Annotated in this window: 51 protein-coding genes and 1 tRNA gene (2 of these 52 cut by a window edge); 25 read left to right on the plus strand and 27 right to left on the minus strand. The window is 62.5% G+C overall.

The window, feature by feature from the left end:
* The 4 genes from msrQ to clpB form a co-directional block, all read right to left on the minus strand.
* On the minus strand, positions 1-166 hold the 5' portion of the coding sequence (msrQ, locus tag ACXAF5_RS18520; RefSeq protein WP_216012631.1) for a protein-methionine-sulfoxide reductase heme-binding subunit MsrQ. It extends 434 nt beyond the left edge of the window; only the first 166 of its 600 coding nucleotides appear in the window; the start codon lies at positions 164-166; its stop codon lies off the left edge, out of view.
* Complete coding sequence (gene msrP / locus ACXAF5_RS18525) at positions 166-1,074, minus strand: protein-methionine-sulfoxide reductase catalytic subunit MsrP (RefSeq protein WP_474947697.1); 909 nt, start codon at positions 1,072-1,074, stop codon at positions 166-168. The genes msrQ and msrP overlap by 1 nt, the downstream gene beginning before the upstream one ends.
* Positions 1,075-1,145: 71 nt before the next feature.
* Positions 1,146-2,636 (minus strand): FMN-binding glutamate synthase family protein, encoded by a 1,491-nt coding sequence (locus ACXAF5_RS18530; protein WP_474947698.1) that lies wholly within the window; start codon positions 2,634-2,636, stop codon positions 1,146-1,148.
* 175 nt (positions 2,637-2,811) lie between these two features.
* The gene (clpB, locus tag ACXAF5_RS18535; RefSeq protein ID WP_474947699.1) at positions 2,812-5,430 is read right to left on the minus strand and encodes an ATP-dependent chaperone ClpB; all 2,619 of its coding nucleotides are present in this window, start codon (positions 5,428-5,430) and stop codon (positions 2,812-2,814) included.
* Positions 5,431-5,671: 241 nt separating this feature from the next.
* Between clpB and pyrF the strand changes: the two genes are divergently transcribed.
* Positions 5,672-6,397: an orotidine-5'-phosphate decarboxylase gene (gene pyrF, locus ACXAF5_RS18540; RefSeq protein ID WP_239324398.1), complete on the plus strand. Its 726-nt coding sequence runs from the start codon at positions 5,672-5,674 to the stop codon at positions 6,395-6,397.
* Between the two features lie 408 nt (positions 6,398-6,805).
* Here pyrF and ACXAF5_RS18545 read toward each other — a convergent pair whose 3' ends face one another.
* Positions 6,806-7,219, minus strand: coding sequence for an NUDIX hydrolase (locus tag ACXAF5_RS18545; RefSeq protein WP_474947700.1), 414 nt, complete (start codon positions 7,217-7,219; stop codon positions 6,806-6,808).
* A gap of 104 nt (positions 7,220-7,323) precedes the next feature.
* Between ACXAF5_RS18545 and ACXAF5_RS18550 the strand changes: the two genes are divergently transcribed.
* Entirely contained in the window at positions 7,324-8,595 is a 1,272-nt protein-coding gene (locus ACXAF5_RS18550) for a DNA polymerase IV (RefSeq protein WP_474947701.1), read from the plus strand.
* A gap of 19 nt (positions 8,596-8,614) precedes the next feature.
* Here ACXAF5_RS18550 and ACXAF5_RS18555 read toward each other — a convergent pair whose 3' ends face one another.
* Positions 8,615-9,475 (minus strand): N-formylglutamate amidohydrolase, encoded by an 861-nt coding sequence (locus tag ACXAF5_RS18555; RefSeq protein WP_474947702.1) that lies wholly within the window; start codon positions 9,473-9,475, stop codon positions 8,615-8,617.
* Between the two features lie 157 nt (positions 9,476-9,632).
* Here ACXAF5_RS18555 and ACXAF5_RS18560 point away from each other — a divergent pair.
* From ACXAF5_RS18560 to ACXAF5_RS18575, 4 genes are all read left to right on the plus strand, one after another.
* Positions 9,633-9,707, plus strand: a tRNA-Val gene (locus ACXAF5_RS18560).
* An 81-nt stretch (positions 9,708-9,788) separates the two neighbouring features.
* Positions 9,789-9,914 (plus strand): type B 50S ribosomal protein L36, encoded by a 126-nt coding sequence (ykgO, locus tag ACXAF5_RS18565; protein ID WP_005648635.1) that lies wholly within the window; start codon positions 9,789-9,791, stop codon positions 9,912-9,914.
* 304 nt (positions 9,915-10,218) lie between these two features.
* Positions 10,219-11,229 (plus strand): extracellular solute-binding protein, encoded by a 1,011-nt coding sequence (locus ACXAF5_RS18570; RefSeq protein WP_474947703.1) that lies wholly within the window; start codon positions 10,219-10,221, stop codon positions 11,227-11,229.
* A gap of 384 nt (positions 11,230-11,613) precedes the next feature.
* Positions 11,614-12,477 carry a CobW family GTP-binding protein gene (locus ACXAF5_RS18575; RefSeq protein WP_474947704.1) on the plus strand — a complete coding sequence of 288 codons (864 nt, stop codon included), beginning with the start codon at positions 11,614-11,616 and terminating at the stop codon, positions 12,475-12,477.
* 31 nt (positions 12,478-12,508) lie between these two features.
* On the opposite strand, the gene ACXAF5_RS18580 is transcribed toward ACXAF5_RS18575, so the two are convergent.
* From ACXAF5_RS18580 to ACXAF5_RS18605, 6 genes are all read right to left on the minus strand, one after another.
* Positions 12,509-14,164, minus strand: a complete 1,656-nt coding sequence (locus tag ACXAF5_RS18580; protein ID WP_239324637.1) for an ABC transporter permease — start codon at positions 14,162-14,164, stop codon at positions 12,509-12,511.
* A 152-nt stretch (positions 14,165-14,316) separates the two neighbouring features.
* Complete coding sequence (locus tag ACXAF5_RS18585; protein WP_474947705.1) at positions 14,317-15,534, minus strand: phenylacetate--CoA ligase family protein; 1,218 nt, start codon at positions 15,532-15,534, stop codon at positions 14,317-14,319.
* A gap of 16 nt (positions 15,535-15,550) precedes the next feature.
* The gene (locus tag ACXAF5_RS18590; RefSeq protein WP_239324412.1) at positions 15,551-16,387 is read right to left on the minus strand and encodes an ABC transporter ATP-binding protein; all 837 of its coding nucleotides are present in this window, start codon (positions 16,385-16,387) and stop codon (positions 15,551-15,553) included.
* Between the two features lie 119 nt (positions 16,388-16,506).
* A complete protein-coding gene (locus ACXAF5_RS18595) occupies positions 16,507-17,790 on the minus strand; it encodes an ABC transporter substrate-binding protein (RefSeq protein WP_239324414.1) in 1,284 nt (427 codons plus the stop codon).
* A 94-nt stretch (positions 17,791-17,884) separates the two neighbouring features.
* A complete protein-coding gene (locus tag ACXAF5_RS18600; RefSeq protein WP_239324424.1) occupies positions 17,885-18,961 on the minus strand; it encodes a branched-chain amino acid ABC transporter permease in 1,077 nt (358 codons plus the stop codon).
* 38 nt (positions 18,962-18,999) lie between these two features.
* Positions 19,000-19,260 (minus strand): hypothetical protein, encoded by a 261-nt coding sequence (locus ACXAF5_RS18605; protein WP_239368150.1) that lies wholly within the window; start codon positions 19,258-19,260, stop codon positions 19,000-19,002.
* A gap of 102 nt (positions 19,261-19,362) precedes the next feature.
* Here ACXAF5_RS18605 and ACXAF5_RS18610 point away from each other — a divergent pair, with 102 nt between their 5' ends.
* Complete coding sequence (locus ACXAF5_RS18610; protein ID WP_474947706.1) at positions 19,363-19,785, plus strand: SHOCT domain-containing protein; 423 nt, start codon at positions 19,363-19,365, stop codon at positions 19,783-19,785.
* A gap of 36 nt (positions 19,786-19,821) precedes the next feature.
* Here ACXAF5_RS18610 and ACXAF5_RS18615 read toward each other — a convergent pair whose 3' ends face one another.
* From ACXAF5_RS18615 to ACXAF5_RS18625, 3 genes are all read right to left on the minus strand, one after another.
* Positions 19,822-20,808 carry a branched-chain amino acid ABC transporter permease gene (locus tag ACXAF5_RS18615; protein ID WP_474947707.1) on the minus strand — a complete coding sequence of 329 codons (987 nt, stop codon included), beginning with the start codon at positions 20,806-20,808 and terminating at the stop codon, positions 19,822-19,824.
* 38 nt (positions 20,809-20,846) lie between these two features.
* Complete coding sequence (locus ACXAF5_RS18620) at positions 20,847-21,665, minus strand: ABC transporter ATP-binding protein (RefSeq protein ID WP_005659446.1); 819 nt, start codon at positions 21,663-21,665, stop codon at positions 20,847-20,849.
* Between the two features lie 84 nt (positions 21,666-21,749).
* Positions 21,750-23,690, minus strand: a complete 1,941-nt coding sequence (locus ACXAF5_RS18625; protein WP_219174984.1) for an AMP-binding protein — start codon at positions 23,688-23,690, stop codon at positions 21,750-21,752.
* Between the two features lie 294 nt (positions 23,691-23,984).
* Between ACXAF5_RS18625 and ACXAF5_RS18630 the strand changes: the two genes are divergently transcribed.
* The 7 genes from ACXAF5_RS18630 to ACXAF5_RS18660 all read left to right on the plus strand — a co-directional run bounded on the left by ACXAF5_RS18630 (position 23,985) and on the right by ACXAF5_RS18660 (position 30,728).
* Complete coding sequence (locus ACXAF5_RS18630; RefSeq protein ID WP_474947708.1) at positions 23,985-25,889, plus strand: PAS-domain containing protein; 1,905 nt, start codon at positions 23,985-23,987, stop codon at positions 25,887-25,889.
* The gene (locus ACXAF5_RS18635; RefSeq protein WP_474947709.1) at positions 25,882-26,601 is read left to right on the plus strand and encodes a response regulator transcription factor; all 720 of its coding nucleotides are present in this window, start codon (positions 25,882-25,884) and stop codon (positions 26,599-26,601) included. Before ACXAF5_RS18630 ends, ACXAF5_RS18635 begins: the two co-directional genes overlap by 8 nt.
* Positions 26,602-26,843: 242 nt before the next feature.
* A complete protein-coding gene (locus tag ACXAF5_RS18640) occupies positions 26,844-27,071 on the plus strand; it encodes a WGR domain-containing protein (RefSeq protein ID WP_239324435.1) in 228 nt (75 codons plus the stop codon).
* A gap of 127 nt (positions 27,072-27,198) precedes the next feature.
* A complete protein-coding gene (locus tag ACXAF5_RS18645) occupies positions 27,199-27,855 on the plus strand; it encodes a histidine phosphatase family protein (protein WP_474947710.1) in 657 nt (218 codons plus the stop codon).
* Between the two features lie 22 nt (positions 27,856-27,877).
* Complete coding sequence (locus ACXAF5_RS18650; protein WP_474947711.1) at positions 27,878-28,492, plus strand: glutathione S-transferase family protein; 615 nt, start codon at positions 27,878-27,880, stop codon at positions 28,490-28,492.
* Positions 28,493-28,503: 11 nt separating this feature from the next.
* On the plus strand, positions 28,504-29,556 hold the full coding sequence (locus tag ACXAF5_RS18655; protein ID WP_474947712.1) for a saccharopine dehydrogenase: 1,053 nt from the start codon (positions 28,504-28,506) through the stop codon (positions 29,554-29,556).
* Positions 29,557-29,585: 29 nt separating this feature from the next.
* On the plus strand, positions 29,586-30,728 hold the full coding sequence (locus ACXAF5_RS18660) for a saccharopine dehydrogenase family protein (RefSeq protein WP_474947713.1): 1,143 nt from the start codon (positions 29,586-29,588) through the stop codon (positions 30,726-30,728).
* 58 nt (positions 30,729-30,786) lie between these two features.
* Here the strand turns inward: ACXAF5_RS18660 and ACXAF5_RS18665 are convergent, their stop codons facing one another.
* The 4 genes from ACXAF5_RS18665 to mutL form a co-directional block, all read right to left on the minus strand.
* Positions 30,787-31,110, minus strand: a complete 324-nt coding sequence (locus tag ACXAF5_RS18665) for a DUF3775 domain-containing protein (protein ID WP_474947714.1) — start codon at positions 31,108-31,110, stop codon at positions 30,787-30,789.
* A 79-nt stretch (positions 31,111-31,189) separates the two neighbouring features.
* Complete coding sequence (locus ACXAF5_RS18670; protein WP_474947715.1) at positions 31,190-32,506, minus strand: adenylate/guanylate cyclase domain-containing protein; 1,317 nt, start codon at positions 32,504-32,506, stop codon at positions 31,190-31,192.
* Positions 32,503-33,738, minus strand: coding sequence for a DNA recombination protein RmuC (locus ACXAF5_RS18675; RefSeq protein ID WP_474947716.1), 1,236 nt, complete (start codon positions 33,736-33,738; stop codon positions 32,503-32,505). Before ACXAF5_RS18675 ends, ACXAF5_RS18670 begins: the two co-directional genes overlap by 4 nt.
* Positions 33,739-33,749: 11 nt before the next feature.
* On the minus strand, positions 33,750-35,681 hold the full coding sequence (gene mutL, locus ACXAF5_RS18680; protein ID WP_474947717.1) for a DNA mismatch repair endonuclease MutL: 1,932 nt from the start codon (positions 35,679-35,681) through the stop codon (positions 33,750-33,752).
* A gap of 346 nt (positions 35,682-36,027) precedes the next feature.
* On the opposite strand from mutL, the gene deoC reads away from it, so the two are divergent.
* Complete coding sequence (gene deoC / locus ACXAF5_RS18685) at positions 36,028-37,044, plus strand: deoxyribose-phosphate aldolase (RefSeq protein WP_474947718.1); 1,017 nt, start codon at positions 36,028-36,030, stop codon at positions 37,042-37,044.
* 10 nt (positions 37,045-37,054) lie between these two features.
* Complete coding sequence (locus ACXAF5_RS18690) at positions 37,055-39,397, plus strand: aldehyde dehydrogenase family protein (RefSeq protein ID WP_474947719.1); 2,343 nt, start codon at positions 37,055-37,057, stop codon at positions 39,395-39,397.
* Positions 39,398-39,507: 110 nt separating this feature from the next.
* Here ACXAF5_RS18690 and ACXAF5_RS18695 read toward each other — a convergent pair whose 3' ends face one another.
* From ACXAF5_RS18695 to ACXAF5_RS18725, 7 genes are all read right to left on the minus strand, one after another.
* Positions 39,508-40,881, minus strand: coding sequence for a M16 family metallopeptidase (locus tag ACXAF5_RS18695; RefSeq protein WP_474947720.1), 1,374 nt, complete (start codon positions 40,879-40,881; stop codon positions 39,508-39,510).
* Positions 40,878-42,308 carry a M16 family metallopeptidase gene (locus ACXAF5_RS18700; RefSeq protein WP_474947721.1) on the minus strand — a complete coding sequence of 477 codons (1,431 nt, stop codon included), beginning with the start codon at positions 42,306-42,308 and terminating at the stop codon, positions 40,878-40,880. Before ACXAF5_RS18700 ends, ACXAF5_RS18695 begins: the two co-directional genes overlap by 4 nt.
* Before the next feature lie 133 nt (positions 42,309-42,441).
* Positions 42,442-42,948: a DUF3035 domain-containing protein gene (locus ACXAF5_RS18705; protein ID WP_474947722.1), complete on the minus strand. Its 507-nt coding sequence runs from the start codon at positions 42,946-42,948 to the stop codon at positions 42,442-42,444.
* Positions 42,949-43,003: 55 nt separating this feature from the next.
* On the minus strand, positions 43,004-43,486 hold the full coding sequence (gene lspA / locus ACXAF5_RS18710; protein ID WP_474947723.1) for a signal peptidase II: 483 nt from the start codon (positions 43,484-43,486) through the stop codon (positions 43,004-43,006).
* Positions 43,487-43,505: 19 nt separating this feature from the next.
* Positions 43,506-45,095 carry a bifunctional phosphoribosylaminoimidazolecarboxamide formyltransferase/IMP cyclohydrolase gene (gene purH / locus ACXAF5_RS18715; RefSeq protein WP_474947724.1) on the minus strand — a complete coding sequence of 530 codons (1,590 nt, stop codon included), beginning with the start codon at positions 45,093-45,095 and terminating at the stop codon, positions 43,506-43,508.
* A gap of 24 nt (positions 45,096-45,119) precedes the next feature.
* Complete coding sequence (locus tag ACXAF5_RS18720; protein ID WP_474947725.1) at positions 45,120-46,865, minus strand: heparinase II/III family protein; 1,746 nt, start codon at positions 46,863-46,865, stop codon at positions 45,120-45,122.
* A gap of 195 nt (positions 46,866-47,060) precedes the next feature.
* The gene (locus ACXAF5_RS18725; RefSeq protein WP_474947726.1) at positions 47,061-48,335 is read right to left on the minus strand and encodes an RsmB/NOP family class I SAM-dependent RNA methyltransferase; all 1,275 of its coding nucleotides are present in this window, start codon (positions 48,333-48,335) and stop codon (positions 47,061-47,063) included.
* A gap of 98 nt (positions 48,336-48,433) precedes the next feature.
* Between ACXAF5_RS18725 and ACXAF5_RS18730 the strand changes: the two genes are divergently transcribed.
* A complete protein-coding gene (locus tag ACXAF5_RS18730) occupies positions 48,434-48,628 on the plus strand; it encodes a DUF1674 domain-containing protein (protein WP_005636735.1) in 195 nt (64 codons plus the stop codon).
* A 141-nt stretch (positions 48,629-48,769) separates the two neighbouring features.
* Here the strand turns inward: ACXAF5_RS18730 and dapB are convergent, their stop codons facing one another.
* On the minus strand, positions 48,770-49,579 hold the full coding sequence (gene dapB / locus ACXAF5_RS18735; protein ID WP_474947727.1) for a 4-hydroxy-tetrahydrodipicolinate reductase: 810 nt from the start codon (positions 49,577-49,579) through the stop codon (positions 48,770-48,772).
* 93 nt (positions 49,580-49,672) lie between these two features.
* Here dapB and rbfA point away from each other — a divergent pair, with 93 nt between their 5' ends.
* The 8 genes from rbfA to zigA all read left to right on the plus strand — a co-directional run.
* Positions 49,673-50,068: a 30S ribosome-binding factor RbfA gene (gene rbfA / locus ACXAF5_RS18740; protein WP_239324489.1), complete on the plus strand. Its 396-nt coding sequence runs from the start codon at positions 49,673-49,675 to the stop codon at positions 50,066-50,068.
* Between the two features lie 4 nt (positions 50,069-50,072).
* Positions 50,073-50,846 (plus strand): phosphodiester glycosidase family protein, encoded by a 774-nt coding sequence (locus ACXAF5_RS18745; protein ID WP_474947728.1) that lies wholly within the window; start codon positions 50,073-50,075, stop codon positions 50,844-50,846.
* 57 nt (positions 50,847-50,903) lie between these two features.
* Positions 50,904-51,812: a tRNA pseudouridine(55) synthase TruB gene (gene truB, locus ACXAF5_RS18750; protein WP_239324491.1), complete on the plus strand. Its 909-nt coding sequence runs from the start codon at positions 50,904-50,906 to the stop codon at positions 51,810-51,812.
* 202 nt (positions 51,813-52,014) lie between these two features.
* A complete protein-coding gene (locus tag ACXAF5_RS18755; protein WP_474947729.1) occupies positions 52,015-52,536 on the plus strand; it encodes a DUF1643 domain-containing protein in 522 nt (173 codons plus the stop codon).
* Positions 52,537-52,687: 151 nt separating this feature from the next.
* Positions 52,688-53,674, plus strand: a complete 987-nt coding sequence (locus ACXAF5_RS18760) for a calcium-binding protein (RefSeq protein ID WP_474947730.1) — start codon at positions 52,688-52,690, stop codon at positions 53,672-53,674.
* Between the two features lie 668 nt (positions 53,675-54,342).
* Entirely contained in the window at positions 54,343-54,612 is a 270-nt protein-coding gene (gene rpsO / locus ACXAF5_RS18765; RefSeq protein ID WP_239324499.1) for a 30S ribosomal protein S15, read from the plus strand.
* 197 nt (positions 54,613-54,809) lie between these two features.
* The gene (locus tag ACXAF5_RS18770) at positions 54,810-56,780 is read left to right on the plus strand and encodes a TonB-dependent receptor domain-containing protein (protein WP_474947731.1); all 1,971 of its coding nucleotides are present in this window, start codon (positions 54,810-54,812) and stop codon (positions 56,778-56,780) included.
* 128 nt (positions 56,781-56,908) lie between these two features.
* Positions 56,909-57,007: the start of a zinc metallochaperone GTPase ZigA gene (gene zigA / locus ACXAF5_RS18775; RefSeq protein WP_474947732.1), read on the plus strand. It continues 1,116 nt past the right edge of the window; only the first 99 of its 1,215 coding nucleotides appear in the window; the start codon lies at positions 56,909-56,911; the stop codon falls past the right edge of the window.

Consider the following 57,007-nt stretch of genomic DNA (forward strand, 5'->3'; position numbering starts at 1 on the left):
GAAGCGCCAACTCGCCGTAACGATGCTCCAGCGCCTTGATCGGCTCCACGCCAAGCCCACCCGTGAGGCCCTGCCAGAACAGCCAGACCGCCGGGGCCAGCCCACATATATATATGAGCCACGACGGCACCCGGCGCAGAGCGGAATTCAGTGTCGCAAGATCCATCAGAAGTTCTTTGTCAGATCCAGACCTTCATAGAGGGAGGCGACTTCCTGATCGTAGCCATTGAACATCAGCGTCGGCTGACGGCGCGAGAACAACCCGCCCCCGATGCGACGCTCTGTGGCCTGGCTCCAACGCGGGTGATCCACCTCCGGGTTCACATTGCTGTAAAAACCGTATTCGCGTGCATTGGCCATGTTCCAGCTGGTGGGCGGCTCTTGATCGGTGAGGGTGATCTTCACCACCGATTTGATCGACTTGAAGCCATACTTCCACGGCACCACCAGACGAAGCGGAGCGCCGTTCTGGTTCGGCAGCGGCTTTCCGAAGATCCCCGTCGCCATCAGGGTCAGCGGATGCATCGCCTCATCGAGCCGCAAGCCCTCGCGGTAGGGCCAATCCAGAACCGGGTAGCGGGTGCCCGGCATTTCATCCGGACGCAGGAGCGTTTCAAAGGCGACGTATTTCGCGCCCTCCTGCACACCGGCCACATTCAGCAGGTCGGCCAGCTCAAACCCCTGCCATGGGATCACCATCGACCACGCCTCGACACAGCGGAACCGATAGATCCGTTCTTCCAGCGTCATTTCCGACAGGATCTGTTCAAACCCATAGGTGCCGGGGTTCTCGACCATACCGTCGATCTCGACCTCCCAGGGGGACGTCGTCATCTGGCCTGCATATGTGGCGGGATCGGTCTTGCCCGTGCCGAACTCATAGAAGTTGCAATAGGTGGTGACCTCTTCCCATGTGTTGGGATCAAGGCTCTCCGTCTCGGCCTGAGCAAGCCCTGCCCCAATACTGCCAAGTCCCACACCGCCAAGCCCGGCGAGGATCTTGCGCCGGTTCCAGAACAGGGGTTCGGGCGTGATGTCGCTGTGGGTCAGGTCGTTCTGCCAGCGGTGGGCCATTTGTGCGCTCCTTCAAGTCGGGTTGCCCCATGAGGTAACGCCCCAAGGCCTCAGAGCAAAAACATATCCTCTCACATCTCCGCGACAGCACTGTAACTTGGCAGGATCTCATTCATCGGCCGCGAGGAGCCATCCTCCTGCACGATGCGCATGTGACGGCGGCGCATCTTGCGCGGCTCATCCACACCGACCGAATGGGCGATGGTCTCCACCTCGTGAATCACCTCGCGGGCATAGCGGGCGACTTTCTGGAATTTATCCTCAACCACAAGCCCCTGCTGAAAGCGCGGGTCGTGGGTGGTGATGCCGGTCGGGCAGGTGTTGCGATTGCATTTGAGCGCCTGAATGCAGCCCAAAGAGAACATGAAGCCCCGTGCAGAGGTCACAAAATCCGCCCCCGCCGCCAGCGCCCAGGCCACATCGCCCGGATTGACCAGCTTGCCGCTGGAGATGAGGCGAATGCGGTCCTTGAAACCATACTCATCACGCAGATTGCACACCATCGGCAGCGCCTCGCGCACGGACATGCCCACAAGATCGATCAGCGGCATGGGCGCCGCCCCGGTGCCACCTTCGCCACCGTCGATGGTGATGAAATCCGGCACATCATCGGGACGTGCGGCAAAGTTCAGGAACATCTCGCGCAGGGCGACTTCGGAGCCTGCGACGGTTTTGATGCCGACGGGTTTGCCCGTGATCTCACGGACCCTCGCCACCATATCCAAGAGTTCGTCATAACTCTCGATATCAAGGTGGCGGTTGGGAGAAATGCTCGCTTCGCCCTCGGTGATGCCACGAATTTCGGCAATCTCGGCATTGACCTTGGCCGCAGGCAGGATGCCGCCCTTGCCGGGTTTGGCGCCCTGCGCGAGCTTCAGTTCAAACATCCTCACCTGCGGGATCTCGGCGATGTCCTTCAGGCGCGTATCGCTGAGATTGCCCGCCGCATCGCGGACCCCGTATTTGGCGGTGCCGATCTGAAAAACAATGTCGCAACCCCCATCAAGGTGAAACGGGCTGAGGCCACCCTCGCCCGTATTGAGCCAGACACCTGCCTCGCGCGCGCCACGACTGAGGGCCGTCACAGCCGGACGTGACAAGGCCCCGTAGCTCATGCCCGAGATATTGAAGAACGATGGTGCATTATAGGGGACGCGCGCGGTGGGGCCGATCAGCATCGGCTCGGTCGAGGCGGATTGATCGTCCAGCGGCGGAAAGGGCGCGTTCACAAAGATCGGCGTGCCCGGCACGGATGTGTTGCGGGTGGAGCCGAAGGCAACCGTATTTGTCACCCCGGCACAGGCGCGCGCAATCCATTCTCGCTGCGCCCGGTTGAAGGGCAACTCCTCACGGTCCATCGCAAAGAAGTACTGACGGAAGAACTCTCCCAAAGTGCTGAACAGATGGCGAAAGCGCCCAAGGACCGGATAGTTGCGCCGAATGGCATCCTGCGTCTGGATGCGATCGGCGACGAACATTGCCAGCCCCACGAGCGCAACGACGCCGATCAACCAGATAAACACCACCGCGAGGATCGACACCGCATTCATCGCAAAACCCATCACACGTCCTTTCCGTACTCAAATTGCGCGGCCCATGCGGACCTGGCTGCACTCAGCTATAACATGTTGATCCATGACAGGCGGATGACGTTTGCCGCACCGCCGATCACGAGAACTCTCATTTGCAAAAAAGGGCCGCCCCGCAGGGCGACCCATGATGATTCCATAAGGGCGATCAATGCACCACGGCATCATCCGGTCTCGGCCGGTCAGAGCTGCCGACACGATCCCCGATCACCAAACCCTCAGCGCCCGCGGAAACAGGAACGGTCTCACCATCCTTGATGTCTCCGGCCAACAAGGCCTCGGCCAGCGGGTTCTGCAAGGCACGCTGGATCACGCGCTTGAGCGGCCGCGCACCAAACACAGGGTCATAGCCCTCATCCGCGAGCCATGTCTTGGCACCGTCATCCAGCTCCAGCGTGATCTTGCGCTGCGCCAGGCGCTTGGTCAGACGCCCAAGCTGGATTTCGACGATACCGCCCATGTCCTGCCGCCCCAGACGGTCAAAGATTACGGTCTCATCGAGACGGTTCAGGAACTCGGGCCGGAAATGCGCCCGCACAGCGTCCATCACGTCACGCTTGGCATCCGCTGCATCGGCACCATCGGGCAACTGGCTCAACGCCTGTGCACCGAGGTTCGACGTCAGAATAATCAGCGTCTGCTTGAAATCCACGGTCCGACCCTGACCATCGGTCAGCATGCCGTCGTCCAGCACCTGCAAGAGCACGTTGAACACATCTGGATGCGCCTTCTCGACCTCGTCGAACAGCACCACCTGATAGGGTCTGCGCCGCACGGCCTCGGTCAGCACGCCGCCTTCGTCGTAGCCGACATAACCCGGTGGGGCGCCGATCAGACGCGCGACGGCGTGTTTCTCCATGAACTCCGACATATCGATGCGCACCATGGCGCTGTCATCGTCAAAGAGGAACTCGGCGACGGCCTTGGTGAGCTCGGTTTTCCCCACGCCGGTCGGCCCGAGGAACAGGAACGACCCCAGCGGACGGTTCTCATCATTGAGCCCCGCGCGCGCCCGGCGCACCGCATTTGCCACAGCCGTTACGGCGGCGTTCTGGCCGATGACGCGCTTGTGCAGACCGTCTTCCATACGCAAGAGCTTCTCACGCTCGCCCTCCAGCATCTTGGAGGTGGGAATACCGGTCCAGCGCTCAACCACGGCTGCGATCTGTTCTGGCCGCACCGCTTCCTCGACCATCAGGCCCTGCTCTTCTTTCTGTTCCGCTTCCGAGAGCTGCTTTTCCAACCCCGGAATGACGCCATAAGAGAGCTCACCCGCCTTTGCGAGGTTGCCTTCGCGCTTGGCGATGTCCAGTTCCGCCCGCGCCTTGTCGAGCTGCTCCTTCAAGTCACGCGCCGAGGCGAGCTTGTCGCGTTCGGCCTGCCATTGCGCCGTCATCTCGCTGGAGCGCTCCTGCAGATCCGCCAGTTCCTTCTGGAGATGATCCAGACGGTCCTTCGACGCCGCATCATCCTCCAGCTTCAGCGCCTCTTCCTCGATCTGCATTTGCAGGATCTGGCGATCAAGCGCGTCCAACTCTTCGGGCTTGGAGTCCACCTCCATGCGCAGACGCGATGCGGCCTCATCCACGAGGTCGATCGCCTTGTCGGGCAGGAAACGGTCGGTGATGTAGCGGTTCGACAGTGTCGCCGCAGATACCAGCGCCGCATCCGCGATGCGCACACCGTGGTGCAGCTCGTATTTTTCCTTGATGCCACGCAGGATGGAGATCGTGTCCTCCACCGTTGGCTCGGTCACCATCACGGGCTGGAAACGGCGCGCTAGGGCGGCATCCTTTTCCACGTACTTGCGGTATTCGTCGAGCGTGGTCGCACCGATACAGTGCAACTCTCCCCGCGCCAGCGCCGGTTTGATGAGGTTTGCCGCATCCATCGCGCCATCGGATTTGCCCGCGCCCACAAGCGTGTGCATCTCGTCGATGAACAGGATGATTTCACCCGCCGCATCGGTGACTTCGTTGAGAATCCCCTTGAGACGTTCCTCAAACTCGCCGCGATACTTCGCACCCGCAATGAGCGCGCCCATGTCGAGCGCCAGCAGGCGTTTGTCCTTGAGGCTCTCGGGCACGTCGCCGTTCACGATGCGCAGAGCCATGCCCTCGGCAATCGCGGTTTTCCCTACGCCCGGCTCACCAATCATGACGGGGTTGTTCTTGGTTCGACGCGACAGCACCTGCATGGCGCGGCGGATTTCGTCGTCGCGGCCAATAATCGGGTCGATCTTGCCTTCGCGGGCGCGCTCCGTCAGGTCGAGCGTGTATTTCTTCAGCGCCTCATAGGTGTCTTCGGCATTCGCGGTATCCGCCGTGCGGCCCTTGCGCACATCGTTGATCGCCTCATTCAGCTTTTGCGCAGACACACCACCGGCGTCCAACGCATCCTTCGCCTTGGATTTCACCAGTGCCAGTGCAGTCAGCAGGCGTTCGACCGGCACAAAGCTGTCGCCGGCCTTCTCGGCAACCTTGGTCGCCTCATCCAGCACCTTGGCGGTCTGCCCATCCAGATAGATCTGGCCGGCGTCGCCTGAGACCTTCGGCAACTTGCCAATGGCCGTTTCCACGGCCTCGCTGACACGCGCCATATTACCACCCGCATGGGTGATCAGGTTCGCCGCCATGCCCTGGTCGTCGTCCAGCAGTGCCTTGAGAATATGTTCCGGCGTCAGCCGTTGGTGACCCTCGCGCAATGCGATGGTCTGGGCGGCCTGGACAAAGCCACGCGCCCGTTCAGTGAACTTGTTCAAGTCCATCTTCTTCTCCTCTTCATAAGCGCCCCGCGCATGACCCCGCCCGCTTGGCGGCACAGGATCGGTGTGGGCCTCGATCAAAGATGTGGGCATTCGCGCCCCATCTTCAAGTACTTGCCTACCATGCCAAAGGTTGACGAACCTTGACAACGATCAAGCCGGGCAAAAATCCCGCATACGCCCTTTTCCACAGGGGCCACAGGCAGTAGGAAGGCGCAACCCAGCCCAGACCGGAGAGATGCCAATGACCACCCCCGCTGCCGATGACCGTCTGATCGTTGCCATGGACGTGCCCAATGCGATTGCCGGGCTGAAGCTGGCCGAGCAGCTTGGCGACGCTGTTTCCTTCTACAAGATCGGGCTGGGCATGCTGACCGGGGGCGGTCTGGCGCTGGCAAACGAGCTGAAGCAGGAACACGGCAAGAAGATCTTCCTCGACATGAAGCTGTTTGACATCGGCGCGACGGTGGAGAACGCCGTGCATGGCCTGGCACAGTTCGATCTCGATTTCCTGACCGTGCATGGCGATCCCTACGTCGTGCGCGCCGCCAAGGAAGGGGCCGCAGGCAAGGACCTGAAAATCCTTGCCGTGACCATTCTGACCTCGCTCGATCGCGAGGACCTTGATGGCGCTCTGATCAAGCCTGGCGAGATCAAGGATCTGGTGCAGGAACGCGCGGGCAATGCACTGGCCGCCGGCGCAGATGGCGTCATCGCAAGCCCGCAAGAAGCTGCCCTGATCCGCGCCCTGCCCGAAGCCGAAGGCAAATTGATCGTGACCCCGGGGGTGCGCCCGGTGGGGGCCGATCTGGGCGATCAGAAACGCGTCACCACACCGGCGCAGGCCCTGGCATCCGGCGTCGACCACATCGTAGTTGGTCGGCCGATCTGGCAGGCCAGCGCGCCCCGCGCCGCCGCCGAAGACATCCTGCGGGAGATGAACAGCCCGCAAGCAAAATCCCCCAACTAGTATGGAACCGCGGCCAGCCACAGGTCGCGATCCTGGGGGATGGCCTCTCCCGCGACAAGCCCTGCCTAAAAAGCAGGCAATGCGGTGCCAAACGCGCGATCCTTGTGTGGCACCGTAAAACCACCGTGTAACGGAAAGCCAAGCTTTGGAGATCAAACGGGAATTCAGGCGCCCTCGGCGATAAATTTCAAAAAATGAATTCCTGAGCCGTGACCCGGAAAGCACAGCCGACACGGCGAAATGGGGGCACCCGCCCGGAGAAGCTTTGCCAAACAGGCCCTCATGGGCGATTCTGGGGATGAGACACTCCCCTGACGTTTACCTCTTCCTGAGAAACGTCACCTTCCCCCGCCACTGTGCGGGGGCCTTTCTTTCAAAAGGGCAATTCTGGCACCGCCGCGCCCCGGTTCAGCGCAGCGCATCATTCGGCTCCAGGTAATCGCGCAGACGCTGCTTGAACTGCGGTATGCCCAAGGGATGCGCGCAGTAGACCTGCGGGGACATCAGCGCCCACCGCTGCCCCTCATCCCCAAGCTGCACCTCATCCACTCTGCGCACCGCGATATGCGCGGCAAAGAACCAGCTGTCGCCATCCGGTCGCGGATAGCACCGACGATAGCCAAGGTCGGCTTCGGACAGATGCAGGCCAACCTCCTCGGCGGTTTCGCGCAGTGCGCATTCGGCAGGGGACTCGCTGGCCTCGCGACCGCCGCCCGGCAGATCCCAATGGCCCGGGAACGGGATGTCCACCTTGTCATCGCGCAGGATCACAAGCAGCTCCGGCCCCAGAAACAGCGCCAGTTTCGCTCCCTTGAAGGTCATGGTATATCCTGTTCCTGCGCGGCCGCACTCTGCCTGTTCCGGCAACACGCTACCCGGATCGGGCGCGGCGCACACCCTGTTTCTGCGCTTTTGTCGAGCACGCCATGCCAGCCCTCTGCCGCGACTGCCTGCACAGCTTCTCCGCCGTTTCCAGGCGCCCGGGGCATCGGCGTTGCCCGGCCTGCCGCAGTCCGCGTGTTACGGAACATGAGGAGCTGTTCAGCCTGTCCATCGCCCATATGGATTGCGACGCGTTCTACGCCAGCGTCGAAAAACGCGACAACCCGGAGCTGGCGGACAAACCGGTCATCATTGGCGGCGGGCATCGTGGCGTTGTCTCCACCGCCTGTTACGTCGCGCGCATTCGCGGTGTGCGCTCCGCCATGCCGATGTTTCAGGCCTTGCAGCTGTGCCCCGATGCCGTCGTTATCAAACCCAGGATGGAGGTCTATGCCCAAACCAGTCGCGCCATTCGCGCGATGATGGATGAGCTGACGCCCGAGGTGGAACCCTTGTCGCTGGACGAAGCCTTTATGGACCTGTCCGGAACGGAGCGGCTGCATGGCGCGCCCCCGGCTGTCATGCTGGCCCGGCTTGTCAAACGGATGAAGGATGAGCTGGGCGTTACCGGCTCCATCGGCCTCAGCCACAACAAGTTCCTCGCAAAGGTCGCCTCCGATCTCGACAAGCCCCGGGGGTTCTCTGTGATCGGCAAGGCGGAAACAGCCACCTTCCTGCATGATAAACCGGTGCGCCTGATCTGGGGCATTGGCCCCGCGGCACAGGCCGCGCTGGACAGAGCTGGCATCCGCGCCTTTTCCGACCTGCTGCGATGGGACCGTCGCGACCTGCATGACAGATTCGGCAGCATGGGGGATCGGCTCTGGCACCTGGCCCGCGGTGAAGACCGGCGCAAAGTCTCCGCGCGCACGCCGGTAAAGTCCATATCAAAGGAAACCACCTTCTTTGAGGATACGATGCATCTTGATGTGCTCGATGGACATCTCTGGCGTCTGGCCGAGCAGGTCTCTGATCGCGCCAAGGCCAAGGGGCTTGCGGGCCGGGTGGTAACGCTGAAGCTCAAACGCGCCAATCATTCCACCCTGACGCGGCGACACTCTCTACACAGCCCGACGCAAATCGCCGATCTGATCTATCGCACCGCGCGCGGACTTTTGGACCAGACCATTTCGCAGGGTCCCTTCCGACTTCTTGGCTGTGGCATCAGCGATCTGGTGCCCGAGTCACAGGCAGACCTCACAGCGGATCTGCTGGATCCGGACGCCGGAAAACGTGCAACCGCCGAGCGCGCAGCGGATGAAATCCGCAAACGCTTCGGGAAGGATGCGATTCTCAAGGGGCGCGCTCTGCGCTAGCGTCGTGGATGCGATGCCTTCACTCTGCTGCCAGGGGCCGCTCTTCTGATCCCAGCGCAGACAGGTCTCGAATGGCCTGCGTCAACTGGGCCCGCACCTGCGCAAAGCGGGCATTGGGCACGATGGCGACCTCGTCCATATAGAGCGAGCGATCGATTTCGACCTGGATCGCATGCTGCCGGCGCGAGGGGCGCCCATAGGTCTGGGTAATATACGCCCCGGCAAAGGGCGAATTGCGCGCCACCCGGAACCCCGCGCGGGAAAAGGCCGCCTCCACCGCATCGATGACCCAGCCGTCCGCAGCGGCCCCGAACCGATCCCCCAGGACGACTTCGGGCCGCTTCGACGGTTTTGCAGAGATCCCCTCCACCGCCTCATGCGGCATGGAATGGCAATCCACCAGAATCGTTTCGCCAAACCGGGCATGAGAGGAATCAAGCAACCGCTGCAAGGCGCAGTGATAAGGGTACCAGTAGTCATCAATCCGCGCCCGGGCTTCGGCCAGGGGGATTTTGCCGCGATAGATCGTCCGCCCGTTGGCAACGACGCGGGGAATCACCCCCAGCCCGGAGGCAACACGCGGGTTCTGGCCACGTCGGGTGACGCCCTCGATCAACGCCGGATCAAGCTCTTCGCACGACCTGTTGAGATCCACAAAGGCCCGCGGCAAGGTTGCCGTCAGCATCGGCATGCCCAGCTGCGGCGCGGCCGCGAACAGCCGGTCCACAAAGGCATCCTCGCTGCTGCGCAGGCGTTTTGCATCCAGAATCGACTGTTTCACAAAAGAATCGGGGTAGAATGCACCGCTGTGCGGCGACGCGACGACCACAGGTGATCGCCACACCTGGGGCATTTCGATAGAATATGCCTGTCCTGACATACCAGCTCCGCTTTCCCGCCTGATAATCACAGCATAGAGTTTATATTTCTGTGGCAAAAGCTCTTGCGCCCACAATCGACTCCTTTTATAGACCCCTTCACCGACGCGGATCGACGCGCTGAACAGCGTGTTCATGTCGATTTGACGTTGGCATCATGGGCGGTTAGCTCAGCGGTAGAGCACTTCGTTGACATCGAAGGGGTCACAAGTTCGATCCTTGTACCGCCCACCATGATTTCGCTGTTTTGGACCTCGGTCCAGGACGCCCCGCTAACCCAGGCGCTGGTTCGCGCCGCAGAAAAGGAGAGAGGCCATGAAGGTCAAGAACTCGCTCCGCTCGCTGAAGAACCGGCACCGTGACTGCCGGGTTGTGCGTCGCAAGGGCCGCGTTTACGTCATCAACAAGACGCAGCGCAAGTTCAAAGCGCGCCAGGGCTGAGCCTAACGCACAAGACGCCTTTCACGAGGCTCCGAAGAACCGCATCTTTTGATGCGGTTTTTTGTTTTTCCGGCCTCTTTTTTTGCCCCTGCGCCCTCCCGTAGGTCCTCATCCGTCGCCTGCCGTCAGATCGCCGAAAAGGTGGTGACGTCACCTGCCCTCAGCCTGCTCATAACTTTTCCGACAGAATTAATCAGTTACCCCTTACATTTGGGCCTCAGTGTAGTAATTGACTAAAGAACTTGGATTTTGGAGCGCGGCCAGATCGTCCGTGCCCAAGCGACAGTCAAAGGGATGGAAGCTCATGAGAATCAATATCTTTGCCACACTTGCCGCCAGCTGCCTCGCGACCACTGCGATCGCCGATGGTGTGGTGAACCTCTATTCATCGCGCCACTACGATACGGACGAACGGCTCTACAGCGAGTTCGAGGACGCCACCGGAATCACCATCAACCGGATTGAGGGTAAGGCGGACGAGTTGATCGCCCGCATGGAAGCAGAGGGCGCGAATTCCCCCGCCGACGTGCTGATCACCGTTGATACCTCTCGTCTGGCACGCGCCAAGAACGCCGGCATTCTGCAATCCATCGACAGCGATGTGCTGGAAGAGAAGATTCCGTCCAATCTGCAGGACGTCGACAATCAATGGTTCGGGTTTTCCCAGCGAGCGCGGATCATCTTCTACGCCAAGGATTCGCTCGACACCCCGCCTGCCACTTATCTCGACCTTGCCGACCCGGCCTACGAGGGCAAGGTCTGCATCCGGTCGTCGACCAATACCTACAACCAGACGCTGCTTGCGGCGATCGTGACAAACCATGGCGAGGAAGCCGCCAAGGACTGGGCCGAAGGCGTGGTCTCCAACATGGCGCGCAGCCCGCAGGGCGGTGACACCGATCAATTGCGCGGATTGGTTTCCGGTGAATGCGAAATCGCCGTGTCCAACAGCTACTACTTTGCCCGCGCCCTGCGCAAAGACGTCAAGGGCGTCTCGGGCGATATCGACAAGATCGGATGGGTCTTCCCCGCGCAGGACGCTGAAGGTGCTCATATGAATCTGTCCGGTGCCGGTGTTGCAGCCCATGCCCCCAACCGCGACAACGCGATCAAGTTTCTGGAGTATCTCGCATCCGACCAGGCGCAGAAGTACTTCTCCAACGGCAACGATGAATTCCCGACCGTGCCCGGAGTGGCGCTGGCGGAGAATGTTGCCAAGCTCGGTGCGTTCAAGGCCGATGACGTGAACCTGTCCGAGGTTGCGACCAACATTCCCACTGCCCAGAAGATCTTTAACGAGGCTGGCTGGAAATAATCCAGCCTCGGGTTTTGGCGTTATCCGCCCTGCCATCCGGCGCAGCCCGTATCCAACGGGCTGCGCCTTTTTTATGCGTCGACGGTCCGGGATTCGCCCCGTCACTCCCACGCGAGATGCTGCGCTCAGGCGCCTGACCCCGGCAAATCCACCCGGATCACACCGGAACACAATATTTTTTTCGAATATTTATCGCGATAAATCAGCGCCTAGCGCCGTTTCTCATACTCTGCCCTCTGCCCGCGGGTAATGTTGGTCTGGACCGGATGGATCACAGCCCCTATAGAGTCGCGCCAAGCAAGGCATAGAGCTTGCACAATCTGAAATGGGGAGGTCGGTCGGTATGCCGATTACGATGCACCTGACGTGCGGGGGCAAACCCTGATGCGCGTTCCTGTCACGATTGTCAGTGGATATCTCGGCGCGGGCAAGACCACGCTGATCAACTCCCTGTTGGGAGAGGACCACGGCCTGCGTCTCGCGGTGTTGGTCAATGATTTCGGCAGCATCAATATCGATGCCGCCCTGATCAAAGAGACCGAGATCGACAGTCTCGCTCTGACGAATGGCTGTGTCTGCTGCACGCTTGGCGATGATCTCCTGATGAGTGTGAACGACCTCCTGTCGCGCGGCGGAACTCCGGACCATATCCTGATCGAAGCCAGCGGAATCGCAGAGCCGGTGGCGATTGCCAATGCACTGCTCGCGGACAGCCGACTGAGCTATGCGGGTATCGTGACAGTGGTGGACGGGACCAACATCGAAGATTTGTTGTCCGACCCGCTTCTGGAACCTCAAGTGACTCAGCAAATCCGCGCGGCGGATATCGTGCTGATCAGCAAACTGCCGGACGGATCGGATGATCAGGTGCAGGACAAGTTGCGCGCCCTCGGCGCCCGCGCGCCCACCCGGCTCAGCGACATGCCGCTGTCCCGCCTGTTGTTCGACGTTACCCCCCTGCCCCGCAGCGCTGCCCCCGCGCCCCATCCCGGATATGTCAGCTGGCAACACCGCAGCCGTCAGGTCCTTGACCGCCGCCAGCTCGGTGACAAGCTCGCGGACCGGCCGGAAGGGCTGTATCGGATGAAAGGGTTTGTCCTGACCTCCGGCGGCGCCTATGAGCTGCATATCGTCGGTCGCCATGTCGAAGCACGGCGGTGCGATGCGGACGAAACGCTGCTGGTTGCCTTGGGACCGGAGAACCGGATCAGCCGCGACCAGATCGAAGCCTGGTGGTGTAGCGCCTAGCGCCGGCAGGACTCGCAGCAGCTGTCGCGCGCTATCGCCTGCGCCCGACCTGACGACAAATCAGGATCACCGGCAGCAGACCCACCGCCATGATGGCCAGGGACGGGACCGCGGCCCCTTCCAGCCGCTCATCCGCGGCGAGTCGATGCGCCTGCACGGCCAGCGTATCGAAATTGAACGGCCGCATGATCAGCGTCGCGGGCAGCTCTTTCATCACATCGACAAAAACGATCAGCAGCGCGGTCAGCAGGCTCGGCGTCAGGATCGGCAGGTGAATCCTGCGCAACATGCCCAGCGGGCTTTGTCCCAGCGATCTGGCGGCGGCATCCATATTGGCATGGACCGTTGCCTGCCCGCCCTCATAGGCCCCGAGCGCAGCGGCCATGAAGCGCACCACATAGGCCAGCACCAGCAACCAGATCGACCCGGTGACCAGCAGGCCCGTCCGGATCCCGAAACTGGCCTGCATCCAGGCGTCCAGCGCATTGTCGAACGCCGCAAAGGGCACCATCAGCCCCACGGCGATCACGCCGCCGGGCACAGCATAGCCCAGCCGCGAGAAATAGGCCGCCATGCTCGACGGCCGCCCCGGCCGCAGCCGCTGATAAAACCCGAGACCAATGGCCGCCACCAGCGTGATCAGCGCGGCTGTGGTCGCCAGGGTGAGGGAATTGCTGACAAATCCGATGTAGCGCCGGCTGAACAGGTCCTGTTCTGACTGCAATCCCATCAGCGTCAGGCTGACCAACGGCACCAGAAAGCCAAATATCACCGGCAGGGCACAAAGGAGCAGGGCAAAGCAGGACGTCACGCCACTGAGGCGCGCCGGCCCCATCGTGGCCTGCTGCTTGCCGGCGTGGTGATAGCGCGCTCTGCCGCGACTGGAGCGTTCCGCCACCGCCAGCAGCAGGGCAAACCCCAGCAAGCACAGCGCAAGCTGCGCCGCGCCCGCGCGATCCCCAAGCGAGAACCAGCTTGTATAGATGCCCGTGGCAAAGGTCTGCACGCCGAAATAGGCAACGGTCCCGTAGTCCGCAATCGTCTCCATCACCGCCAGCAACACGCCGGAGGCCACGGCAGGGCGCGCCATCGGCAGGCTCACCCGCCAGAACGCGCGCCAGGAGCTGTGTCCCAGCGCCCGCGCCGCCAGAAATGCACTGGCGCTCTGCTGCAAGAAGGCCGCGCGCGCCAGCAGGTAAACATAAGGATAGAGCACCAGCACCAGCATCAAGGCCGCGCCCCCCAGCGACCGGATCTCGGGGAACCAGTAGTCACGCGGCCCCCAGCCTGTCACATCCCGCAGGGTCGATTGCACGATCCCGGGATGGTCGAGCAAAAAGGTGTAGCCATAGGCAAGCACATAGGCCGGAAAGGCCAGCGGCAGCACCAGCGCCACCTCGAAGAAGCGCACCCCCGGAAACCGCGTCATGGTGACCAGCCAGGCCGCCCCCACCCCGATGGAGAAGGTGCCGATCGACACCAGCAGCACGAGATACACCGTCGTGCGCGCATAACGCGGCAAAACGGTTTCGGCGAGATGGGAGATCGTGTCGATTCCGCCGGTAAAGGCGGCGATCGCCACCGCAACCATCGGCAACAGACAGGCCAGAGCCACGCCCCAGGCCAGAACGGCAAAGCCGCGAGTGCCCTTGCTACGTGCGGAGATGCTGCGGCGGGGCACGGGCATCTGAGTCTGGCTCGCTTGCGTCATTCGTCCTGCTTATGAACTGTGTCGCCCCGGTTTCAAGCATTTTTGTCGGAAATGACAGCACGAAACCGCCGCTGCGACGGTATGTCGACAGCGGCGGCCCTGTTATTCCATGTTTTGGCAGGAACAGGTCAATCGTAGCTGCGCTGATCCTCGATCACCAGACCATCCTTGGGCAGCGTGCCCGGCGCGACAATATCCACGGTCCCCCTCAGTTTGAGCAGGTCCACGACCGAGCGGGCAAAGGTGATCTCATCGCCGCCATCGGCCTCGATCCGCACGGTCATGACGTCCATTTCGCCACTGCGCGACGCGACAACACGGGCTTTGAGGATCTCGTCGTGTTTGTCGACCAGCGCGGCCACCTGTTCGGGGCGCACAAACATCCCCTTGATCTTGGTGGTCTGGTCCGCGCGGCCCATCCAGCCCTTGATGCGCATATTGGTGCGGCCACAGGGGCTTTGACCGGGCAGGACTGCGCTCATATCGCCGGTGGCAAAACGGATCAGCGGGTAATCCCGGTTCAGCGTCGTGACCACAACTTCGCCCACCTCGCCCGGTGCAACCGGGGTGCCGGTGCCGGGGGTGACGATTTCGACGATCACCTGCTCATCGACGATCATGCCCTCCATCGCGGCGCTCTCATAGGCGATATTGCCCAGATCCGCCGTGGCATAGCATTGCAGGCAGGAAATGCCGCGATCCGCATAGTCCTGACGCAGGCTCGGGAACAACGCGCCGCCGCCAACCGCCGCCTTTGTGAAGCCCAGCTCGACGCCCATGGCCTCGGCCTTGTCCAGGATCACCTTGAGGTAATCGGGCGTTCCGGCATAGGTCGTCGCCCCAACATCGCGCGCCGCCGTGACCTGCAGTTCGGTCTGGCCGGTGCCAGCAGGCAGAACCGCAGCCCCCACGGTCCGGGCGCCATTTTCAAAGATCATCCCAGCCGGGGTCAGGTGATAGCCAAAGCAGTTCTGCACCACATCGCCCGGCCCGACGCCCGCCGCATGCAGGAAACGCCCCATGCGCCACCAGTCGTGATCGACGCCACCGGGTTCATAAATCGGCCCCGGGGATTGAAAGATATGGGCAAACCCATGTGCAGGCTTGACGGTAAACCCACCAAAGGGGGGCTGTGCGGCCTGCGCCGCGCTCAAATCCGCTTTGCGCAGCACCGGCAATGATGCCAGCGCCTCCACCGATGTGATCTTTGCCGGGTCTACATCCGCGAGCAGGGCGGCAAAGCCGGGCGCGGATTTGGCACGGGCGATCTGTTCCGGCAGGAGCGTCGCCAGATCAGCCGCGCGTTCATCGGCGCTGCGGGTTTCCAATGTATCAAAATAGGTCATGTCGTCCCTCCCCGCCTTAGCTCAACCACCTTTTACGACGGCGATAGGAACGCACATCGCGGAAACTCTTGCGGCCATCTTCGGACATGCCGAGGTAGAATTCCTTCACATCCGGGTTTTCACGCAGCTCTGCCGCCGGGCCGTCCATCACCACCCGCCCAGATTCCAGAATGTACCCGTAGTGGGCATAGCGCAGCGCCACGTTGGTGTTCTGTTCCGCCAGCAGGAAGGTCACGCCCTCGTTCTCATTGATCGACTTCACGATCTCAAAGATCTGCTCCACCAGCTGCGGCGCCAGCCCCATCGAGGGCTCATCCAGCAGGATCGTCTCCGGGCGGCTCATCAGCGCGCGGCCCATGGCCACCATCTGCTGCTCCCCACCCGAGGTGTAGCCCGCCTGGCTCTTGCGGCGCTCCTTGAGGCGCGGAAAATAGGTGTAGACCAGCTCCAGATCCTCCTGGATCTTGGCGCTGCTGTCACCACGGGTATAGGCCCCGGTGAGCAGGTTCTCTTCGACCGTCAGGTGCTCAAAGCAATGGCGGCCTTCCATCACCTGGATGACGCCCTTCTTCACCAGCTCGGCCGGGTCCTGTTCATGCACGTCAGCGCCGCGATAGCGCACCGATCCTTTGGTCACCTCGCCGCGTTCCGAATGCAGCAGGTTGGAGATCGCCTTCAGCGTCGTGGTCTTGCCCGCGCCGTTGCCCCCCAACAATGCGGTAATCCCGCCCTTGGGAACATTCAGGCTCACGCCCTTCAGCACGAGGATCACGTGATTGTAGATCACCTCGATATTGTTGACCTCGAGCAGGGTCTCCGCCTGCACGTCTGTGGTGTTGGCCGCGTCCAGCATCTCGAAAGCCTATTCCCTTCGTCAGTGTCCGGTGGGGACGAAACGGGTACGGCAGCCCTGCGCCGCACCCAATGAGTTCTGAGGTCCACGCCGACCCATGGGCCGGCGTGGGTTTGCGCTTAGTTGCAGCGTTCCTCGATGTTGTTTTCCGCAGCATAGGCGGCGGAATCCTCTTCGATCAGCTCACCGATCACCTCGGAATCCGTGGGATTGAACCCGGAGATCAGCGACCAGGTCTGGCTCTCCGCATCCCACTGGGTCACACCGACAAGCCCGGGGCCGCCGTGGTTTTCACAGCTGACGTCAAAGGACGGGCCAAAGTTCGGCATGCCAAGGGCGTTCATCTTGTCAGCCGTGATCGACAGCGCTTCCATCCCGTCACGCATCATCGAGGCGTCGATCTCGGCCGTGCCGTGGATCTCCTGAGCGGTTTTGGCCGCCTCCACGGCGAGCATCGCCGCATACATGCCACGGTTATAGAGCACATTGCCGATCTGATCGCCTGCACCCGCCGCGAGCCCCTTGTCCACGACATGCGTCTGGATGTCGTCAAAGATCGGGAAGTCGCGACCGACGTTGTGGAAGGTCACGGCCTTGTAGCCATCCGCCTTGTCGCCGGCCGGCATCACGTCATGTTCGGCACCGGACCACCACACGCCAATGAAGTTTTCCATCGGGAAGCGGATGTTGGCGGCTTCCTGGATCGCCACCTGGTTCATCACGCCCCAGCCCCACATCACGACATTATCGGGACGGTCCCGGCGGATCTGAAGCCACTGAGACTTTTGCTCCTGACCCGGATGGTCCACCGGCAGCAGGCTCAGCTCGAACCCGTGCTTTTCGGAAAGCTCCTCCAACGTGCGGATCGGCTCCTTGCCGTAGGCGGAGTTGTGATAGACCAGCGCGATCTTCTTGCCGTTCAGGTCGCCCCCATTTTCTTCGAGCAGGTAGTTGATCACGCCCGAGGCCCCATCCCAGTAGTTCGCCGGGTAGTTGAAGACGTTCGAGAACACCTTGCCATTGGCGGCGGAGGTCCGGCCGTAGCCCATGGTATGAAGCGGAATACCGTCTGCGGTCACCTTTGGGATCAGCTGGTAGGTGATCCCGGTGGAGAGCGGTTGATAGATCAGCGCGCCTTCGCCCTTGGTGGATTCATAGCATTCCACACCTTTTTCGGTGTTATAGCCGGTCTCGCATTCGATCACGCGGGCCTTGACGCCACCGATGCCCCCGTCACGCTCGTTCACCAGGGTGAAATAGTCGTTGTAACCGTCGGAGAACGGAATGCCGCCTGCGGCATAGGGGCCGGTGCGGTAGCTGAGATCCGGGAATACCAGATCGGCCATGGCCGGGCTTGCGGCAATCAGCGCACTCAGCGCTACGCTTGTCAGTTTCAGTTTCATCGGGTGTCATCCTCCCTGAATTTTTCCGATGTTTTTGTAGTTCGGGGCCGACCTCCTCTTGCCGCCCCCGGCGAATATCGTTTGGTCCGCCGCGCTAGTGCGGGAAGGGCCAGAGCCGCAGTTTTTCCTTGGCGACACGCCAGAGCTGCGCAAGGCCGTGCGGCTCCAGGATCAGGAACGTGATGATCAGCCCGCCGACAATCACCAGCTGGAAATGCGCCACGATATCCGTGGGCCAGCCCAGCCAGTCGACGCCCACGACCTTGAGGATCACCGGCAGCAGCACCAGAAATGCAGCGCCCGCAAAGGAGCCAAAGATCGATCCCAGCCCGCCGATGATCACCATGAACAGCACAAGGAACGACTTGTTGATGCCAAAGGCCTCACCGACCTCGACCGCGCCGAGATAGACCGAGAAGAACAGCGCCCCGGAGATGCCGACAAAAAAGCCCGAGACTGCAAAGGCTGTCATTTTTGCCTTCAGGGGGTTCACGCCGATGATTTCAGCCGCAATGTCCATGTCGCGGATCGCCATCCATGTGCGCCCTTGGGTGCCCCGCGTCAGGTTGCGGGCCACGATGGCGCAGAACGTCAGGAAAATCAGGCAGAACATATAGGTCGCCCAGGCCGGTGCATTGGGGCCGGTGATGATGATGCCAAACACGTCCCGTTCCGGTGCGTTGATCTGGCCAGAGGCCGAGTAGTTGTAGAACCAAGGCACCCGGTTGAAGAGCCAGACCAGAAAGAACTGAGCCGCCAGGGTTGCCACCGCGAGGTAAAAGCCCTTGATGCGCAAACTGGGCAAGCCAAACAGCACACAGACCAGCGCCGTGATTCCCCCCGCCAGCAAGACGTGGATGAACATGGACACCTCGGGGAAGGCCGTCATCAGCTTGTAGCAAGCATAAGCGCCCACAGCCATGAACCCCCCGGTGCCCAGCGAGACCTGCCCGCAGTAACCAACAAGGATGTTCAGCCCGATCGCCGCGATCGCGTAGATCAGGAACGGCAACAGGATCGCATTGACCCAGTAGTCATTGACCAGAAACGGCACCACACCAAAGGCCACGGCCAGCACCGCATAATAGCGGTAGCGGTCGAATTTGATCGGAAAGGTCTGACTGTCCTCGACATAGGAGAGTTTGAAATCCCCGGCTTCACGGTAGAACATGGCTCAGAGGCTCCCTTCTTTGAATTTATCGTGCTGCATCAGACCTCTCCCCAGTTGGACTGCGCCGCGTCCCGCTGTGCGCGGGTCATCCGGTTGGAGGGTTTGGCGTAGCCCGTCCGCTCCGAGATCCGCACCAGTTTCAGATAGGCGAAAAGGCCCCCGAACAGCCCCAGCGCCGCCAATAGAGTCGCGACGGTGATCTGCCCGGTCGTGTAGCCCTCGCCCGTCAGCGCAAGGTAGCCAAAGGCCCAGAATCCGGACCACGCAACGACGTTCAGCACTGCGATCAGCTTGCTCATGACAGGGCCTCCCCGTTAACCATTTCGTCAGATTTCCGCGTTTCGCCACATTTTGCCCCAATCTGCCTCGCACGTTGCGCGTGGGAAAAGTGAGTGGGTGACATGACCGTAATGCTGGAGAGACTCCGGCAGCTGGATGCTGCACGGAAACGAGGTGATCTGACCGACGCGCAATATGCCGATGCCCGGTCAAAGCTTTTGTCGATGGTCGAAGATGCCGAGGTGGAACCCGCCGGACCGCGCGCGCGCAGGTCCGCGGCAGGGAAAGCGGCGCGTCCACAGCCCCGCCCGGCCGCCCCGTCTTCCACGCGCCGCACTGCACCGATGGTGGCTCCGCAGTCGGACCCCGCCGAGAGCCATGACATGTCGTTCTTCTGGGGGCTCATCCTTGTGGGGCTCTGCGCCGCAGGCTTGATGACCTTCCTCATCGGACGGCTCATCGGGGATATCACCATCGCATTGACGCTCGCGGTCACGGTCTTCGCCGCCGTGGTCATCGCCGCCTTCCAGCGGATGCAGAACTGAGTCTGCGCACCGCCGGAGGGGGGGAGGATATGCGCCTCAAACCCGTTCAATGATCTTCTCGCCAAAGAGGCCCTGTGGGCGGAACACGAGGAAAATCAGCGCCAGCACATAGGCAAACCAGTTCTCGGTGGCACCGCCCACCATCGGGCCGATGAGGAACTCAAAGAGTTTCTCGCCCACACCGATGATCAGCCCGCCCACAATCGCCCCGGGGATCGAGGTGAAACCACCCAGCATCAGCACTGGCAGGGCTTTGAGCGCGATCAGCGACAGCGAGAACTGCACGCCCGATTTTGTGCCCCACATGATGCCGGCAACCAGCGCGACAAATCCCGCAACCGACCAGACCAGCACCCAGATGAAGTTCAGCGAAATCCCCACCGACAGCGCCGCCTGGTGATCATCCGCCACCGCACGCATGGCCCGGCCTTGCTTGGTGTATTGGCTGAACAACACGAGGCCCGTGACAAGAAGCGCTGCGATGACCGTCGCCACGATATCGAGATTGTCGATAAAGAAACCGTAGCCGAAGATCCCAAAGGTTGTCTCGTCAATCCAGAGGTTGATCCCTTGTGGCAGGCCCACATCAAGCGTCTTGATCTCGGACCCCCACATCAGATCCGCCACACCTTCTAGGAAATAGGAAAGCCCGATGGTGGCCATAAAGAGGATGATCGGCTCTTGCCCCACGAGGTGTTTCATCACGAGGACCTGCACCAGCCATGCCAACAGAACCATCACCGCGACCGTCATCAGGATTGCCACGAATGAGGGAACCGTCCAGCCAAAATGGGTGATATGGCCGCCAAAGACCGCGTTGATCACATGCGAAAACGGCACCTGCCCCTGCATGATCCCCACCAGCGTCATGGCCGCAAACAGCGCCATCACGCCTTGGGCGTAGTTGAAGATGCCAGAGGCCTTGTAGATCAGGACGAAGCCCAGCGCGACCAGCGCATAAAGCACCCCGGCCATCAGCCCGTTCAGCGTCACCTCCATGGCAAAGATCAGTTGATCAGGCATGGTCCGCCTCCTTGTTCATTGCTGTTGCGCAGGCGAAATCAGTCATGGGACACCCCCAGATAAGCGTCGATGACGTCCTGGTTGTTGCGCACCTCATCCGGTGTGCCATCGCCAATCTTCTTGCCGTAGTCCATCACCACCACCCGATCAGACAGGTCCATGACCACGCCCATGTCGTGCTCAATGAGGGCAATGGTGGTGCCAAACTCGTCGTTCACATCGAGAATAAAGCGGGACATGTCCTCCTTTTCCTCGACATTCATGCCGGCCATCGGCTCATCCAGCAGCAACAGCTTCGGCTCTGCCGCCAGTGCGCGGGCCAGTTCGACGCGTTTCTTCAGACCGTAGGGGAGGCGCGCGACGGGCGTTTTGCGGATCGCCTGAATTTCAAGGAAATCGATGATCTTTTCCACGACCTCGCGGTTTTCGACCTCTTCTTTCTCAGCGCGGCCCTTCCAGAAGGCCTGCTGGAACATGCCCGCCTTCATGTAGTTCAACCGGCCGGTCATCACGTTGTCGAGCACGCTCATCCCGTCAAACAGCGCGATATTCTGGAACGTGCGCGCAATCCCCTGCCGGGCCACCTCATAGGGTTTCATCGGGGGGCGTTTGGCCCCGTGAAACCAGACCTCGCCTTCTTGCGGCACGTAAAAACCCGAAATCACGTTCAGCATAGAGGATTTCCCAGCACCGTTCGGGCCGATGATCGCCCGGATTTCCCCTTCGCGGATGTCAAAAGAGATATCCTTGATCGCCACCACGCCGCCAAACCGCAGGGTGATGTTCTTCATCTCCATGACCACGCCGCCAATGGTGCGGCCATCCTCGGTCACATAGCTTTCGGCAGCATCAAGCATGGGCCACTCCTTTGGAATTTCGCGCCAGATGGGACGGCGGGCGGGGCGATGTGCAGCTTGCCTGCACGAGCGTCGTCAAAGCCGTCATTCCGCTGCCACCTGCTGCGCCATGGGGGATTGCACCTTCGCATCCACACAGGTCAGCGTCGCACTGATCGCGCCTTTGCGGCCGTCTTCATAGGTGACCTCGGTCCGGGTCGAGATCTGCTCGGAGCCATCATAAAGCGCGGCAATAATGTCGGCGAATTTCTCCTCGACGATGCGACGGCGCACCTTGCGGGTCCGCGTCATCTCGCCGTCATCTGCGTCCAGTTCCTTGTGCAGCACCACAAAGCGATGCACCTGACAGCCCGACAGCATCTCATCCTGCGCCACCGAGGCATTCACCGCCTCCACATGGTTCCGGATCGTCTCCAGCACGCGCGGATGACCGGCCAACTCCTGATAGGAGGCATAGGCGATATTGTTGCGCTCTGCCCAGTTGCCCACCGCCGTGAGATCGATGTTGATGAAGGCCACACAGCGGTCGCGGCCATTGCCAAACAGCACCGCCTCCAGAATATCCGGATAGAACTTCAGCTTGTTCTCGACGTATTTCGGCGCAAACATCGCGCCGCTGGCCATTTTGCCAACGTCCTTGGCCCGGTCGATGATCCGCAGATGGCCGGAGCTTTCCTCGATAAAGCCCGCATCGCCCGTGGCGACCCACCCCTCGGCGTCCTTGGTCGAGGCGGTGGATTCCGCGTTCTTGTAGTATTCGACAAAAGTGCCCGGCGAGCGGTAATGGATCTCGCCCTTGTCGTCGATCTTGATTTCCACATCCGGCGCAGGCACGCCCACGGTATCGGCGCGCACTTCGCCATCGGGCTGCACGGTGATGAACACCGTGGCCTCCGTTTGACCATATAGCTGTTTGAGGTTGATCCCCAGCGAGCGGTAGAAATCAAAAATCTCCGGCCCGATCGCCTCCCCCGCGGTATAGCCGACACGGATACGGCCATAGCCAAGCGTATCCTTCAAGGGACCGTAGACCAGCAGATCACCCAGGCGATACTTGAGCCGGTCCATCATGCCGACGGGTTTACCATCCAGGATCAGACCGCCCACTTTCTTGGCATGGGCCAGAAAGTGATGAAACATCTTCTGCTTCAGCTTGCCCGCGTCTTCCATGCGGATCATCACATTGGTGAGCTGACCCTCGAACACCCGCGGCGGCGCAAAGAAATAGGTGGGACCGATCTCGCGCAGATCGGTCATCATGGTGTCTTCGCTCTCGGGGCAATTGACGCAGAACCCGCACCAGTAGGACTGCCCGAGCGAAAAGATGAAATCCCCCACCCATGCCATCGGCAGATAGGACAGGATGTCTTCTTTCTCGGTGAGCTTGTCGAACATGCTCACATTCTTGGCGCTCTCGACAACATTGCGATTGGAGAGCACCACGCCCTTGGGCCGCCCGGTGGTGCCCGAGGTATAGAGCATCACACAGGTGGAATCATAAGTGAGCTTGGCCTTGCGCGCCGCCAGATCATCGCTGAACTCATCGCGCGCGGCACGTCCCTGTTCCTGCACGTGGCTATATTGATGCAACTGATGATGGTCGTATTTGCGCAGGCCCTTCGGGTCCACGTAGATCATGTGCTTGAGGTTGGTCAGCTGGTCCTTGACCTCGATGACCTTGTCGACCTGCTCCTGATCGCCGGCGATCACATAGGCCGCGCCGCAGTGATCCAGCACATAGGCCATCTCTTCAGCGCTGGAGTCCTGATAGACAGGCACCGGCACCGCGCCAACACTTTGCGCCGCAACCATCGACCAATAAAGCGAAGGCCGATTGCGCCCGATAATGGCGATAAAATCCCCCTCAGCCACGCCGAGGTTCAACAGACCCAGTGCAAGCGCCTCGATTTCCTCGGCGGTTTCCTTCCAGGTCCAGCTTTGCCAGATGCCAAACTCCTTTTCCCGGTAGGCCGGGCGGTTGGCATGGACAGTTGCGTTTCTCTCCAGCAGGGCCGGAACAGACATAAGCTGCCCGGCGCCAGACGATGTCTGCGCAGCGGTCTGAGACACGTATTTACTCCTCCCATATCCGGTCCTCCCCGACCGGATTGATCGCTTCTCCCACAGGTGCGGGATGCGATCCTTATGTCCGCATTAGGACTGTACCTTTGTAACAAAGCAAGTTTTTCGCGATGATTTCTGAAACCTATCGAATTGTAACAAGGTCGCGAAAATGCGACGTTGGGGCCGAGCCGACCGGCGCGAGAAGCCGCTTTGCCAATGCTGCGCAAGCTGCTAGCCCATACGTGGGGAGCTTAAATGAAACAGTCGACTGCACAGCGAATGGCGATGATTGACGCCGGTCTCAACCTGATTGCGCAGGCCATGTCGATCTATGACAGTGATTTGCGCCTCGCCGCCTGCAACCATCGCTTTCAGGAAATGTTCTCCCTGCCGCCCGAACTGGTCAAGGTCGGGGCCACCTTCAGGGACACCATCCGCTTCATTGCGGAGCAGGGCGATTACGGCCCGATTGATGACATCGAGTCCTTCGTGCAACTGCGTGTCGATCAGGCCCGCGCCTTTGTGCCCCATTACGTCGAACGCCAGCGCGCAAACGGGCATGTGATCTCGATCGAGGGCGCGCCTCTGCCGCAGGGCGGCTGGGTCACGGTTTACACTGACATCACCCGCACCAAACGGGTGGAGGAATTGCTGCGCGCCCGGTCCGAAGAACTCTCGGATCAGGTGATGAGCTACACCGAAGAGCTTTCGGCCACCAACCGCAAGCTGGCCGCGACCATCACCACGCTGGAGGAAACCAAGCGTCAGTTGACCCAGACCGAGGCCCGCACCCGGCTGACCACCGAAATGATGCCCGCGCATATCGCCCATGTGGACCCGGAGGGATATTACACCTTCACCAACGGGCGTCTGAACAAGGTGTTTCCCGGGCGCCCCTCCGATATTCTTGGCGAACATATTGCCGACGCCCTGGGGCCAGCCGCATATGGCCGCATCGCCCCGCATCTGGAGGCCGCCTATCAGGGCGAAAGCCCGGTGTTCGAGTTCACGGAGGATCACGACAGCCGCCGCCTGCGGGTGGCCTTTACGCCCGACACTGAGGGCGGCGTCTTTATCCTGTCGATGGATGTGACCGAGGAAACCCAGACCCGTGTCGCACTACAACAGGCCCGCAAACGCGAGATTGCAGCACAGATGACCAGCGGTCTGGCGCATGATTTCTCCAATCTGCTGACCATTATCCTCGGTATGCAGACCCGTCTGGCCCGTATTTCCCTGCCCGAAGGTGCAGGCGAGCTGGTGGAGGCCACGCTCTCGGCTGCGCGGCGCGGGGGGCGTTTGCTGGACCGGATGGCGGAGATGACAAGTCATCGGGGATTGCGCCCGCAAGCCACTGATTTGCACGCGCTGCTGGAGGAGATGAAAATCCTCGCCACGCCGTCGCTGCCGCAGGGCATTGGCCTCAGCGTGCTGGACAATACTGGCGACGGGCGGTTCCTCCTGGATCCGGGCCGGTTGCAGGATGCGCTTTTGAACCTGATCCTGAACGCCCGCGACGCCTGTGGCACCACTGGACAAATCACTGTTGCCGCCCATTTGGTCGGCCAGACCTGGATTGAGTTTTCCGTCAGCGACACCGGCCCGGGGTTTTCCAAACCGGCCCTGGAAAACGCGCTCAACCCGTTTTTCACCACCAAAGGTCAGGAAGGCTCAGGCCTCGGGCTGTCAATGGTCTATGACATGGTGAAATCCGCCGGGGGTGACATTCGCATCAGCAACACAGTGTCAGGTGCCATGGTCACACTGCGTCTGCCCCACCGCCCGGCGCCCATGGCAGCGGGCGGCATTGCCCTGTTGGTGGAGGACAGCGACGCGCTTCGGGCGACCTATCGGCAAGTGCTGATGGACCTCGGCTTTTCGGTGATTGAGGCCACCAGCGTGGACGAGGCCGTCGCCCTACTGGCCGATGTGGAGGGGATCGCGCTGATCCTGTCGGACATCAAACTGGAGGGCGAGGCCACCGGCGTCGATCTCTGTGCGCGGCTCGGGCCAGACGCGCCGCCGGTCGTGTTGATGACCTCGCTGCCCCACACGGACCCGCTCTACCGCGCGGCATTGGCCTCTGCGCCGCTGTTGCCCAAACCCTTTGAAAGCCCCCATCTGATGGCGCTCCTGCAACAGAAGGCCGACCATGCGTGATGCCACCCCATCCCCGCTCGTGACAATCCTCGATGATGAGCCCGAGATCCGCCAGCTGCTGACCGAGACACTGGAGGATGCAGGCTATCGCACGCAGAGCTTTTCCCGCGCGCGAGATTTCGAGGCGGCGCTCAAACGGGTGACGCCGGATGTCTGTCTGGTGGATCTGTCACTGCCCGACACCGACGGGCTGGCGCTGGTTCATCGGCTGGCGCTGGAACAGGGTGCCAGCGTCATCATCATCTCGGGTCGGGCACAGGTGCAGGATCGGGTAACAGGGCTGGAGCTGGGGGCGGATGATTACATCACTAAGCCATTTGATCCCGCCGAGGTCGTCGCGCGCATCCGGGTGCGCCTGCGCGACACGCCGCGTGGTGGTCAAATGCCATCCGGGGATCGCGCACAATTCTCAGGCTGGACCGCACATTTCGACCGCTACGCGCTTGAAGATGAGAACGGAGGCGAGACCGCCTTCTCCCACGCCGAAGGCGAGGTGCTCAGGCTGTTTCTGGAAAGCCCAAAGCGGCTGATCTCGCGCGCACAGATGATGGAACGCCTGGGCGGAGGGGCAGGTGACAGTTTCGACCGCGCCATGGATGTGCGGGTCTCGCGCCTGCGCACAAAATTGCGCGAGGACCCCAAGAACCCGCGCCTCATCAAAACCATATATGGCGCAGGCTATATTTTCTTAGGCGATGTCAGCTGGAGCTGATCACTTATTGGGGAAACGGATACCCTGATCGCGAGGGGGCGCTCCCGCCCCTGCAGGTGCCTTGCCTGCGGCAAAACCCCTTGGCAGCGTTGGGCCGAGCGCTTGCCCTGCCGGGCAAGCGGTCACGCCGCGCCGCAGGCGCGGCGCCGGGCCCAACGGGAGCGGAGGAGATTTCTCCTCCGGCGACGGGCGGGAGGGCCCCCGCCTCTTGCGGCGGTGATTCGGGTGGCGTAAAAAGAGCTATGGCCACCTGTCTGCTCTATCGCCACGCTGAAACCCGCCCTGCCCGGTTCTATCGGATCGAACTGGCAATGAACCTCTTTGACGAGGTCTCGCTCTTGCGGGAGTGGGGTATCAAAGGGGGCAAGGGGTGCTCAACAATCAACATCTTCGGAAATCTGCGCGAGGCCTCGGTCGCGGCAGACCGCCATCGTCACCGGATGTTGAAACGTGGCTACGACCGCGCCTGAGAGCGGTAGGTCCAACCGCCTGCATCCGGCGCATCGCTCACCGCGCGCTTACACCCGATGCAGTTTGACCCTTTTAACCCGGACGCCCCTCCCCTAGTACTTCTGCAACAGGATCGAAGGGGCGCGCATGTCAGAGATAACGCTGGTCCGCCACGGCCAGGCCAATACCGGGGCACGGGACGAAGCCAGCTACGACAAGCTGAGCGCCCTTGGTCATCAGCAGGCCCAATGGCTGGGTAACTATCTGCGCAGCTGCAAGGACCACTACGCCCGCATCTATTGCGGCACCCTGATCCGCCACGAAGAAACCGCCCGCGCCATGGGCTTTGATGCGGGGCAATTGATCCGCGACCCCCGCCTCAATGAGATGGAGTATTTCACCCTCGCACAGAGGATGGAAGCCCAGCACGGCCTGCCAATCCCGCAAGAACGCGAGGGATTTGTCGCCCATCTCCCACAGGTTTTTGCCGCGTGGGAGGCCGACAAGATCGGCGCCCCGCCAGAAAGCTGGCGTGATTTTGAATCCCGGACCAAAGCCGCACTTGCAGAGATCGCAGACGGTGAAGGTCCTGCATTGGTGGTCACATCAGGCGGGCTGATCTCCATGGTGATGCGCCAGTGTCTCGGGCTCGATACGGCAGCAACCGCGCGCATGGCGCTGGCGATCATGAACACCTCGCTGCACCGCCTGCACAATATCGGTGGGACCTATTCGCCGGTTCTCTTCAACGCGGTGCCGCATCTGGAAGAGCCGGACCGGCAATACGCGCGCACCCACCTCTGAGATCCCCGCACAGGAGACAGCCATGCAACTTTACTACGCGCCCCACACGATCTCCATTGCGGTCGCCATCGCGCTCGAAGAGGCCGGCCTCGCCTATGAGGCCATCAGGATCGATTTTGCCGAAAAACAGCAAACGACCAAAGCCTATCATCAGATCAACCCGAAGGGCCGCGTGCCGGCTTTGGTGGTCGATGGCGGCATCCTCACGGAGACCGGTGCGCTGTTGGAGTATATTGCCGATCTGGCGCCTGATGCGGGGCTGCGCCCCACCGATCCGGTCCTGATGGCCCGCATGCGCGAGGTGATGTTCTATCTTGCCTCCACCATGCATGTGAACCACGCCCATAAAATGCGGGGCCACCGCTGGGCCTCCAATCCGGCCTCGTTCAAGGACATGAAACGCAAGGTGCCCGAAACCATGGCCGCCTCCTGCGACTACATCTGCAACCACGGCCTGCGTGGCCCGTTTGTGCTGGGGGAAACGCTCAGCCTCGCGGACTGTTACCTCTACGTGGTCTGCACCTGGCTCGACGGGGATGGCGTCAAGGTTGATCGCTTTCCCAAGATCAGAACCTTTATGGACGCGATGGAAGCCCGCGACAGCGTCAAGACTGTACGCGCCAAAGATATGCTTTGAAGGACAAGACTATGACACATCTCTGGGTCCGGGCCGAGCAACGCCCGAACGAGGATCGCGTGGGGCTGACGCCTGCGGGGGCAAAGGCCCTGTTGGACGCAGGCATTCGCGTCACCGTCGAAGACAGCCGCAGTCGCGCCATCCCGCTGCAAGGTTACATCGACGCAGGCTGCGAGATTGCGGCAGAAAACGCCTGGCCCGATGCGCCGCGCGATGCGATCATCTTTGGCCTGAAAGAACTGCCCGAGGACGGCACCCCCTTGCCCCATCGCCACATCATGTTCGGCCATGCCTTCAAGGGCCAGCATTCCGGCAAGGAGCTTTTGCGACGCTTCCGCGAGGGTGGCGGGACGCTGTATGATCTGGAATATCTTGTGGACGAAACCGGACGCCGGGTTGCCGCCTTTGGCTATTGGGCGGGTTATGCGGGGGCTGCCGTGACACTCAAGGCCTGGGCTGCGCAACAACGCGGTGAAGTCTGTGGCCCGGTTGGTGTCTACAAAGACAAGGACGCTCTGCTCTCTGATCTGGGGGAGGAGCTGGATGCATCCGGCGCTGAGCGTCCCACAGCCATTGTCATCGGTGCCCTGGGGCGCGTGGGCACCGGCGCGGCGGACCTCTGCGAGGCGATGGGCGTCACGGTCACCAAATGGGATATGAAAGAGACCGCCAGCGGCGGGCCGTTTCCCGAGATCCTGAACCACGATCTGTTCCTGAACTGCATCTTTGCCCGCCCCGGCACACCCGTTTTTGTGCCGCAAGACGCGCTTCAGGCCGACCGCAAACTGACCGCAATTGGCGATGTGGCCTGCGACCCCGACAGCGACTACAATCCGGTTCCGGTCTACTCCCGTGCCACCACGTGGGACGCACCTGTGCTGCGTGTTGCCAACGCCCCGGTGCTGGATGTGATGGCCATCGACAACCTGCCCTCGATGCTGCCCGCCGAGAGCTCCGAGGATTATGCAGACCAACTGCTGGCCAGCCTTTTGACCCTGACCGATCTGGATGCGGGTGTCTGGGGCCGGGCCAAGGCAGTCTTTGACGAACATGTGGCGGGCTAACCAGCCTGCCCGGACGAAGGAGAACAACTATGACTATTCACTGGTGCGGCACTGGCCTCTCCGCCATTCCCGGCCTGCGTCGCCTGCTCGAAGCGGGTCACGACGTGGCCGTCTGGAACCGCACACCGGAAAAAGCCGCCGAAGCCGTTGGTGACCTCACCACCAACATCCACAAGTTTTCCATCGCGCGTCTGTCGGAGCTCCTCAGCCCCGCTGACGTGGTGGTCTCGATGCTGCCCGGCGATTGGCATGTAGAACTGGCAGAACTCGCCATCAACAATGGCGCGCATTTTGTGTCCTCCTCCTATATCTCGCCTGAGATGCGGGCGCTGGATCAGAAAGCCAAGGACGCAGGCGTCGTGCTGGTCAATGAGGTCGGGCTTGATCCGGGCATTGATCACCTGATGGCGCATGCCTTGGTGGCCGAATATGCTGAATCCCCCGCCTTTGACCCCGACAATGAGATCAGCTTTCTGTCTTATTGCGGCGGCATCCCCAAAACCCCGAACCCTTTCCGCTACAAGTTCAGCTGGTCGCCACTGGGCGTGCTCAAGGCCCTGCGGTCCCCCTCCCGCTCGATCCGCGATTTTGAGGTCCTGGACGTGGCACGCCCTTGGGATGCAATCTCCACCTATGACGCGCCTCTGGCCACGCCGGAGAGCTTTGAGGTTTATCCCAACCGCGACAGCCTGCCCTTCATGGCGCAATACCACTTTGACAAGGACTGGAAGGTCAAAACCTTCGTGCGCGGCACGCTGCGTCTGGATGGCTGGACCAAGGCCTGGGCGGATGTCTTCAAAGAGGTCGAGACCCTTGAAGGCCCCGAAGGCGATGCCCGGCTCAAGGAAATGTCCGACCAGTTCTGGGATGAGAACGCCTATGACGAGGGCGAGCCGGACCGCGTGGTGCTCTGCGTGGACCTCAAGGCGGAAAAAGATGGCCAGACCAAATGGCACAAGACCTATGTGATGGACGCATGGGGCGACGAGCGTGGCAGCGCCATGGCGCGTCTGGTGTCCTATCCGGTGTCCTTCGCGATCGAGGCCGCGATGAACGGCAAGATCGCCCCCGGCGTCAGCGCCGCGCCCAGCGATCCGGCGCTTGTCGACAGCTGGATGGGTCGGATCGGCGCGCTGGCCCAGCACCTTCAGGTGGTGTCACACCGCTCCTGAGTTCGGTGAATTCAAGAGAGCCCCGTCAGAGAAATCTGGCGGGGCTCTCTCTTGTTACTTACCGCCCCATGACATCCTCGGCGGCCGCAGTCACATCAACGCCCAGCGCCTCCAGCCCTGCCTCAATGTCATAGGCAAGGTTCGGGGTCGCGAGGAGATAATCCTCGGTTGGCGTGGTTTTCTCGGCGCGCGCCGTGGCCACCGCCTGACCAAACTCCTCCGCCTCAAACACACCGCGCCCTACCCAGACCAGAGCCACAAGCTCCGCCTGCTCATCCTCATTCATATCGGCGATGAAGGCGCGCAGCTCAGATTCCGCACGCTCGATCTCGCGCGCCATCAGCGCGACCTGTTCCGCCTTGTTGCTTGCAATCTCGACCATCCTGCGCGTCCTTCCATGAAGCTATCGGGTACCGCAACTGTGACACCCATGGCAGGCTGTGACCTTGATCTACAGCAAATCAGGCCATACCAGCCTCACGCATGCGTTCCTGACGTCCAAAGAGGGCAAGCGGCTGGCTTCGCCCGCGCAAGGGCGCCGGTTCCAGCGCAATCCAGTCCGCGCGCGCGGGCTCCGCTGCCGCCTCTAGAACCGCGCCCGATACGATGATCTCCATCTCACAGGTCTTGGTCATCTGCTCCAGCCGCGCCGCGATGTTCACCGTGTCGCCAAGGGCGGTGTACTCCAGCCGGTCCTCATCACCGACCACGCCGGAAAACACCTCGCCCCAATGCAGCCCGATCCCCACATGCACGGCGCTGCGTCCGTCTTGCAGCCGCGTATGGGACCAGTCATGCATTTCGTCCGAGAGACGCTGCGCGCAGTTCAATGCCCGATCCGGCGCGCCCTCGCCGTCAAACAACAACATCGCACCATCCCCGATGAACTTGTCCACCATGCCACCGGTCTCGCGCGCGGCGCGCTGGACGCGTGTACGGTACTCCGTGACAAAGGCACCAACCTCCGCCGGATCGCGCCCTTCGGCCCAGGAGGTGAAGCCGCGAATGTCCACGAACATCACCCCCATGTCCTGCCGCTGTTCCTGACGCATGTCGTCCAGGTTCTCGCCCTGCACCCGGTCCGCCAGCCGCGCTGGCAAATAGCGCGTCAGCAGCAGGCGTTTCTCCGTCTCGATCAGCGCGCGATGCAACAAATCCCGCAGCGCCGCCGCAGCCACCACCAGAACCACGCCCGCCAGCAGGATCATCGTCAGCCGCACGATATTGGGCGGCACCGACACCAGGTGTTTCACCCGATCCGCGATATCGGGCGAGACCGTCACCTCGCTGACAAAGCTCAGATAGCCCAGCCCGCCGACGATCAGGGCCACGCAATAGGCCTGAAGATAAGGATTGAACCGCAGCACCGCAAAGGCCAGCACCACCGGCACCAGCCATGTTGGCGGCAACAGGAATGTCAGCGCACCGGGCATGGAGACATTCTCCAGCCCCACCCAGGCATTCACCAGCATGAACAGGCAATCGAGCGTCACAACCGGCCAGACCATCCAGCGGCGAAACCGTCCGCTGCGGGCCAGCCACAGGCTGAACACCCCGAGGGCCAGATACAAGACCATCGACAGGACCGCAAAGATCCATTGCCTGCGCAGGAAATCGGCGATTTCCTCCGGGGGTTCCCCGACCGCCAGGAAGAACACCACCATCAAGCCCAGCGCCACAAAGATCCGCAGGATCGAAACGACCTTTTCCGCCCTGAGCTCTGCTTCGCGCAACAGCGCCGCATCCGGCGCCATCCGGCGACGTGGCAGCCGCATCATTCGCCCGGGCGCTCCAGCGCGACCACCTGCGACACGCTCTCGGGGTTCAGCTCTTCAAAGTCAAAGTTGTCGAGCCGCTGCGCCCGCCGCCCGGCCTTGTCGGCGCTGATCTTGATGTCGGCGATATCCTTCTGCGCCTGGTTGAAATGCCGGTCGAGATTGCCGACCCGGTCGCCAAGGCGCTCCACATCCTTGTGCAGCAGGCCCAGTTCCTTGCGGATCGCGCCGGCCTGTTCGCGCATACGGGCGTCTTTCAGGATCGCACGCATGGTGTTGAGGGTCGCCATGCAGGTGGTGGGCGACACGATCCAGACCTTGAGCGAGAACCCCTCGCGCACCACGTCGGAAAAATTCGCGTGCAACTCTGCATAGACCGCCTCGGACGGCAGGAACAGCAGCGCCCCGTCGGCGGTTTCGCCATCCAGGATGTATTTCTCCGAAATGTCCCGGATATGCTTGCGCAGCGCGCCCTTCAGGAGCCGCGCCGCCTGCGCCCGCTCGTCCTGCGTCTCGGCATTGCGCAACGCCTCATAGGGTTCCAGCGGGAACTTGCTGTCGATCACGATCGGTCCCGGCGGGTTGGGCAGATGGATCAGGCAGTCCGCCCGCTTGCCGTTCGAGAGCGTGTATTGAAACGCATAGGCATCGCTGGGAAGCGCCTTTGACACGATGTCATTGAGCTGGATTTCTCCGAACGCGCCGCGGGTCTGCTTGTTCGACAGGATGTCCTGCAACGACAACACATCGCCTGACAGTTTGGTGATATTGTCCTGCGCCTTGTCGATCACCGCGAGCCGTTCCTGCAACTGCGTCAGCGAGGTGGCGGTGCGCTTGGCGTTGCCGTGCAGGCTCTCGGTCATGCGCTCCTGCATATCGGTCATGGCGCGGGCTTGTTTCATGGCGTTCTCGGCCAGCCGGTCGTTCATGCGCTGCTGCACGTCGCCCAGCCGGGCCTCCATGGTCTGAAGGATCTGCAACTGGGCATTAGCCTGGGTATCCGACACGGTCTGCAAATTGCCGCGCAGCGCCTCCTGCCCGGAGGACAACTGCTGTGCGACCTGTCCAAGCGTGCTCATCTGCTGGGTCAGCGGCTCGATGGCGCGCGCCGCCCGTGCGGAATTGCGCATCGACTGGATCAACAGAACAAACAGCAGGACCACCCCCACGGCAGCCCCGAGCAGGATCAATCCCAGCGAGTCCATATTGGCGATGGCGGAGTCCATGCCTTGCATCAGATATTCCTTCAGCTGCGACCGAACAGGCGTTCGATGTCAGCGAGTTTGAGTTCCACATAGGTTGGGCGGCCATGGTTGCACTGGCCGGAGTGAGGCGTCTCTTCCATCTCGCGCAGAAGCGCGTTCATCTCCTCGCCGCGCATCCGCCGCCCGGAGCGGATCGAGCCATGGCAGGCCACACGCGACAGGATCGCCTCCAGTCGCGCCTGCACCAACTGGCTGTCGCCCTGATCGGCCAGTTCATCCAGAATGTCGCGGATCATCGCCTCGGCATTGACCTCGCCCAGAATGGCCGGGGTTTCGCGCACCGCCACGGCACTGCCGCCAAAGGCTTCGATCCCGAGGCCGAATTTTGCCAGATCATCGGCCACATCCAGCAGGCGCGCGCAATCGCCATCCGAGAGTTCGACAATCTCCGGGATCAGCAGCCCCTGGGTGGCAACGCCGTTTTCGGCCATCTGGCGTTTGAGTTTTTCATAGACCAGCCGTTCATGCGCGGCGTGTTGGTCGACGATCACCATACCGTCGCGGGTCTGAGCAATGATGTAATTCTCATGCACCTGCCCGCGCGCCGCGCCCAAGGGCAGATCCTCTACCGGGTGCGCCTCTGGCTCTACTGCAGCGTCTTCGACCAGACGGCCACTGTAGGCGCTAGACATCTCGGCAAACCCGGCAGATTCAGCCGATGGCGGCGCAGGATAGGACAGTGCGAGCGGCTGACCGGGGGCTTGCGCCGCGTATGAACTGTTGCGTGCGCCCAAGGATGGCCGATCCATCTGATAGACCCTCGGCGCGCCCGTCGCAGTAGGTTGCTCGGGCCGCATTGCGCCCAAGGTCGCCCCCGCCACAGTGCTGGAGGCACGATGCCCGGCCTCCGCCAGCGCATGGCGCAACGATGAGACAATTAAGCCCCGCGCCAGTCCGGGATCGCGAAACCGCACCTCGGATTTTGCCGGGTGGACGTTCACATCCACCAGCGTCGGATCGCAATCGATGAACAGGGCCGCCGCCGGGTGGCGATCGCGGCTGAGAAAATCCATATAAGCGGCGCGCAGCGCACCTGTGAGCATCTTGTCCTTCACCGGACGGGTGTTCACGAACAGGAACTGCGTCACCGCAGCCCCGCGCGAATAGGTCGGCAGCGCCGCATAGCCATAAAGGCGGATGCCCTCGCGCGTCGCGTCGATCTTCAGCGCGTTCTCCGCAAATTCGCGACCAATCACATGGGCGAGCCGCCCATGCAGCGCATCAAAGAGGTCGCCGCTCATGGGGTCGGCGCGGAAGGTCACTCGCCCCTCACCGCCGCCGGAAACATCGCGCAGGGTGAAGCCCACGGCAGGTTCTGCCATCGCAAGTCGCTTCACCGTGTCGGAAATCGCCTGCGACTCAGCTCGGTCGGTGCGCATGAATTTCAGACGTGCGGGCGTGGCAAAGAACAGATCGCGCAGCTCCACGATGGTGCCCTGACGCAGCGCTGCCGGTTTGACCGGCTCCATATGTCCGCCCGCGACGCGGAGTTGGGCCGCGTCATGACCCTCGGCCCGGCTGGTGATGGTGAGACGGCCAACCGCGCCCAAACTGGGCAGGGCCTCGCCGCGAAATCCAAAGGTGTGGATATTGAGCAGATCCGAGCCGTCGATTTTCGACGTCGCATGGCGTGACAGCGCCAGCGGCAGATCCTCCGGCGTCATGCCACAGCCATTGTCGGTCACCCGGATCAGCGTCTTGCCGCCATCTGCGATCTCGACCGTGATGCGGGTCGCCCCGGCGTCGATGGCGTTCTCCACCAGCTCCTTGACGGCGGAGGCCGGGCGTTCGACCACCTCACCCGCAGCGATGCGGTTGATGGCGCTGTCGTCCAGCTGACGAATGACAGGCCGGTGGGTCTCTATCGCCTCGGAGACGGGGTTTTCGCTGATTTGGGGGTCGATCGTAGCCATGACCCAAGATTTAGCATGTGAGCGCACGATTCTGCCACCCGGAATACGCGTATCGGACACCGCTGGCAACGGGAACCGGCCCCTCGGCGCATCGCCGCCGTCCGGCCCCTACGCTGGCGATGCGGCCAGCGACCACACGCCTCCCGCCCCGCCGATACTGACGCGAGCGTAGCAGATCCTCCGGTGACCCCGTCAATATCGGCGTGCAGCTGCCCCGGAACACCCTGCACACAGGACCCGTTTTTGTCCTTTTGGTCAAATTTTATCGCAGATCCCGTTTCGCAAGCTTGCAATCGCGGGGGTGGACGTGCGATTTTACCTGCAAATCTTTTGAGGACTCCCGCACATGGACAGCCAAATCGCAGAAGCCTCTGCCGCCAAAGCCGCTGCACCGACCTCCGGTCACGGCTCCGACAGCGCCCTGCCCCGCAATCCCGGTGTCGCACTCGATCTGGACTGGGCGCTGGGGCTGGAGGCCAATACCTCCGCCATCGAACGCCGCTGTGCCAGCCTGCCCGGCCGCCGCACCGTCAAGAAGGACCATCAGGCCGCTTGGCTGCTGAAGGCGATCACCTGCATCGACCTCACCACGCTTGCCGGCGATGACACCGAAGCGCGGGTGCGCCGCCTGTGTGCCAAGGCGCGCCAACCGGTCCGCGCCGACATCCTGTCGCAGCTTGGCATGTCAGAGATCACCACCGGCGCGGTCTGCGTCTACCACGACATGATCCCGGCCGCGGTCCGCGCCCTGCATGGCACCCAGATTCCGGTCGCGGCAGTCTCCACCGGGTTTCCGGCCGGTCTGTCGCCCTTTCACCTGCGTCTGGAAGAGATCAAGGAAAGCGTCAAGGCCGGGGCCACCGAGATCGACATTGTGATTTCCCGCCGCCATGTGCTTTCGGGCAACTGGCAGGCGCTCTATGACGAGATGAAGGCCTTTCGCGCCGCCTGCGGTGACGCCCACGTCAAGGCGATCCTGGCCACCGGCGAACTCGGCACCCTGCGCAATGTCGCCCGGGCCTCGATGATCTGCATGATGGCGGGCGCCGACTTCATCAAGACCTCCACCGGCAAGGAAGGGGTGAATGCCACCCTGCCCGTGTCTCTGGTGATGATCCGCGCCATCCGCGACTATTACGAGCGCACCGGCTTTCATGTCGGCTACAAACCCGCTGGCGGCATTTCCAAGGCCAAGGATGCGATCGTGTACCTTTCGCTCATGAAAGAAGAACTGGGCAAGCGCTGGGTGCAGCCCGACCTGTTCCGCTTTGGCGCGTCCAGCCTGCTTGGCGATATCGAACGCCAGCTCGAACACCACGTGACCGGCGCCTATTCCGCTGGCTACCGCCACCCGATGGCGTGAGGAAGAACCGATGACAATCAAAGAGATCTTCGACACCATGGAATATGGCTCCGCCCCCGAAAGCGCCGCTGATGTCTATGCCTGGCTGGTCGACCAGGGCAGCCGCTTTGGCCATTTCATCAACGGGGAGTTCACCGCCCCGGGCAAAGGGTTCGAGAGCAAGAACCCCGCGACCGGAGAGGTGCTGGCAGAGCTGACCCAGGCCACCAAGAAAGACGTGGATGCCGCGGTCAAAGCCGCCCGCGCCGCCCAGGGTGACTGGGCCGCGATGGGGGGCTCTGGTCGGGCAACCTACCTCTATGCCATTGCCCGCCTGTTGCAGAAACACAGCCGCCTGTTTGCGGTGCTGGAAACGCTGGACAACGGCAAGCCGATCCGCGAGAGCCGCGACATCGACATTCCGCTTGTGCAGCGGCATTTCTATCACCACGCGGGCCATGCCCAGCTGATGGACGCGGAAATGACAGACCGCGAGCCGCTCGGGGTCTGCGGTCAGATCATCCCGTGGAATTTCCCGCTGCTGATGCTGGCGTGGAAAGTGGCACCCGCGCTGGCCATGGGCAACACGGTGGTGCTGAAACCGGCGGAGTACACCTCGCTGACCGCGCTGCTGTTTGCCGATATCTGCCGTCAGGCCGGCCTGCCCAAAGGGGTCGTGAACATCGTGACCGGCGATGGCGCCGTGGGCGAGATGATCGTCAAGGCCGACGTGGACAAGATCGCCTTCACCGGCTCCACCTCGGTGGGGCGCAAGATCCGCGAAGCCACCGCAGGCACCGGCAAGGCCCTGACCCTGGAGCTGGGCGGCAAGAGCCCCTACATCGTGTTTGACGACGCCGATCTGGACAGCGCGATCGAGGGTCTGGTGGACGCGATCTGGTTCAATCAGGGCCAGGTCTGCTGCGCGGGCTCGCGCCTGCTGGTGCAGGAAAGCGTGTCCGAGCAATTTCACAAGAAGCTGCGCGCCCGGATGAAAACGCTCCGGCTGGGCGACCCGCTCGACAAATGCATCGATGTGGGCGCCGTGGTCGACCCGGTGCAACATGCCGAAATCACCCGGCTGGTCGCAACCGCCAAGAACTGCACCGTGCACCAGTCCGCCATCAACATGCCGGCCACGGGCTGCTTCTTCCCGCCCACCCTGATCGAGGGGCTGTCGCCTGCCGACCCGCTGATGCAGGAAGAGATCTTTGGCCCGGTGCTGGTCTCCACGACGTTCCGCACGCCATCCGAGGCGGTGGAGCTGGCCAACAACACCCGCTACGGGCTGGCCGCGACGCTCTGGACCGAGAACGTCAACCTGGCGCTGGATATCGCACCCAAGATGGTCGCGGGCGTGGTCTGGGTCAACGGCACCAACATGTTCGACGCCGCCGCCCCGTTTGGTGGCGTGCGGGAAAGCGGCTTTGGCCGCGAAGGTGGGGTGGAGGGGCTCATGGCCTATACCAAACCCATCGGCGACACAGATCCGCTGAAACCTGTCGCGGCGTTTGAAGGCAGCGACAAGGGGGCCGCCCCGACCGGTATCGACCGCACGGCCAAGATGTACATCGGCGGCAAGCAGGCGCGCCCCGACAGCGGCTATGCGCGCGCCGTGTATGGCCCCAAAGGCGACCTGCTGGGCCACGTGGGCGCAGGCAGCCGCAAGGATGTGCGCAACGCGGTTGAGGCCGCCAATGCCGCCAAAGGCTGGGCCAATACCACAGGCCACCTGCGGGCGCAGATCCTGTATTACCTGGCCGAGAACCTCGCCGCCCGCGCCGGGGAATTTGTCGCGCGCATCGATGCGATGACGGGCAAGGGCGACGGTGCCGCAGAGGTTGAAGCCTCGCTGCAACGGCTGTTCTCTGCTGCCGCCTGGGCGGACAAATACGACGGGCTTGCGCATGGCGTGCCGATCCGGGGCGTGGCGCTTGGCATGAAGGAGCCCGTGGGCACCATCGGCATCCTCTGTGCGGATGAAGCGCCGCTTCTGGGTTTGATCTCTGCCATGGCCCCGGCCATTGCCATGGGCAACCGGGTGGTGCTGGCGGCGTCCCAGGCCTTCCCGCTGGCGGCCACGGATCTCTATCAGGTGCTTGAGACCTCTGACGTGCCTGCGGGTGTGGTGAATATCCTCACCGGCGCGCACAAGGATCTCGGCGACACCATGGCCAAACACCTCGACATCGACGCGGTCTGGAGCTTCTCCTCCACCGACCTGTCGAAGACGATCGAGGCCGCCTCTGCCGGCAACCTCAAGCGCACCTGGGTCAACAATGCCTGCGCCTTTGACTGGTCGCGCGACCACTCCAAACGGTTCTTGCAAGCGGCGACCGAGGTGAAAACCGTCTGGATTCCCTACGGCGAGTAACTCATTCTCCCTGACACAGAAAACGGCGCGGCTCCGATATGGAACCGCGCCGTTTTTGTTTATCGACTGGCCCCTGCCCGGACCGAAGCACGGGCGCAGAGCCACGGGTCTTAATCGGTGGACCTCAGCCCCTCGGGCTCTCCGACCACAACAAACCGCAGCCCCTCGGGATCAAGCAGTTCCTTGGCCACCCGGTTCACATCCTCCAGTGTCACCGCCTCGACCTTGTCGTTGCGGGTGACCACATAATCCGTGGGCAGATCATCCATCTGCATCGACACCAGGATCGAGGCGATCTGGCTGTTGCCATTGAACCGCAAGGGGTAGGCCCCGGTCAGATAGGTCTTGGCGTCCTGCAACTCGGCTTCGGTCACACCGCCCTCGACCAGGGCCTGCCACTGGTCGCGTACCACACCGACCGCTTCGGCCATCTTCTCGTTGGCAGAGGCAAAGGACCCCATATAGGTCGAGGCCAGATCGCGCGGCACCAGATAGCTGTAGGCGCCATAGGTGAGGCCGCGTTTGGTGCGCACTTCCTGCATCAGGCGCGTCTCAAACGACCCGCCGCCGAGGATCTGGTTCAGCACATAAGCGGCAAAGAAATCCGGGTCATGGCGGTCGATACCCTCTTGACCAAACAGTGCCACCGACTGCGGCGTGGCAAAGGGCACCACCGTGGTGCCACCGGTCAGCAGCACCTCCGCCGGGCCGGGCATCGGCGCGCCCTCGGCGGGCAGTGCCCCCAGAAGATCGTCCAGGATCGTGCCCAGCTCTTCGGGGGTGATGTCCCCCACAGCGCTGACATAGAGCCTGTCGCGGGCAAAGACCGCCTCATGCGCGGCGAACATGTCCTGCCGCGTCAGCTCCGAAACACTCTCAACCGTGCCCTTGCCGCTGCTGCCATAGGGGTGGTCGCCAAACGCCAGCTTGGCAAAGGTCTTGCCGGCAATCGCATTGGGATCGGTCTGGTCCGAGCGCAGCCCCACCAGCACCTGCGCCCGCACCCGGTCCAGCGCATCCTGATCGAAACGTGGCTCCTGAATGGTCTGGCGCAGAAGCTCCATCACCTCATCGCGGTTTTCGGTCAGGAAACTGGCAGAGATCGCGACCATGTCCTTGTCGGCGTCATAAGAGAAATTCGCCGCCAGAGCCTCGACCGCGCGGGCATAGTCCTGCGCGCGCAGCTCGCCTGCACCTTCCTCCAGCAAGCCACCCATCAGATGCACGGCCCCGCGTTTGCCGGGCGCATCCAGCGACGTGCCGCCGCGAAATCGCAGCTCCAGCGCGGAGAAAGGAATGCTGTGGTCCTCGACCAGCCACGCCTTGATCCCTCCGGGCGAGGTGACTTCCTTGATGTCGATCTCAGCCCGCGCCACCTGCGCCGCAAACAGCAGTGCAAATCCGATCACCAGCGCCAGAACAGCGCGTTTGAACGGCTGCAGATCAAGGGCGCGCACACGGGCGGATGTTGTGGTCCGGCTCATTGGTCAGCCTCCTGCTGGCTTTGGATCAGGTAACCGGTGACAGAGGCCTCGGGGCGCAATACCTCGCGCGCGACGGCAATAATCTCATCCTCCGTGATGGATTGCAGCACGCGTGGCCAGTCCTGAACATCCTCGACCGTCAGCCCCGACGTAAGCGCGCGACCGTAGCGGTTGGCGATGCGGTCCACATCGTCGCGGGCATAGATTTCCGACGCCCGCAGTTGCAGTTTGATCCGCTCCAGCTGCTGACTGTCGACACCGGTGGCCAGAAACTGCTGCACGGTCCGGTCCAGCGCGGCCTCGGCGTCCTCAAGCGTCACGCCGTCGGCGGGCACGATCACAAAATCAAATGTGGTATCATCCAGCGAGACACCGGAATAGAAGGCCGCCGTATAGACCGCCACCTGCTGCTCGAACTGCAAGGCATTGGCCAGATACGACGTGCTGCCCCCGCCCAGCAACTGCGACAGCAGATAGAGCGCCGCCGCTTTCTCCTGACTGCCGCTGTCGCGTTCGGGCGCCAGATAGGACCGCTGCACATAGGGTTGCGAGACACGCGCATCGGCGAACGTCAGGCGCCGCGCCGCGGTTTGCGGTAGCTCCTCGCTGCGCAGCCGCTCCGGCAGCTCCGGGTTGGCCGGTATCACGCCATAATAGGTGTCCGCCAGCTCGCGCACCGCATCCGGTTGCACGTCACCTGACACCACAAGGATCGCATTGTTGGGCGCGTAATAGGTGCCGTAGTAGGACAGCGCGTCCTCCATCGACAGGGTTTCCATCTCGTGGCGCCAGCCAATCACCGGCTGCCCGTAGCGATGGTTGAGATACTGCACCGCCCGCATCTGTTCGCGGAACAGGGCGCTGGGATCATTGTCGGTGCGCTGGTTGCGCTCTTCCAGGATCACCTCGCGCTCGGTGACGATGTCGGTCTCGGTCAGGCGCAGATTGCGCATCCGATCCGCTTCCATTTGCATCATCAGCTCCAGCCGGTCGGCGGCGACACGCTGAAAATAGGCCGTGTAATCATAGCTGGTGAAGGCATTGTCGCGGCCACCATTGCGCGCAACCGTGGCGGACAACTCACCCGCCTCCAGCGTATCGGTGCCCTTGAACAGCAGGTGTTCGAGGAAATGCGCCACACCGCTCTGGCCCACAGGCTCATCCGCCGAGCCCGCGCGGTACCAGACCATATGCTGCACCACCGGGGCGCGGTGATCCTCGACCACCACCACCATCATGCCGTTGTCCAGCGTGAAGGTGGTCACCATGTCCACCCCGCTCTCGGCGCTGGTCTGGCTGTCGCTGGCAGCAATCTCCTGTGCGGACACCACAGGCACACCAAGACCTGCCGTCGAGAGCATCAGGGCACAGAGCGCAGCCCGCCAGCAGGTCCGAACCCCGGACGGAATCGCTGCCATAGACGTCATAGTTCCAATCCTCCAATTCCATCACCCGGGCGCAGGCGGTGCGTGCCCCGGGGCAGAGTCACGTATGTCTGCCAAAGCTCAAGTTACGGCGCCTGCCGTCAGCCACAAGCCGGTTTGCCGAAATTGTGAAGGATTATTCGCCCTCTGGCGGCGCGGAGGGGGTCGGGACCCCGGCGCGGCGATAGGCCGAGCTGACATCCTGCGGGTCCAGCGCCTGACGCTCATAGGTTTCCGCATAGCGGTCGACCGGGAACAGCTTGATGTTGGCAAAGATCTTTGCCCGCTTGCGCCGTTGCTCATCCTCGGCAGACAGGCTTTCGCGAATGTCGCCTTCCACGCCATAGCGGCTGGCTGCCGTCACCAGCGCCCCGTCTCCGGCAGGGATACCGGTGCCGGACGGGCGCCCGCCCAATGCGACGATGGCCTCGGCATTGGGGTCGCGATCCGTGCGGTTGCTGCCCCCGGGCGTGGGCTCCGGCAATGCAGCATAGTTTTCCGGCGCTTCAAGCGGCTTGCTCGGCAACACCAGGAATTCGTCAGGGCTGTTGCGCCGCGCATCGAGATCATGCAGCGGCTTGTCACCACAGGCGGTCAGCAGCAGTACGGAACCCAGGATGATCGGTGCGGTCACAAAGCGCATGGGGCGCGGTCCTCTTCGACGTTTCGCTCACCTCTAGCGCAAATCGCGCAGGAGGTCACGCGGGCTTTTTCGCGCGGCCTTCGAACAGGATCAACCCCGCCGCCCCGGCAAAAATGAACACATCCGCTACATTGAAAACAAAGGGGTTCTGAATACCGCAACAGGACATGTTCAGGAAATCAAGCACATAGCCGTACAGACCCCGATCCAGCACATTGCCCAGGGCCCCGCCGACAACCAGCCCCGCACAGACCTGCATGATCCGGCTCTGGCCATGGCTGCGACGCACCCACAGGATCACCGCTGCGCAGATCACCAGTGAAATCGCGATCAGGATCCAGCGACTGGCGTCGCTCTGGCCATCGAACAGGCCAAAATTGATGCCCCGGTTTTCGCCGTAGCGAAAGGTCAGGAGCGGCGGAGCCACGTCGATCCGCAGCCGGGTCACCAGATCGAGGCCGAACACGACCGCGATCTTGGTCGCCTGGTCCACGATCAGCGCAAAAATGGCTGCGAGAATAAGCGCGTAGCTCCGCATATCAGATCAGGCTCCGGGATCAGTGACGGAAGTGGCGCATGCCGGTGAACACCATCGCCAGACCGGCCTCATTGGCGGCCTTGATGACCTCGTCATCGCGCATCGACCCGCCGGGCTGGATGACGCAGGTCGCGCCATTGGCCGCCGCTTCCATCAGACCATCCGCAAAGGGGAAGAACGCATCGGACGCCACGGCAGAGCCTTTGGCGAGGCTCTCCGGCAGCTCCATCGCATCCGCCATCCGCTGCGCCTTGACGCCGGCGATCGTGGCCGAGTCCAGACGGCTCATCTGGCCGGCGCCGACGCCGACGGTCTGGCCGTCCTTCACATAGACAATCGCGTTGGATTTCACATGTTTGGCGACTTTCCACGCAAACAGCAGATCCGCCATTTGTTCCTCGGTCGGCGCTTTCTCGGTCACCACCTTGAGGTCATCCATGGCACGGTGCCCAACGTCCTTGTCCTGCACCAGCATGCCGCCAGAGACCTGACGGGTGGTCAGGCCCGCGTCCTGCGGGTTGGGCAGGCCCTCGGTGATCAGCAGGCGCAGGTTTTTCTTCGCCGCGAAGATCGCCTTGGCCTCATCAGAGGCCCCCGGCGCAATCACCACTTCGGTGAAGATCTGGGTGATCGCCTCGGCGGTTTCCGCGTCAAGCGGCATGTTGAGCGCCACAATGCCGCCAAAGGCAGAGGTGCGGTCGCAGTCGAACGCCTTGTTATAGGCGTCCAGCAGCGTCGCGCCGCGCGCCACACCGCAGGGGTTGGCGTGTTTGATGATCGCCACCGCCGGGCCGTCGGCAGGCGCGAACTCACTCACCAGTTCAAAGGCCGCATCGGTGTCGTTGATGTTGTTGTAGGAGAGTTCTTTGCCCTGCAGCTGCTGCGCGGTCGCAACGCCTGCCCGCTCGGTGCCATCGGTGTAGAAGGCCGCCTCCTGATGCGGGTTCTCGCCATAGCGCAGGGTCTGTGCAATCTGACCGGCAAAGGCCCGGCGGCGCGGTGCCTCCAGACCGATCGCACCGGCCATCCAGTGCGACACCGCGGCATCATAGGCCGCCGTGCGCGCATAGGCGTTCTGGGCCAGCCATTGGCGGAAGGCAAAGGAGGTCTGGCCGTCGTTCTGGTCCAGCTCTTCCAGCAGCACGCCGTAGTCTTCGACATCCACCACGGTGTTGACAAACGCGTGGTTCTTGGCCGCCGCGCGGATCATCGCCGGGCCGCCGATGTCGATGTTTTCGATCATTTCGTCATAGGCCGCACCCCGCTTCAGCGCCGCCTCGAACGGGTAGAGGTTCACCACCAACAGGTCGATCTCGCCGATGCCATGCTCGGTCATCGCCGCCACATGGGCGTCATTGTCGCGCAGCGCCAGCAGGCCGCCATGCACCATCGGGTGCAGGGTCTTCACACGACCGTCCATCATTTCCGGGAAGCCGGTGACCTCCGACACATCCTTCACGGCGAGACCCGCATCACGCAGCGCTTTTGCAGTGCCACCGGTCGAGAGCAGTTCAACCCCGCGTTCAGCGAGGGATTTGCCCAGCTCGATCAGCCCGGTTTTGTCAGAGACGGACAGAAGGGCGCGGCGGACGGGGTGGAGGTCGGTCATCGGTGTCAGAATCCTTGTTCAGGTTCACTCTTCGTAAGCCATGGGTTCGTCGCGGGCCAGATCGCGCACGGCCACGGCCGTTTCCTGCGCCTTGCTGAGGGTCCAGCGGATCTGGGTCGCGTATTGAATGGCCCGGCCCGACAGGACAATTTGCAGCGATTGACGCGGCTTCAAGCGGGTCTTTTCCAGGTAAACGCTGGTTTCCAGCTTCAGATCGCATTGACCGTCGTGACGGAATACCCAGATTTCCCCACTCTTGAGCGCCATGGATACTGCCGCGCCGCCCAAGTCAAGGGCTGCGTCCACATCCGGGTGCAAATGGAACCGCAAATCAAAGCCGATGCCCTTCAGGCCGCCCGCATCCAGCGCCTTGTCAAAGCGTTTCTTGGCCGTGCCATCCAGCGCCAGCAGCATATCCTCGCCCGAGAGCATGCGCCCATCCACCGACAATTCCAGCGAGCGGGCCGCCGTCACGCCAAAATGTCTGGCATAGCCATCATGGGCGCCCTGGAAACGATACCCGTCATCCAGGTCATCCCGCTCGATCGGCACCTCGGTGGGCGGCTCGATCAGGAACTCATGGCCGGTGCCCTTCTGCGGCGAGGCCAGTCGCGCGCTGGAGTGCCCCTCGACACAGAGCGCCGAATGCGACGGCGTCGCCCGCCCGGCCCGACGCCACTCCAGACCGAAATTCTCCCCCGCGCCGCAGCTGACGATCAAGGGACGCCGCCCCGAAGTCAGCTCAAACGCCAATGTGGAGGCATGCGCATTATACGACGCCTTGCCAACCGGGGGCACGGTGGCATCGACAATGATCGAGGTGCGCCGGGCAGACAGTCGGGCGAACCCCATAGCAAGGCCTTCAAAGGGGCGCGCAGGCACTTGCGAGGCGGCCAGCGCATGATCAAGCCAGCCCTCCTGTCCGCGTCCGCCGCCATGAAACCGCGCCAGGGCGCCATCACTGTGGCGCAGGGCGCGCAGGGTCGGCGCGATCCTGTCGAGGGCTGCATGATGCTCGCGCGGCACCGATCTCCCCGCCTCATGCAGCGCCGCCGCCGCCCAGGTGAGCAGGGTGAACACATCCAGCAGCTCCTCGGGGTTGCGGGTCGGCAGCCCCCCGTCGGCATTGATCTGGATCGCACAATCCTGAGCAAGCGCCTTGACCGCCGGATCCGCCAGTTCCTCGCAGCCCTTGAGCGCAAGCCCTGCATAAATCAGTCCGGTCAGCGCCTCGAACCGCGGCAAGCCGGGCGATGCCCCCTTCCAGCGCTGCGCGAGGAACCAGGTTTGCTGCGACAACGAGCGGTAAAAGGCGTCAGAAGCGGCCTTGTCCTGCCCGCTCAGCAGGAACAGCGCGTGGTTGATCCATCGAATCACCCGCCGCCCGGTCAGATCCGGCGACCAGCCCGGCCCTGTGCCATTGCCGAATTCATCGATCCAGCCCCAGACCCAATGCTGCGCCTTCTTGCGCGCCTTGATGTCCCCCACGGCGGCCAGATCGTCCAGCCAGGTGCAGCCCTGCCGCTCTGCCTCAAAGGCAAAATCAGGCGAGTCCACATCCCAAAGCCCGGTGGTAGCGCTTTCGACCAGGTAGCCCGCAAACAACAGGTTGCCGGCCACGAGCTGCCGCCCGCGGGCAAAACTGCCAATGGTGCGCGGCTCCGGCTGGGACACAAATCCCGTAGCCGCAGGCTGCTTGCGCGCCTTCCAGGCGGTATAATGGTTCAGCAGCCGCGTGCCGCGACTGGCCATTCGATCATATCTGGACATGCACTCTTGCCTCACACGCCTTTGGCGTTTTGGCCAGAGGATAACGCGCCTGCCGCCGGGTGTCATGCGCTCTCTGCCCTGAGCGAGACATCACGGCAAACTCTCCCGCCCGTCGCCGGATCATGCAGAGATGATCCGCTCCCGTTGGGCCCGGCGCCCTTCGGGCGCGGGCGGTGGCATTTCTGAGCGTTGCGATCAGTGCTCGACCTTGACGAGTTCCGCCATGTAGAACCCGTCCATGCCGCCGATCTCGGGCCAGTAATCCGGCCGAAGGCGCAGGCCGCCTTCCTCGGTGATCCACGCCGGATCAATGCCGTCGAGTGCCTGAACCCTGTCGCCGATCCGGGCCTCGGGGAACATCTCCAGTGCATCTTCGATCTGGCACTCGCCCTCGTCCGGCAACAAAGAACAGGTGCAATAGACCAGTCGCCCGCCGGGCCGCACCAATGTCCAGGCATGCGCCAGCATCTGCGCCTGCAACTCGATCAAGGCGCCAAAACCGGCCCCGTCCTTGGCGTGGGGCAGATCCGGGTGGCGGCGGATGGTGCCCGTGGCGGAACAGGGCGCATCCAGCAGAACCGCATCATATTGCCCCGTCTGCGCAAGCACATCCCCCGCGATCACATTCGCCGAAAGCCCCGTGCGGGTCAGGTTCTCCTGCAGACGCGCCAGACGGCTCTCGGAAATATCAACCGCCGTCACATCGGCCCCCGCCGCGACCATCTGCAACGTCTTGCCCCCCGGCGCCGCACAGAGATCGAGCACTCGTTCACCTGCCTGCGCATGGATCAAACGGGCAGGAAGCGCCGCGGCTGCGTCCTGCACCCACCAATCGCCTTGCGCATATCCCGGCAACGCCGAGACCTGCCCCGCGTCGTCCAATCGCAGACTGCCGGTCGGAGTTGGTTTACCCCCCAACGCCGAGAGATCCGCGCCCGGTTTGGCGCTCAGATCAAGCGGCGCACCCTTCAGATGCGCAGCCTCGATGGCCAGCATAGCGTCACTGCCCCAGGCTTGCGCCAATGGGCTGCGTAGCCATTTCGGCAATCGAGGCACGCGCAGCTTGGCCCACTCGGCCGGGCCATCCGTCGCCACTTTACGCAGAACCGCGTTGACCAGCCCCTTGAGCTGGGCGTGACGGCGATGACGCGCCACCAGATTGACGATATCGTTCACCACTCCATGCGCCGCCCCACCAGAACACAGCTCCACCGTTCCCAGACGCAATGCGTTTCTGACATGCAGCGCGGGGGGCTTGCGCAGATGTTTCGCCAGCACCCGATCCGCGCGCTCGAGGGATCGCAGCACGTCCAGCGCCAATCGCTGCGCGCGGGCCCGATCCGCAGGCTCCAGCCGCTCCAGCACCTGCGCTTGGCACTCTGCCAGCAACAGCCCCTCGCCCAGAACCTTGTCAAGAAGCGTCACAGCCGCACGGCGTGCGTCGGAGGCAGGTGTGGGGCGGTCGGTCATGGGTGAGGGCTCCTGATCGGGGATCGGCTTGTCCATAGCGGACGCGGGCGTATATCATGGTGTCAGGATAAAGAAACCCACCCTGCGGAGAAGCCCCCATGAGTGACGCCCCCGAATCCCAACGGGCAAAGGATCTGCCCGCAGCGGCCCAACGCGCCCTTGCCGAGGCCGAGGAGCGTCGCAAAGCCCGTGAGGCGCAACACCCTCAGCCAACTGAACTGGGAGGCCGCGATGGCCCTGACCCCGCGCGCTATGGTGATTGGGAGAAAAAAGGCATTGCGATCGATTTTTGAATTTGGCGACTCAGGGGCGCTGCCCCTCGCGCCTTTGGGCGCTCACCCCGGGATATTTCGGGTTAGAAGAACGATGAGCGCTTCATCTTTTTTCAAATACCTCCGCCGGAGGCAGCCGCCCGTCAGGGCGGCCCATGATCCTCACAAGCCAAGCACGTCGATCATATCATAGGCACCGGCAGCTTTGCCCTGCCCCCAAAGCGCGGCCTTGAGCGCGCCGCGTGCAAATATCGCACGATCAGTCGCCATATGGCGCAGGACGATCCGTTCGCCAGCCGCTGCAAACAGCACATCATGTTCGCCCACAATGTCGCCGCCGCGAATGGCGGTGAAGCCGATGTCGCCTTTCTTGCGCGCGCCAGTGATGCCGTCCCGGCCCCGGTCCGCGACATCGGCTAGTTTGACACCTCGGCCCTCGGCCGCTGCTTCACCCAGCATCAAGGCCGTGCCGGAGGGCGCATCGACCTTGTGATGGTGATGCGCCTCAATGACCTCAATATCGAATTCCTCATCAAGGGCCGCCGCAACCTTTTTGGTCAATTGCACCAGAAGGTTCACCCCAAGCGACATATTGCCCGCCCGCACCAGCACGGTGTCGCAGGCGGCAGGGTCCAATGCTGCGATCTGCTCATCACTCATGCCGGTGGTGCCGATCACATGGACACAACCCGCCTGTGCGGCCAGCTTGGAAAAAGCAATCGTGGCCTCTGGTGCGGTGAAATCGATCACCGCCTGCGCCGCAGAGAACGCCGCCAGTGCATCGTCGGTGACCGCCACGCCAAGCGCCGCGCCGCCCATGGCGATGCCAATGTCCTGACCGACCCAATCGTGACCTGGACGTTCCACCACGCCGGCAAGCTCGGCCTTGTCGCTCTCCAGCACCGTCTTGATCAACATCTGCCCCATGCGCCCCGAAGCGCCGGTGATCACGATCCCTGGTTTATCCGTCATGGCTTTACTCTCTGATTGGACTATCCGCTGGATTCCTCCTACCCTGACGAGGACCGCTTGGCAAAGGGCGGCTTTCGGCATAGATCGAGTCTCATGGCTAAGAACAAATTCCACGACGGCCCCGGCCCCTCTCAGCGTCAGCTTCGCGTCGGCGAAGTGATCCGCCGCACACTCTCCGAGGTGCTGGCGCGCGGCGACATTCACGACCCGGACCTGAACCGTCTATCCATCACCGTTGGCGAGGTGCGCACCTCGCCGGATCTGAAGATCGCCACCGCCTATGTGCTTCCCCTGGGCGGCAAGGGGCAGGAGGACGTGTTGCAACTGCTCGCCCGCAACAAGAGCGAACTGCGGCGCATGATCGGCAAGAAGACCGGGCTGAAATTCACCCCGGACCTGCGGTTTCAAATCGACGAGACCTTTGATCGGATGGACGACACCCGGCGCCTGTTCAATCAGGATGCGGTGCGCCGCGACATCGAGGACTGAAGCGATGCGCGTGCGCCGGTCGCTGAGCCTGCTTCTGGGACTGGCCCTCTGGGCGGGACAGGGCGCGGCGGTCGAGTGCCGCGACGAGAGCTATCAGGGCAACCGCTATTCCCTGTGCGAAGTGGATGCCAGCCGCGAAGAAATACGCCTGTTCCTGCGCGATGACACAGGCGCAGTGATGGGGCATTTCTCCACCATCGAAGACCGTCTTGCGGCCCAGAACAAGACCCTCGCCTTTGCCACCAATGCGGGGATGTATCACACGGATCGCTCCCCGGTCGGGCTCTACCTTGAGGACGGCCAAGAAGAGATGCGGTTGGTCACCAATCCCGGCCCCGGCAATTTCGGGCTCGTGCCCAACGGCGTGTTCTGCCTGCGCGAAGGCCGCGCCGATGTGATCGAAACGCTTGCGTTCGAGGCCAGCACGCCCAGCTGCACCAGCGCCACCCAATCCGGGCCGATGCTGGTAATCGACGGAGAGCTGCATCCGAGATTTCTGAAAGACAGCGATTCCCGCTATATCCGCAACGGGGTCGGCACCAGCGCCGATGGCCGCCGCGTGGTTTTTGCGATCTCGCGCAACACGGTGAACTTCCACGACTTTGCCAGCCTGTTTCGCGATCATCTCAACCTGCCGCAGGCGCTCTATTTTGATGGCAATATCTCACGTCTGCACGCCCCCGACCTCAACCGCTCTGATGCGGGGTTCATGATGGGGCCTGTGGTTGGCGTGGTGGAGGATGTCGCCGGGGACGACGCAGGCACGCTGCAGAATTGACAGCCTGCCCGCGCTGCGCTACCTCGCGCGCCTTATCCGACATTTCTGGGGACATTCATGGGACGCAAACGCAAGGGACGCGACATTTCCGGCTGGCTGGTGGTGGACAAACCCGCAGGCCTCACGTCGACCGCCGTGGTCAACAAGGTCCGCTGGGCGTTTGACGCCAAGAAGGCCGGTCACGCCGGCACGCTCGACCCCGACGCCACCGGCGTTCTGGCCGTCGCCCTGGGCGAGGCAACCAAGACCGTTCCCTTCATCACCGACGCCATGAAAGCCTATACGTTCACGGTGACGTTGGGGGCTGCGACCAACACCGATGACGCCGAGGGCGAGGTGATCGCAACCTCTGCCGAGCGCCCCTCGGATGAAGACATCAAAGAGGCGTTGCTTGGGTTTATTGGCGAAATCCAGCAGGTGCCGCCAAAGTTTTCAGCCGTGAAAGTCGACGGCCAGCGCGCCTATAAGCTCGCCCGCGATGGCGAGGAGGTCGAGCTGTCCTCCCGCCCGCTCTGGGTGGAAGAGCTGGTGATGCTCGATCGCCCCGACGCGGACCACGTGGTGCTGGAGATGACCTGCGGCAAGGGCGGCTATGTGCGGTCCATTGCCCGAGATCTGGGCGAGAAACTCGGTTGCCTCGGCCATGTTCAGGAACTGCGGCGGATCTGGTCCGGCCCGTTTGATGCCGAGGACGGCGTCACGCTGGAACAGATTGACGATCTGGCAAAGTCGCCCGAGATCGACCAGTTCCTGCGGCCGCTCGAAGAAGGGCTTGCGGACCTGCCGGAACTGAAATGCACGCCACAGGGCGCAACCCGGCTCAGAAACGGCAACCCCGGCATGGTGATCGCATCGGACGTCGAGTACGGCGATGAGGCCTGGGCGTCGCTTGAGGGCAAAGCGGTTGCCGTCGGGATCTACAAGGCAGGTGAATTGCATCCATCGCGGGTGTTCAATCAGGAGTGACACGCCATCACGCAAGCGCATCACCTCCGCGGCACATCCGTTAACATCATGTAAATGATAGGGGAAACACGCTGACCCAATGTTTCGCACGCGAAACAATGGGTCATATGCGTTGACCTACAAATGCCGCAATGCGACCGCGAGATCAGGCCATTTCCATGGGGAATTGCGCAGCGCGCAGCGATACGCCAAAACCTACACCATGATCACCCGCCATCACATCAAGGGCGACGCGCCCTCCACCGCCCTTTATTCGGACTGCGAAACCTATCGCTACAGCCTGACACGCGTCTGGGACCCCGAGGGGCAAAAGGTGATGTTTGTGATGCTCAACCCATCCAAAGCCACCGAGGTGCAGAACGACCCCACCATTGAGCGCTGCGAAAGGCGCGCACGCGCCTTGGGGTTTGGCGGGTTTCAGGCCACCAATATCTTTGCCTATCGCGCCACCGATCCGCGCGATATGCGTGCGGCCCCCGATCCCGAAGGCCCGGAGAATATGTCGGTGCTGCTTGCTGGGGTGGATTGGGCGGACATGGTGATCTGTGCGTGGGGCACCCATGGCGCGCATCGCAACCAAGGTCCCGACGTTGCCACACGCCTGCGTGCCACGGGCCGCCCTCTGCACCACCTGGGCCTGAGCAAAGCGGGCCATCCCAAACACCCGCTCTATATTCCTTACGCGCAGACGCCGTTGCTTTGGCCGGATCAGTCCACGCGATAAGGAGTTTATTAACCCATGTTCCTGTTTTGTTTTGAGATGAACAACAGGGTGTGCCACACTCGAAACTGGTGTCGTATCTGGAACGAAGTGGACCAGTACAGTGTTGTGGTTAGCCAGTATTCTCGGGATCGTTGCAGTTGGCAGCGCGGTCATGATCGACTTCGAATCCGATGAGGATGACGAAGATGACAGCAATGCCCCCGACGCAGGCAGCGAAGGGGGTGGAAACACGATCGTGTCCCCTGATGTGTTTCTGTCCGGCGCAAGCGGCGATGATGAGCCAGACACCGACACTCCAGAGGATGATGGCGCGGACGCCGTGATGACCGGGACGTCCGATCTTGACCACCTGACCGGCACCGCGGCTGACGAGGCGGTCTTGGGGCTCGACGGGGACGACCAGATCCACGGATATGGCGGCAACGATTCCCTCGATGGTGGCGATGGCCGGGATGAGATCTTTGGCGGCGAGGGCAGCGACAGCCTGCTCGGCGGCAGCGGCGATGATACGCTACATGGCGAGGATGGCGCGGATACGATCGACGGCGGCGAGGGTAACGACACGCTTTATGGGGGATTTGGCGACGACCGGATGACCGGCGGGACCGGCGCGGATTCGCTGCACGGCGGGGTTGGTCAGGACACGCTGGCAGGACAGGCTGGCGCAGATGCCCTGCATGGCAACGACGGGGATGATGGCCTGGCTGGTGGGGCCGGACAGGACGTGCTCTTCGGTGGTCAAGGCAACGACACCCTCAATGGGGCCGATGATGGCGACACCGCCGATTTCCTGAACGGCGGCGACGGGGAGGATACGCTGATCGCAGGTGCCTTCGACGTGGTTACGGCGGGAGACGGCGCGGATCAGATCCTGTTGGGCGACTGGATTGCCGGCGGACAGGTCGACCTGATCGATTTCGACAGCGCGGAAGACCAGTTGCTGCTGATCTATGATGGCACCCTGGGGGAGCCCAGCGTGGACGTCGCCGACGACCCGGACAACCCGGATCAGCGGATCATACGTCTTGACGGCGAGGAGGCCATGCGGCTCACCGGCGCCGAAGATCTGAGCGCCGAAGACATACTATTGGTCGAGGCCAGCGATGAGGACGTCGCCTATCTCCCGCTGCCCGAGTGACGGCGCCGGCATGGCCATGGCGGGCCCGCTTTTCGGCACAGCCCGGGCAGTCCATTTTCAGCAGTCCGTTTCACAGGTGTTTCGCTTCGGGCTTTGCCCGAAGCGACCGGCGCGGCGCAGGCCTTTCAGGCCTGCGCCGCGCCGGCTCCGATACCGTGACGGATTTCCTTCGGAACACAGGGCCGGTTTGCACGGCACCGCAGTGTCAGGCACGCTCCAAAGACAGGTGCTGGGCTGGCCCCGCCGTGGCTTGGCTCATGGCCGTGTGATGCGCGGGACGTGGTGCGGAGCCGCAGTGCCGGTGCACAGCGCCTCACCATGGGGTCTGGTCCGGCATGCAACCGGTGGCGGCGTGCACCGGTTCATCGCCCTGTCCCGCCAGCCACCGGCCAGGCGATGACGTCACGACAAGACCGGAAACGTTTGGTGGCAACATCTTTCGCCCGCCCGGGATCTCAGATGTCGGGCCGCTCCCTGACATGATTGCCCCGCAGCGCGGGTTGCCAGTCACGCCACGTCCTTTTCCTTTGCAAATCGCGGTGAAATCCCGTAGGCACCCGCATCCGCTGCGGAATCACATTGTGATCCCGGGTGGAGCACTCCATGGGCCTGTGCTGGACGACATCCCGGCCAGAGCCATCCACACACATCTTATGAAGGAGACCCCGATGTCGATTACTGCCGAAGAAAAAACACGCTTGATGAAAGAATTCGCAACCAAAGACGGCGACACCGGTTCCCCGGAAGTCCAGGTTGCAATCCTGACCTCGCGCATCAACACCCTGACCGAGCACTTCAAGACCCACAAGAAGGACAACCACGGCCGCCGTGGTCTTCTGAAGATGGTCGCCCAGCGCCGCAAACTGCTGGACTACCTGAAAGGGAAAGAAGAAGCGCGCTATCTTGACCTGATCAAGAAGCTGGGCATCCGTCGCTAAGACGCCCTCAGCATTGTCAATCAGGAACGCCCGCTCTGCTCAGGAGCGGGCGTTTTCTTTGGCGCTTGCGGCGATGTTCCCCTGGCGCACGCGTTGCCATCGCCTGCGTCTCTGGGTAAGGGGAGGGTGCAATAAACAGCCAGGCAAGATGTCCCCCGACGTCCTCCCCCGCGACCACAAACCGTGAGGGACACATCATGATGCATCGCATCACTTCGAGGAACATCGCCACCCTTCTGCTTGGCACCGCCATACCGCTTGCATCGACGGCAGGGGCGCAGGACCTGACCGACGCCTTCATGCTCGACGACATTCGCGTCGAAGCGCCGGACGCACAGGCGCTGCTGGGCAACGACGAAATCACCGAAGAGGAAATCGCGGCGCGCAATCCCTCCTCCACAAAGGATGTCTTTGTCGGAGAGAGCGCGGTCACCACCGGGGGCGGCGCAGCTATCGCGCAGAAGGTCTATGTGAACGGGATCGAGGAAAGCCTGCTCTCCGTCACCATCGACGGCGCGCGGCAGAACAAATCCGCCTTTCACCACACCGGCAATGTGCTGCTGGATCCAGAGCTGCTGAAACAGGTCGAGATCAGCAAAGGTCTGGCCCCCGCGGATGCCGGTGCGGGCGCCTTGGCCGGTTCGATCGCCTACGAGACCAAGGACGCGAGCGATCTGCTGGACGCGGGTGACAATTTTGGCGGCCGCCTGCGCCTGTCGACCGACAGCAATGCCAACAGCCGCGAAGGGTCGCTGACCATCTACGGAATCGAAGGCGGGTTTGAATACGTGCTGAGCCACACCCGCCGCACCAGCGATGACTACAAGGATGGCGACGGCAACACCGTGACCGGCACCCGCGCCGACCTGACCGACTATGTGGGCAAGTTCGCCTATGAAAGCCTTGAGGGGCACCGGTTCGAATTTGCCGCCTCGCGCACCGAGGATACGGGGTTGCGGGCTGCGCAGCCGGGACCGGGTGGCCTGTTCTTCACCCGTCCGGATTTCTGGGGCGTCAACGGCACCAACAGCACGCTGATCGAGGCGCTGTCGCGACGCACCTCCTACACCTTCTCCTACCGGAACACGCAGGCAACCGGCATCTGGAACCCCGAATTCCAGCTCAGCCACAACGCGCAGGAAATTGATGCCAGCGGCGTCTATGGCGTCAACAAGAGCTTGAGCGGGACGCTGAAGAACAGCTTCGACATCGCTGGGGGCAATGTGACCGCGGGGATCGACTTCTTCCGGGAAACTGCAGAGGGCGAAGGCCGGGGCCCCGGGCCGGCTCTGGGCAGCAGCGGCGAAGAAAAGCTCCGCAATATCGGGCTGTTTGCGCAGGCCCGGCAGGACATTGGCGCGCGGGTCTCGGTCAGCTATGGCGCCCGCATCGACACGCAGAAGTTTACCGGCGCCGATGGGTCCGAGTTCTCCGAGACCGGCCTGAGCGTCAACGGCACCGTTGATGTCGTGCTGTCCGACACCTGGTCGCTGAACGCAGGTCTGGCCTCCTCCTGGGGTGGTTTCGAGTTGGGCGAGGCTGCGCTTGTGAACTTCGGAGGTGCGTGGAACTACGCCGGGTTCACGTCCTCGCGCGCAAACGCTGGCCGGATCGGTCTGCGCTTTGACAACGGCGCCTGGAAGGCCAGCGCGGCGCTGTTCCAGACCAATGTGGATGACATCGCAGCAGTGCTGCCGGACGGCGGCGCGCGTGGGGCCCTGTCCGATCTGCGCAGCCGCGGGATCGACACCTCGCTGCAATACACCTGGGATCGCGGGTTTGCGCGTGTGAATTGGACCTATGCCGATGTGGAGGTGGATGACGCAGCTGTTGGATCGACCGCATACTATCTCGGTCGTCCGATGGGGCACCTCATCGCGCTCGAAGCGGGGATGGACCTGTCCTCGCAATGGCGCATCGGTGGATCGGCCGAAATCGCGCTGGAAAACGATGAGGCCGGCACCACCCTGCCGAGCTACGAGGTTGTCAATCTCTACGCCACCTATGTGCCCGCGCGCTACGACGCCCTCGAGCTGCGTCTGGACTTGCGCAACCTGTTTGACGAGACCTATGCCAGCCGGAGCTCCGACGGGATCGGCAGCAGCCGGGTCGTGGCCTTGAATGAACCGGGCCGCGCCATTGCGCTGACCGCGCGCCTGCGGTTCTGATCTGCATCTGACCGTGGATGAACACACCGCGTCCCTTGAATTGGGGGCGCGGTTTTTCATTTCAGGGGGCTTGCCTCTTTTGGCACTTCGTGATTGTTACATTATAACATTTCATACAGGAGTCGCAGATGTCCGATCCCCGCCTTCCCGTCACCGTCCTCTCCGGTTTTCTCGGAGCGGGCAAAACGACGCTTCTGAACCGTATCCTGAACAACCGCGAAGGCCGC

This window comes from Epibacterium sp. ABV4_022 (genome assembly GCF_056159345.1).

What these genes read in the sequence shown, in the direction of transcription:
- truB (WP_239324491.1), top strand. Translation starts at nt 50,904, where the DNA reads ATGGGACGCAAACGCAAGGGACGCGACATTTCCGGCTGGCTGGTGGTG.
- ACXAF5_RS18690 (WP_474947719.1), top strand. Translation starts at nt 37,055, where the DNA reads ATGACAATCAAAGAGATCTTCGACACCATGGAATATGGCTCCGCCCCC.
- ACXAF5_RS18570 (WP_474947703.1), top strand. Translation starts at nt 10,219, where the DNA reads ATGAGAATCAATATCTTTGCCACACTTGCCGCCAGCTGCCTCGCGACC.
- ACXAF5_RS18705 (WP_474947722.1), bottom strand. Translation starts at nt 42,948, where the DNA reads ATGCGCTTTGTGACCGCACCGATCATCCTGGGTTCCGTACTGCTGCTG.
- lspA (WP_474947723.1), bottom strand. Translation starts at nt 43,486, where the DNA reads ATGCGGAGCTACGCGCTTATTCTCGCAGCCATTTTTGCGCTGATCGTG.
- ACXAF5_RS18590 (WP_239324412.1), bottom strand. Translation starts at nt 16,387, where the DNA reads ATGCTGGACGCGGCCAACACCACAGACGTGCAGGCGGAGACCCTGCTC.
- rpsO (WP_239324499.1), top strand. Translation starts at nt 54,343, where the DNA reads ATGTCGATTACTGCCGAAGAAAAAACACGCTTGATGAAAGAATTCGCA.
- ACXAF5_RS18725 (WP_474947726.1), bottom strand. Translation starts at nt 48,335, where the DNA reads ATGACCGACCGCCCCACACCTGCCTCCGACGCACGCCGTGCGGCTGTG.
- rbfA (WP_239324489.1), top strand. Translation starts at nt 49,673, where the DNA reads ATGGCTAAGAACAAATTCCACGACGGCCCCGGCCCCTCTCAGCGTCAG.
- mutL (WP_474947717.1), bottom strand. Translation starts at nt 35,681, where the DNA reads ATGGCTACGATCGACCCCCAAATCAGCGAAAACCCCGTCTCCGAGGCG.
- ACXAF5_RS18580 (WP_239324637.1), bottom strand. Translation starts at nt 14,164, where the DNA reads ATGCCCGTGCCCCGCCGCAGCATCTCCGCACGTAGCAAGGGCACTCGC.
- ACXAF5_RS18770 (WP_474947731.1), top strand. Translation starts at nt 54,810, where the DNA reads ATGATGCATCGCATCACTTCGAGGAACATCGCCACCCTTCTGCTTGGC.
- ACXAF5_RS18670 (WP_474947715.1), bottom strand. Translation starts at nt 32,506, where the DNA reads ATGATGCGGCTGCCACGTCGCCGGATGGCGCCGGATGCGGCGCTGTTG.
- msrP (WP_474947697.1), bottom strand. Translation starts at nt 1,074, where the DNA reads ATGGCCCACCGCTGGCAGAACGACCTGACCCACAGCGACATCACGCCC.
- ACXAF5_RS18650 (WP_474947711.1), top strand. Translation starts at nt 27,878, where the DNA reads ATGCAACTTTACTACGCGCCCCACACGATCTCCATTGCGGTCGCCATC.
- pyrF (WP_239324398.1), top strand. Translation starts at nt 5,672, where the DNA reads ATGACCACCCCCGCTGCCGATGACCGTCTGATCGTTGCCATGGACGTG.
- ACXAF5_RS18605 (WP_239368150.1), bottom strand. Translation starts at nt 19,260, where the DNA reads ATGAGCAAGCTGATCGCAGTGCTGAACGTCGTTGCGTGGTCCGGATTC.
- ACXAF5_RS18600 (WP_239324424.1), bottom strand. Translation starts at nt 18,961, where the DNA reads ATGTTCTACCGTGAAGCCGGGGATTTCAAACTCTCCTATGTCGAGGAC.
- ACXAF5_RS18615 (WP_474947707.1), bottom strand. Translation starts at nt 20,808, where the DNA reads ATGCCTGATCAACTGATCTTTGCCATGGAGGTGACGCTGAACGGGCTG.
- ACXAF5_RS18640 (WP_239324435.1), top strand. Translation starts at nt 26,844, where the DNA reads ATGGCCACCTGTCTGCTCTATCGCCACGCTGAAACCCGCCCTGCCCGG.
- ACXAF5_RS18660 (WP_474947713.1), top strand. Translation starts at nt 29,586, where the DNA reads ATGACTATTCACTGGTGCGGCACTGGCCTCTCCGCCATTCCCGGCCTG.
- ACXAF5_RS18635 (WP_474947709.1), top strand. Translation starts at nt 25,882, where the DNA reads ATGCGTGATGCCACCCCATCCCCGCTCGTGACAATCCTCGATGATGAG.
- clpB (WP_474947699.1), bottom strand. Translation starts at nt 5,430, where the DNA reads ATGGACTTGAACAAGTTCACTGAACGGGCGCGTGGCTTTGTCCAGGCC.
- ACXAF5_RS18575 (WP_474947704.1), top strand. Translation starts at nt 11,614, where the DNA reads ATGCGCGTTCCTGTCACGATTGTCAGTGGATATCTCGGCGCGGGCAAG.
- ACXAF5_RS18545 (WP_474947700.1), bottom strand. Translation starts at nt 7,219, where the DNA reads ATGACCTTCAAGGGAGCGAAACTGGCGCTGTTTCTGGGGCCGGAGCTG.
- ykgO (WP_005648635.1), top strand. Translation starts at nt 9,789, where the DNA reads ATGAAGGTCAAGAACTCGCTCCGCTCGCTGAAGAACCGGCACCGTGAC.
- ACXAF5_RS18550 (WP_474947701.1), top strand. Translation starts at nt 7,324, where the DNA reads ATGCCAGCCCTCTGCCGCGACTGCCTGCACAGCTTCTCCGCCGTTTCC.
- ACXAF5_RS18700 (WP_474947721.1), bottom strand. Translation starts at nt 42,308, where the DNA reads ATGACGTCTATGGCAGCGATTCCGTCCGGGGTTCGGACCTGCTGGCGG.
- ACXAF5_RS18695 (WP_474947720.1), bottom strand. Translation starts at nt 40,881, where the DNA reads ATGAGCCGGACCACAACATCCGCCCGTGTGCGCGCCCTTGATCTGCAG.
- ACXAF5_RS18530 (WP_474947698.1), bottom strand. Translation starts at nt 2,636, where the DNA reads ATGGGTTTTGCGATGAATGCGGTGTCGATCCTCGCGGTGGTGTTTATC.
- ACXAF5_RS18610 (WP_474947706.1), top strand. Translation starts at nt 19,363, where the DNA reads ATGACCGTAATGCTGGAGAGACTCCGGCAGCTGGATGCTGCACGGAAA.
- ACXAF5_RS18655 (WP_474947712.1), top strand. Translation starts at nt 28,504, where the DNA reads ATGACACATCTCTGGGTCCGGGCCGAGCAACGCCCGAACGAGGATCGC.
- ACXAF5_RS18755 (WP_474947729.1), top strand. Translation starts at nt 52,015, where the DNA reads ATGATCACCCGCCATCACATCAAGGGCGACGCGCCCTCCACCGCCCTT.
- ACXAF5_RS18645 (WP_474947710.1), top strand. Translation starts at nt 27,199, where the DNA reads ATGTCAGAGATAACGCTGGTCCGCCACGGCCAGGCCAATACCGGGGCA.
- ACXAF5_RS18630 (WP_474947708.1), top strand. Translation starts at nt 23,985, where the DNA reads ATGAAACAGTCGACTGCACAGCGAATGGCGATGATTGACGCCGGTCTC.
- ACXAF5_RS18675 (WP_474947716.1), bottom strand. Translation starts at nt 33,738, where the DNA reads ATGCAAGGCATGGACTCCGCCATCGCCAATATGGACTCGCTGGGATTG.
- purH (WP_474947724.1), bottom strand. Translation starts at nt 45,095, where the DNA reads ATGACCGACCTCCACCCCGTCCGCCGCGCCCTTCTGTCCGTCTCTGAC.
- dapB (WP_474947727.1), bottom strand. Translation starts at nt 49,579, where the DNA reads ATGACGGATAAACCAGGGATCGTGATCACCGGCGCTTCGGGGCGCATG.
- ACXAF5_RS18745 (WP_474947728.1), top strand. Translation starts at nt 50,073, where the DNA reads ATGCGCGTGCGCCGGTCGCTGAGCCTGCTTCTGGGACTGGCCCTCTGG.
- ACXAF5_RS18665 (WP_474947714.1), bottom strand. Translation starts at nt 31,110, where the DNA reads ATGGTCGAGATTGCAAGCAACAAGGCGGAACAGGTCGCGCTGATGGCG.
- ACXAF5_RS18620 (WP_005659446.1), bottom strand. Translation starts at nt 21,665, where the DNA reads ATGCTTGATGCTGCCGAAAGCTATGTGACCGAGGATGGCCGCACCATT.
- ACXAF5_RS18625 (WP_219174984.1), bottom strand. Translation starts at nt 23,690, where the DNA reads ATGTCTGTTCCGGCCCTGCTGGAGAGAAACGCAACTGTCCATGCCAAC.
- ACXAF5_RS18585 (WP_474947705.1), bottom strand. Translation starts at nt 15,534, where the DNA reads ATGACCTATTTTGATACATTGGAAACCCGCAGCGCCGATGAACGCGCG.
- ACXAF5_RS18555 (WP_474947702.1), bottom strand. Translation starts at nt 9,475, where the DNA reads ATGTCAGGACAGGCATATTCTATCGAAATGCCCCAGGTGTGGCGATCA.
- ACXAF5_RS18595 (WP_239324414.1), bottom strand. Translation starts at nt 17,790, where the DNA reads ATGAAACTGAAACTGACAAGCGTAGCGCTGAGTGCGCTGATTGCCGCA.
- ACXAF5_RS18730 (WP_005636735.1), top strand. Translation starts at nt 48,434, where the DNA reads ATGAGTGACGCCCCCGAATCCCAACGGGCAAAGGATCTGCCCGCAGCG.
- ACXAF5_RS18720 (WP_474947725.1), bottom strand. Translation starts at nt 46,865, where the DNA reads ATGTCCAGATATGATCGAATGGCCAGTCGCGGCACGCGGCTGCTGAAC.
- deoC (WP_474947718.1), top strand. Translation starts at nt 36,028, where the DNA reads ATGGACAGCCAAATCGCAGAAGCCTCTGCCGCCAAAGCCGCTGCACCG.
- ACXAF5_RS18760 (WP_474947730.1), top strand. Translation starts at nt 52,688, where the DNA reads ATGATCGACTTCGAATCCGATGAGGATGACGAAGATGACAGCAATGCC.